This is a genomic window from Methanolobus sp. WCC1, assembly GCF_045690315.1.
GTDB lineage: Archaea > Halobacteriota > Methanosarcinia > Methanosarcinales > Methanosarcinaceae > Methanolobus > Methanolobus tindarius.
On sequence record NZ_CP146979.1, the window covers coordinates 401,356 to 457,920 of the forward strand.

The window sequence follows — 56,565 nt, forward strand, 5'->3', positions numbered from 1 at the left end:
CTCGAAGATGCACTTGAACAATTCAAAAATAAATCCGGAATGGATGCATCAAAAGATGAAATTGTCCGCTTTTTCACAGAATATGATGACAGCGACCTTCTCAATTTCATAAGGTCAAATGCGTCTGAAAAATCACTTATTTTACTTGATAATCTTCGTGAAGGCAGGTTGTACGAACCTGTTGCAAGGCTCAGTCAGAAGATACTCAGGCCTTCCACGAGGATGTCACTCTCAACAATTGCCCGGCATGGTGTGGCTACTAAGAGACTTGAAACAAGGCTTGCAAAGGAACTTGGTGACGTGCTGGTGGATCTGACTGTTGCTTCAGGTGTTCCAAAAAGTATGCGCATTGCAATGGATGATGAGGATGGCTTCTTCTATGATGAATCTGCACTTGCCAATGGTCTGGTTCGTGCAATATCGCGCCAGCTCTCACTTACAGCATTTTCACATCCGGATGTTGTCATCAATAAAGATTCGTCTGCTGTACTCTCAGAACTTCGCAGGATTGTGGACGATCTTTCTCCAAGACTTCTGCATTATACAAGGGAGGATCAATATCTTCCAATAGAGGGTATAATTCTGTTATTCTATGCCGTTCACAGTATTTTCGTAGATGAAAAACCGGGATTTGTTTCAATTCCAAGGTTAAGGCACATTACATGGCTTTATCGCACTATTCAGAAACTTGGTACTTTCCCAAGACTCAAAAATCTATTTGATTATTCTTTCCATGAACGTTATAGCTTCCCGTATTCTGAAAAGGTCTTTGAGGATATTCAGGTTTTAGTTGCCATGGGTATAGTTGATGAGGACCTTCGTTATTATGAAAAAGATGGAAGGTTCCGGCAGAGTTATGAATATGTGCTTACATGGGAAGGAGTTGAATATGCAGGCACCCTTGCAGATGCATATCGTCCGGAATTTGAGGAAATGATGTCTCATCTTTCAATGATCAAACATTCTATCAAAAGGGATATAGTTACTATCCCGTCAAACAGGTACGTAGCTAAAAAACGGTCAATAGGTGTAAAATAATGTTAACAGGCGAGTTGGTTTTGCTGAAGACTTCCCATAGGGACAGGGTCAAAGAGTTCATCGCAAAAGTATCCGATGATCAGCTGCACACGAATTTTGGAATAATTGAGCTATCATCTCTTGTGGACAAGGAACCCGGGGATATAGTTGTCTCTCATATGGGTCAGGAGTTCACAATTCAACGTCCAAAAATGCCGGATTTCTTCAGGCATGCAAAAAGAACCGGGGCTCCTATGATGCCAAAGGATATTGGCATGATTATTGCTTATACCGGTCTTAACAAAAATGACGTAGTGCTCGATGCAGGCACAGGTTCCGGAATTCTTACAATGTACCTTGGTTCAATTGCAAAACGAGTTGTTACATATGAAGTGAATGAAGAATTCATGAAGGTTGCAGCCAAGAATGTGCAAAGTGCTGACCTTGATAATGTGGAACTTCGCTGTGGTAATATTGTTGATGAAATTAAGAACATTGATGAAAAGTTCGACGTCATTACTCTTGATACTCAGAACACCAAAGATGTCATTCCAAATGTAAAGAATGTACTTTATCCTGGTGGCTTTATTGCAACGTATTCTCCGTTCTTTGAGCAGACAAAGGAAATTCGTGACGCACTTGATGCTGAAGGTTTTGATGAAGTCATGACAATGGAATTCACTGAACGTGAAATCTCATTTTCTTCAAGAGGAACTCGTCCTTCTACATCAAAAGTAGGTCATACGGGCTTTATAACAATTGCAAGAGCATGAATCTTTTTTTCAAAATATCTTCTATTCTCGGCTGGTTTTGAATTTACCTTACCCCTTCATTGGTGATGGTAAATTCACATGTGCCACCTTCTGGAAGTGAGCGGTGTTTCCAGAGCTTTGCGCGTCTTTTCCCGTCTCCGGTTTTTTCAAGCTGAATTATAGTTTTTGAGATGTGCTCTATCCCGCTGCCTCCTATGGGTCTTACTCCACCTGCCATGTCGCTGTAAACCTGATTTGTCATAACAGCAACTATTCTGTGTTTGCGTGCAATGGCATGTATCAGTCCTATCTGGTTTGCAAGCTCTCTTCTTGTCCTTATGCCGGATTCTTCCTGGTCAAGTTCGAATCTGTAAAAAGCGGTTGCAGAGTCTATGAGTATCAGTCCTACTTTATCTGATATGAGCTTCTCTATCTCTTTTACTGCTGCATATTGTTCTTCAAAATTATGAGGTTCAAAGATAATTATCTGCTGAGCTATCTCTTTTGCATTTTCTCCTGCAATCTGCCTGAACCTGTCCGGCGAAATAGCTTCGGTGTCTATATAGATGGCTTTTTTTCCGTTTTTGACACATTCCACTGCAAGCTGAAGACACAGATTTGTCTTTCCGCTTCCTGGTTCTCCAAATATCTGTGTGACTACACCTGCTTCAAATCCTCCGCCTAAAAGATCATCAATAGGCTTGCAGCCGGAACTTAATTGTTCAGTTATCTTTACACCTCTTGCTGGGATTATCTGCTATAATAGGGTTTATAATATACATCTTTTGGCACTGGTAGTGTGTTTTATTTTATGTATTCTAAAAAACAAAGCAACCATTCACCGAAGGCAGCACATTCCAATAATGTGGTATGGGATGTAATTCAAACTGTAATTATGGTAATGCTTAGAATACTACAGAAGATCTGCAAAGAAAAGATTTTCGAGTATATGCATATTGTTTTTCTTTTGATTGGAAAACGCTGGCTTCGCCGGAATCTTCGGTATCGCTCTAGTTATTCATGACTCATGGGAAATATGTTTGTAAATGTTTCTAAAATAGTTTCTTTATTCTTGGGGTAACTTGTCTATGATCGTGTATGTTTCATTCTTATTATCAATTATGTTTATTATATGTTTCATATTTGATAACAAACATGGTGTGCGATACTTCACTGTATATTCAAATGCAGTTTGAAAAACCATTATTAAGCTAAAAGCCATTTGTATAATTTACCTTCTGGAAACAGAGGTTCTAATGACTGCAATGCCGGTTGATTGCTTTTTTCAATATGGCATTGTTGTTCCTCTCCAGAATGTGACTAATATAATAGTTTATTTATATACAATCGAGGGACGCGAGAAAATGGTTGAAGTGGTTATATATACAACACAGACTTGCCCGAAATGCGAGCAATTAAAAAAGGTACTTACTTCAAAGGGAGTTGAATTTGCAACAGCAGATATGTCTACTCCTGAAGCTTTGACCGAACTAAAATTCAATGGTGTTTTCACCATGACTGCCCCGGTACTCCAGATCGGCGATGAGTTTTTAACTCATAAGGAACTGTTCAGTGGTCCTGACGTGAACTTGGAAGCATTGGGCAGCATACTCTAAGTGCAATCAAACTAAAGGTGGGAATGATGGACGTATGTGCTACTAATATTAAGGGAAAGATCGAACTTGAAGATGCAGATTTGGGAACTGACATGCAGGTTCACGCAGAGGAAGATGAGAGGACAGATACCAGTATGACAACACTCACAAAACAACATGCTATACAGAAGACGCTCGATGGTCATGATATATCCATAATGCCAAAAGTACGTACCACTGCTGGCCATATGGTGGACTGGGATCGCAGTATAATTGTGAACCAGTTGTTAAAGGAAACAAAACTTGCTGAAAGATTCCATGGTAAGCCTGGCATTGAGAAAGATGCAGCACTTGACATTGCAAAGGATGTAGAGCGCCGTATCAGAAGTCTTGACCTCAAGTTTCTTTCAGGTCCGCTTATCAGAGAAATGGTCAACATGGAACTCCTTCAGAGAGGTCATGTTGAATGGAGGAATATTTCTACCAGAATAGGTACTCCTGTATACGATGCATGTGAGATAGACCTTGGAAGCGGTTTTGAGGCAAACGATAATGCAAACCTTCAGGAAAATGCCGAAACATCTCACAAGAAGAAGGCAGACAAGATATCAAAGGAACAGTACCTTCTACTGTTGCCACCAAAGCTTGCTGACCTGCACCTTAATGGTGACCTTCATATTCACGATCTTGAATATCTTGGAACCCGTGCTTTCTGCCAGGATTGGGACCTGAGGTATTTCTTCTACTATGGACTTATGCCAGACGGTTCAGGTGCCAAGGCAAGTGTAGCTGGTCCTGCAATGAAGGCAGAGGTCGCAATCCTCCACGCAGTAAAGGCTCTGGGAAGTGCCCAGACAAACTTTGCAGGTGGTCAGGGATTTTACAACTTCCTTACATTCCTTGCTCCATACCTAGAAGGTAAAACTTACAGTGATGTAAAACAGCTCATGCAGATGTTCGTGTATGAGATGACCCAGATGATGGTAGCCCGTGGTGGACAAGTAGTATTCTCTTCAGTCCAGCTCTCCCCCGGTGTACCAAAGCTCTGGAGGGACAAGCCAGCTGTTTACAAGGGACGTGTCCACAATGGTGAGAATGGTACCCAGACACGTACATATGGTGAGTTTGAGCGTGAGGTCCGTCTTGCATTTAAGGCACTCATGGACGTAATGATTGAGGGTGACAACTGGGGCAAGCCGTTTAACTTCCCTAAGCCTGAGATCTCAATTGAGCCTGACTTTATGGAAGAGGATGAATTCTTCAACAAGGCACATCCTGAACTGCCAACATATGAAGAACTCTATGATATGACCTTCGAACTTGCAGCAAAGTTCGGAACTCCATATTTCGATAATCAGTTACCAGAATACAGGGGTGCAGGTGAGGGCATATCCTGCTATCAGTGCTGTGCATACCAGTTCTCAGCAAATGCTGATGCAGATGACAGTTTTGATGATAAGCTCCTGTTCAAGGATGGAAAACATTTCTCAATGGGTTCCTGGCAGGTAGTATCTCTTAACTGCCCAAGAGCAGCATACAGGGCTAATGGGGACGATTCTGCTCTTTTTGCTGACCTCAAACAATTGATGGATCAGTGTATTCAGCTCTTCAAGACAAAGCGTAACTGGATGGAAAACATCATCGAGAACAACAGAATGCCATTTGCAACACAGAGACCAAAGGATCCTGTGACAGGTGAGAAGGGATGCGTTGCAGTGGATATTGATGCACTTGTATGCACTATCGGTGTAATAGGCATCAATGAGATGGTTCAGTACCACACCGGTTCACAGTTGCATGAATCTAAAGATGCGTTCAAGTTTGCCATCAGGGTAATGACTGAGATGGAAATGTATGCACATGAGCTCAGTCAGAAGCATGGCCTTGAGATCGCTCTTGCACGTACGCCTGCTGAAACCACAGGTCAGAGATTCTCAGTATCCGATATGCTCCATGATGAGTACAGGGACTGTGTCCTTGAAGTTGTAAAGGGTGACAAGGAAGCTGCTCTTGCAAATCTCAGAAAGACTACAGATCTGCCTGTTTACTACACTAATGGTACACATGTACCACCAGGAGCTAATGTCTCACTTATTGACAGGATAAATCTTGAACATGTGTTCTTCCCGATTGTTGACGGAGGAAACATCTGTCATATCTGGATGGGTGAGGGTTCACCTGATGCAAAGGGTCTTAAGGAATTTGCAATGAACATTGCAAAGAACACTCAGATCGGTTACTTTGCATTTACAAAGGATATGACTGTGTGTCTCAATGACTTCCACATGATGTCCGGTCTTAAGTGCACATGTGAAAACTGTGGTTCCACCAATGTAGAGCAGATGTCCAGGGTAACCGGATATGTGCAGGCTGTAGGTGGCTGGAACAATGGTAAGAGACAGGAACTTGCAGACAGGATGCGCTACGGTTCCTCAGACATGATCTGAACAAGAATATGAAAGTAAATTATGGGAACACTGTTCCCATATCAACTGTAGATTGGCACGGAAAGGTGTCAATCGTCTTCTTTTTACGGGGATGTCCTTACAGGTGTCCTTATTGCCAGAACCATGAACTTCTTTTTGAAAGCAACATGGTGGAAGCTTCCGTACTTGAAGCAGAGATGAAGAAGTCCCGGCCTTTTGTCAGCAGTGTGGTTTTCTCAGGAGGAGAGCCCCTGATGCAGAAGGATGCTGTTATCAATCTTGCAAAATATGCAAAAAAGATTGGTCTGCTTGTTGGCATTCATACCAATGGCCATTATCCTCACGTAATGGCTGAACTAATCAAAGAAGGGCTTGTGGACAAATTCTTCATCGATGTAAAAGCTCCACTGGATGATTCCGGAAGCTATGCAAAATCAGTAGGTTGTATGGATTTTTCTGACATTCGTATTGATCCTGAAGCTGCTGTGGATAGAGTATCTCAATCTATTAATCTGGTTATTGAAAATAATATTGAACTTGAATTAAGGACAACTACTATTCGTGACTTCATGGGAAATTCGGATGATGTGCGCAATATTGCACGTTCAATCAATGAACTGACCGGTAGAAAGGATGTTACGTATGTGCTTCAGCAGGGATTTGCCGAGAGAGCTATGCTTGAATCTTTAAGGGACAGAAAACCCCTTAATCACGATGAACTTGTTGAACTGGCCCACGTTGCTCATGAGTTTCTGGATAACATCTATGTCAGGACTAAGGAAAAAGGCAACGAAAAAGTTAACTTCGAATCGATTTGAAGTTTAAACAATTTTTTAATACTTTCCTGTCAATCATTTAATTATACTTTAAATGGGTGTGATTAAATGAAAGCAAAATTTAGTAGCATTGCAGTAGTAATCATTTTATTGGCAGCTACTTTTGTATCGGGCTGTGTAAGTAGCTATAAGGAATCCTCCATGCAGTCTGCCGATTACATGGTTCTTGAAGATTATGATGACTCTTATGCAAGAAATGCAGTTATGGAGGAGTCTGGATATGGAGGTTCTGGCGGAGCTTCAACTGCTTCTGTGGACCGCAAGACAATAACTACTGTGGACATGACTGTACAGGTCAGCGATGCTGCAGAAGGTCTTGATGCAATCTCAAAAATGGCGGTTGCTTCAGGTGGATATGTTTCCAGTTCCTCTGTCTATGACTCTCATTATGATTCCTATGAGGGCAAAAACGGATATATAACTGTCAGGATTCCGGAATCAGAATACCCTTCTTTCCTTGAGGATGTGGGTGAACTGGGTGAAGTGACAAGTAAAAGTGTAAGTGCCCAGGATGTTACGGAAGAGTACATAGATGTAAGTGCGCGTCTGGATAATCTTGAAAGGCAGGAAGCCCGCCTTCAGGAGATTCTCAATATGACTGAAACTGTAGAGGATGTCCTTGCGGTTGAAAAGGAACTTGAAAGGGTTCGTGGTGAGATTGAAAGTCTGACTGGAAGGTTGAACTATCTTGATGACAGAATTGATTTTTCAACTATCAATATTCGTGTGACTGAACCAAGACCAATTACTCATTCATGGGGTATTCGAGATGCCCTCTCTGAATCCGTGAATGGCTTCATCTCAATGGTCAATGCACTGATAATTCTTGTCGGATACCTTCTGCCACTTGTAATTGTTTTAATATTCTTTGGCGGAGCTGGTGTGTTGATCAGGAGAAGACTCAGGAGATGATTATACAGACTTAACCAGACTTTTGAGTCTGGTCTTTGATTTAAGCTGGCATCCTGATGCCAGCAAATTTATTTTCAGCTATTGTGTTCTGGTTTTTAGTAACAGTTAATCTCAGTAAGTTATTATATATAGCATATTAAAATAGCAGATACTATGAATGATTCTATTTCCGTATCCGAACTCGGTGAACGTCCTCTGATTAGTCGTTTATCCGGTATTTTTTCTTCTGTCCATAATCCGGATGTTACATTGGGTGCAGGACCTGATGATTGTGCAGTTATTGATATTTCTGAAAATGAGTATATGGTGATAACAACAGACATGTTACACCGCAAGACAGATTTTCCTCTTTGTATGACTCCCTGGCAGATTGGATGGATGTCTGCTGCGGTAAACTTCAGTGATGTTGCATCAATGGGTGCCAGGCCAATAGGTTTCCTTTCAGCCATGGGTTTTTCTAAAGATACTGATCTTTCATTTATTGATGAAATTTCAAGAGGAATGAATGATTGTGCTAAATTCTGTGGGACCTCTGTCATAGGTGGTGATATTGACACCCATGATGAACTTACAATTACCGGCACAGCTCTTGGAAAAGTAAACAAGTCGGAGCTTCTGACCCGTAGAGGTGCAAAACCCGGCGACATTATCTGTGTAACCGGTTTTGCAGGTTCTGCCGGAGCTGCGCTTCATGCTCTTGAAAATGGTATAGAAATCCCGGATAGTCTTCTTAATACTCTTCTTGAACCGGTTCCGCGGATAAATGAATCTCAGGAACTTGCCCGCACAGGTGCCGTAACCAGTCTGATGGACACAAGTGACGGGCTTGCAATGTCACTTCATGACCTTGCAGACCTGAATAATGTGGGTTTTAAGATTGATGAGAAATCTCTTCCAATACAGCAGGAAATTGTAGATTTTGTAAGCTCGGAAAGCTCTGTTCTTGCTGATTTTGCACTTTACACAGGCGGTGATTTTGAGCTACTTTGCACAGTTTCCCCGGATATGCTGGAAGCGGCTCAAAGCGCATGTTATTTAAATGTTATAGGAGAAGTAGTTGACCGGGAAGTTGGTACTACCCTTAGGTGCCGTAACGGAGAAAACCTGACGATAAATCGAAAAGGTTATCTACAATTGGGGAATTAAGATTAGGCAGGATTAGTTTACGATATTTAATTATACACTTTAATTTAAGGAAGGTTTAGAATGCGAAATAAGTTTAAATTACTATTAATTGGATTATCTCTTATATTATTCACAGGACTGGCATTAGGTTCTGCTCCTATCCTCTCTGGTGTAGGTTCTAGTGATATTACTTCGGACAGTGCTTTAATCAGTTATGATGTAGACTTAAGTGATGCAAATACTTATGTAGAGTATGGAACCAGTTCTTCTTTGGGTTCTTCCATTGGTCCTTTCAGTGGTGATTCTAGCTACAGTAAAACACTTTCTAGTCTAAGTCCAGACACTACTTATTATTATAGTGTTTTTGCTTACAATTCCAGTAATGCAAGTGAATTCTCCAATTCTTCAATAGACAGTTTTACTACTAGTAGTGCTACCATTACTGCCACTGCTCCTATTCTCTCTGGTGTAGGTTCTGGTAGTATCACTTCGGATAGTGCTGTAATCAGTTATGATGTCGACCAAAGCGATGCAAATACTTATGTAGAGTATGGAACCACTTCCTCTTTGGGTTCTTCCATTGGTCCTTTCAGTGGTGATTCTAGCTACAGTAAAACACTTTCTAGTCTAAGTCCAGACACTACTTATTATTATAGTGTTTTTGCTTACAATTCCAGTAATGCAAGTGAATTCTCCAATTCTTCAATAGACAGTTTTACTACTAGTAGTGCTACCATTACTGCCACTGCTCCTATTCTCTCTGGTGTAGGTTCTGGTAGTATCACTTCGGATAGTGCTGTAATCAGTTATGATGTCGACCAAAGCGATGCAAATACTTATGTAGAGTATGGAACCACTTCCTCTTTGGGTTCTTCCATTGGTCCTTTCAGTGGTGATTCTAGCTACAGTAAAACACTTTCCAGTCTAAGTTCAAGCACTATTTATTATTATAGTGTTTTTGCTTACAATTCCAGTAATGCAAGTGTATTTTCTAATTCCACAATAGCTACTTTCACAACATCTTCTTCATCCAACCCACCGGTTGCATCTTTTGATACAAGTGCAACATCCGGTGCTCTTCCTCTCACTATAACTTTCACAGATACATCCACAAACAGTCCTACATCATTGGAATGGGACTTTGATGATGGTAATACTACAACTACAACAAATGACACCATAACACACACATTCACATCAACCGGAACTTACAATGTAACTTTGAAAGCTACAAACGGTGACGGTGACGACACATCTGATGCAGTAACAATCACGGTTTATCCAAAGACCTATTACACTGGTGACAGGATCTGGGACGAGAACGCAGATCAGTCAGATGACAAGTATATATGGGATGCAAAGTCCTTCTCTGGATTCTTCTATGATCTTGAATCAGGTCTGAGTTCCGAGAACATGACTATCTACAATATCGATCGTTCACTTGGAGACGGTGACATTGTTTACCAGACAAGACCTGTAGAAACTGATTTCGAAAACTCAGATTGGGGTTCCTATCAGGTTATTGGATTTATGGCAGAGAAATACTTCGCCGGTTACAGTGATGGCACCGACATTGATGGTGTTGACGAAGTAAGTCTGATGTCAGCAGGTCAGCTCTCAAAGATTCTTCTTGATGATGATGACAAAGAGTCTGTTTATTCCGGTTCCTCACTGATTCTTGAAGAAGGTTATGAACTGAATGTCATTGAAGTTGATGTCAATGGTGACAGTGTTTATGTAACCCTTACACAAGACGGTGATGAAATCGATAGTGCTGTTATCTCCAGTGGAGATGACTATGTGTACGAAACCGATCTCGGAGACGCAGATGATGTAGCATTGATAATTATCCACATTGATGATGTATTCAGTGGTACTGAATCAAATGCAGTTTTCATTCAGGGTGTCTTCCAGATATCAGATGACTATACTGAACTTGATGATGGTGAATCCATTGGTGAAATGGAAATCACATCCATAAGTGATGAGCTCATCGAAATGGAAAATGACGGAACTGTTTCACTTTCAAAAGGTAAGACAATTAATCTTATGGGCAGTATCAACCTCGTAGTTGCTGATAACGATGATATCAGGTTTGCTCCATATGTTGACATGTCCGACCCTGGCACATACGAGCTTCGTGGTACAGTGGCAGAAGACGATGACCTTCTAACATGGACTCCTCTTAACTTCGAAGGTTTCTACTACGATATTGACGAGGGTATCCAGACTGAAACACTTGAATTAACAGCTATATCCGGCAGAAGCATCGATGACGGTGACCTTGTTTATACAAGTACTCCTGCATCCGTAGAGTTCGAGCATTCAGACTGGGGAGAATTCCAGGTAATCGGCTTTATGGCAGAGAAGTATTTCGCAGGTTATACAGACGACACAGATGTCGATGATGTTGACGAAGTAAGCCTCATGTCCAATGGTCAACTATCCAAAGTACTACTGGATGATGATGATAAAGCATCAGTTTATTCCGGTTCTTCCCTGATTCTTGAGGAAGGATATACTATGGATATAATCGAAGTCGACACTAATGGGGACAGTGTACTCATTGAACTCTATCAGGATGGCGATGAGGTTGACACAGAAATAGTATCCGCAAACGATGATTATGTCTACGAGAAAGATCTTGGCGATGCAGATGATGTGCCTATCATAATAATACACTTTAACGAGGTATTTGCAGGTACCGAATCAAATGCAGTATTTGTGGAGGGTATTTTCCAGATCTCTGAGGATTACATCGAACTGGAAGATGGAGAATCCTATGATGCGATGGAGATTACCAGCTATGGTGAAGATTCCATTGTCATGAAGAATGAAGATTCCATCAGCCTTTCAAAAGACAAAGATATCACTCTCATGGGAGAGGTTGGTATAAGGGTTGCTGATTCAGGTACTCTAAGATACTATCCATATGTTGAAGTCACAACAGCAGCTTCCCAGGCACTGAGCATCAGTCTCAGTGAATCTACTGTAACAGAAGGCGATGAAGTAACAATCACTATTACTTCACGTGGTTCACGAATATCAGACGCTACTGTCATGGTAGAAGGTACTACCATAGGAACCACCGATGATGAAGGTACAATTGATTATGATGCAGACGAGGCTGGTACTTTTGAGATAACTGCCGAAAAGGACGGTTACACATCAGCTTCCGATGATCTTGAAGTCATCGATAAGGATGACGAAACCAGAAAGATGAGCATCGAAGTATCTCCTGATGAGGTTTATGAAGGAAGCTCCATCACCATCTATGTCCTGCAGGCAATTGGAGGCGATGCAATTTCCGGAGTAACTGTCACTTTTGACGGAAAATCAATTGGTACAACTGGCAGTGATGGTACTGTAACCTATACAGTAACAGAGGCAGGTACTCACTCAATTGAAGCCACCAAGTCCGGTATGAACGATGCTGAACTTGATCTTAAGGTCAATGAGCTTGCTGCAGAGTTTGAATTCAGCAATCTGGAAATAAGTCCTCTTGAGATCAAACAGGGACAGGAAGCAACAATTACTGCAGATGTGATAAACACAGGTACTGCCGAAGGTTCCTACAATGTTGAGCTCAAGGTCAATGATGTAATTGTAGATTCACAGACCATAACACTCTCAGTTGGTAATTCAACAACAGTTGAATTTACCCACGAAGAAGAAGAACCTGGTACTTATGAAGTACAGCTTGGAGATCTTACAACAACTTATGAGGTCTTCGAGAAATCAGGAACCATTCTCTATGTTCTCGGAGCAATTGGTCTTGCTGCAATTGGAGGAGTCGCATATCTGTTTACGGCAGGTGGATGGACAGTAGAAATCGCACAGGCAAAGGCTGCAGAAGCAGTAGAAGCAATCAAAGAGTTGATCGGGAAATAACCGACAACTCTTTTTTTCTCTTTTTATTTTTACTTAAAATCTTGTTTTGACTCAAAATTAACTTATTTTTCTGGCTACAAGTTCAATAGCTTCAAAGAGACTGTTCTTTGGCATAATGGTTGCAACAGGAATTCTCAGTATTTTTTCTACCGTAGGGCTGACTATTGGGGCGCATACAAGGGCTTTAGCTCCTTCTCTCTCAGCACGCACCGCAGCAATAATGGCTTCTTCCATGGAAGTTGCAGAGTATTCCCTGATGGTGCACAGATTCCCACATATCTTTTTTTTAGTTTCACTGATATTATCCAGTACCGGTCTTGCAGCTATTACAGCAATGAATTCTCCCTTTTCAGAACCTTCCAGTCTTTTAATCGTTTTTATGATTTGCCTTAGTGTCTTAACGTTGGGTTCTCTTTTTCCAGACATTATCTTGTAAAGCGTACTGGCAGGGACACCGGCCTCCACGGCAAATTCTGCCATATTCATGTTCAGGTCTTCCTTTATTGTAATAGAAAGGATTCTCCTGAAGTCTTCATCAGATTCAAAAACAGCATCTATTATTTTTTCTACAGTGCTCATCTCCACACACCTACTTTATTAATGTCCTATAAAGGTAAATACGTATTTCAAATTAATCTTTTTAGGATATAGTGCTTACGAATTGTAGAAATATATATAATATATAGGCTCGTGCAAACAAATTATCTAATAATATTACAGGTGGTAATGTGAATCACACAAAGACATTCAAATTAGCTTCTACTTTATTTCTTGTGATCGCACTTGTCCTTGCCGTATTCGTATCAGGATGCGCAGAGGATACGGCTGATCAGCAGGAAGAGCAGGCAGATACTATTACTGAATTAACTTTTGGTTATCAGCCAAGTACACATCAGATTGCATATATGACAGCCAGGGAAAAAGGCTGGTGGCTTGAAGACCTTGAACCTTACGGAATAGTCTCTATCGATGACAATGAATTTGCAACAGGTGCACCTGAGATGCAGGCCATGCTTGCAGATAAAATCGATGTTGCATATGTTGGTGCAGCTCCTGTTATTGCTGCCCTTGCAAACGGTCTTGATGCAAAGATAGTAGCTGCTGTTCAGATTCAAGGCTCAGACCTTGTGCTCAAAACCGATCTTCCATATGAGAGTCCGGAAGATCTCAGAGGACTTACTATAGCAACATTCCCTGCAGGAACCATTCAGGATACTCTGCTAAGGAACTGGCTGAACGAGAACGGAATTGATCCTGAAAATGATGTAGTAATCAAAGGAATGGGTTCCGGACCGGCAATAACCGCTCTTACAGCAGATGAAGTGGATGCAGTATTCCTTCCTCACCCATCACCAACAATAGTTGAAAGTGAAGGTATTGGCAGGTCAGTTGTATCCTCTGGCGAAATGCTTCAGGATCATGCATGCTGTGTGGTTGCTGTGAGCGGAGAACTCATAAGAGAGCACCCAGAAATTGTACAGCAAATAGTTGAAACCCATGTTCATGCAACTGAATATAACTCAGAGAACCTTGATGAAGCAGCACAGATCTATGCTGATGCTTATCCGGACCTGGGTCTTGAACTGGTAAACAAATCACTTACAGATTGGGATGGTTCATGGATAGCAGATCCAAACCTCATAGTCAATTCAACCGTTGATTATGCACAGGTTCAATACGAACTTGGATACATAAGTGCACCTCTCACTCAGGAAGATATATTTGATCTGAGCTTCTATGATGCTCTGGATCAATAATCTTTTTTCTTTTTTTTGATATAACTTAAATAATAAGTAGACATTTCTATCTTTGTTCGGAGTCTCACTATCTTCGCATATTGGAGGACCCATGGTAAAAAAACATATCCAGGCATTAAAAGAGAAAAGTGTAGAAATCATATCTATATTTTCTGCGATAGTTCTCTGGCAGATAATAGCAGTTTATGTTGTAGGGAATAAATTCTATCTGCCAAGTTTTACGGATGTGGCCGGTGCATTGGTTGAAATTATATCAAGGGATTCAAGTCTGACTATTGTGGGTTTAGACTTACAGCTTCCAATGTTAGTAGTTGATTTTCTTTACAGTATGATGCATTTTAGTATAGGTATTATTGCAGCTCTTATAATAGGAATCCCAATTGGCATGATAATGGGCTGGTTCCGTACAATTGACCGTATCGTTGACCCTATTATTGAGATAATACGTCCTATCCCTCCTCTTGCATGGATTCCTTTTGCTATCATCTGGATTGGTCTGAATCCGTTTGCAGCAGGTTTTCTGATATTCATCGGTGCAGTTTTCCCAATTATGATCAATACTTTCACAGGTTTTAAAAGCGTATCCAGAGTGTATGTTGAAGCAGCAAAAGTGTTGGGTTGCAATACAAATAGTGAACTGATGCGCTATGTGGCTCTTCCATCAGCTCTTCCTTCCATTGCTGCCGGAATCAGAATAGCAATGGGTGTTGGATGGATGTGTCTTGTTGCTGCTGAGATGTTTGGAGTCAGCAGTAACGGTCTTGGTTATCAGATGTGGCATTTTTATGATCTTCACAGGATGGAGTTTGTTCTTGTTTATATGCTGATTCTTGGTTTCCTTGGACTTTTTATTGATCGCCTGTTGAGGTATTGTATTGATGGTAAACTCCTTAAATGGCGCAAAGGAGTGGTGATCTGAATGGGTAGTGTAAAAGTAACTAATGTATCCCGTAAGTTCACAAAGGATGAAGATAAATCAACATTGGCGCTGGATAATGTAAGCCTTGAAGTTAATGACAAGGATTTTGTCTGTTTTATCGGTCCTTCCGGATGTGGTAAGACTACACTTTTGAGGATAATCTCAGGTCTTGATAAACCAGATAGCGGTGAAGTTTATCTGGACGGCACTAAGATAGATTCTCCCGGACCTGACAGGGGCATGGTTTTCCAGGAATACTCACTTTTCCCGTGGAAAACGGTTATAGATAACATCATATTTGGTCCCCAGATGAGTGGTGTAAAAAAGAAAGATGCCATCGTCAGAGGTGAAAAATATCTTGAACTTGTCGGTCTTCAGCAATTCAGGGACAGCTATCCATACGAACTTTCAGGTGGTATGAAGCAAAGGGTTGCTATTGCAAGGGCTCTTGCAAATGAACCTTCAGTGCTTTTAATGGACGAACCTTTTGGTGCACTGGATGCTCAGACAAGAAACATACTCCAGCAGGAATTACTGGAAATATGGCAGAAAAAGAACATAACAATTCTTTTTGTAACACACAGTGTTGACGAAGCAGTTTTCCTTGCCGACAAAATAGTAATGATGAGTGCCCGTCCAGGAAAAATCAAGGAAATAATCAATGTAGATCTTCCAAGGCCCAGGGACAGGACGAGTCCCGAAGCAAACAGGCTTCGTGACCATATATTGAAATCTCTTCTGAAAGAACAGGGTCATTAAAGATGCGTTCATTCAGAACGCACAATCACTTTTGTTCCCGACTCTATTTCTTTAATACTGACCTTGCCCACAAGTTCCATTATGCTGCTGGCTTTTGCAAAGCCTATTTTCGATCCGGGACGTACATGCATATCATCTCCGGCAATTGCTGAACCGTCTATTTTTACGGAATCAAATATTTTTAAGTCTCCGGCAACTTCAACGTCTCCATTAATCTCAGATCTGGCACCTATGATAGCTTCGTCTGCTCTGACATTGCCTTTTACAAAAGTACCTTTTCCAAGTTTCAGTATTCCTTTGACATTGATATCTTTCCAGAAATTAGAACCCTGTCCGACTATAAGGTTCCCGTCTATATTGATGTCCTTTTCAAAATAGCTGTTTTTTCGGGTAATGTAAGTGTTAGAGTCCTCATGATATTTTATTGGATTTTCACTCATCTAAGGTCACCATGTATACTTCAATAGGTTTTTCAGATTATAAATGCTCTTCTAGCTGCATGTATCCTTGATTCTTACCTGTTTTCTCTTTTCTTATATTTTGTTTGATATCAATGTTTGTATATACAAAATATATGTAGGATCAGTTCCTATATTTTATTAGCATTTATATACAATAAGCAATGGATACTAACTATTATATATTATATTCTCAATACAATTACATAATATCTGAGACCTGTTGATTTAGTTTTCATAACTTGTTTGTCGGATACAAAGGTGTATAGATGGTCGCAAACAAAAAAATGCCTGAACTTGAGAATGACAATGACAGTCATTCACCCGATATAGAGGAATCTCTGTTGCGGGTGACTGAAATTAACTTTTCAGATATAGAACAGTCACAGGCATATTATGATATGGTCGACCAGCTTATGCTTATAGTTGATGAGGACAATTGCATCTTAATTGCTAATAAAAAAGCGCAGGAATATTTTGGTCTTAAAAATAGTACATCAAAAGAAGATTTCACCAGGCTTTGTCTTCCAGAAGAAGAAAAAGACTATGCAACATCTTTTCTCTCATCTTTTTTCCAGGAAAACACAGAAGATACTGAATTATTCTGTTCTACTGAGCTTCTGTTCAAAGATTCAGGCGGTTTAATATCAACTTTTCTTATCAATGTCAGCCTTTTAATAGACAAAGACTCACCCAGAAAAGCAGTTCTTCTTTCATGTGCAAGTATCCAGAACAAAAATGATTTTGAAAATGAAATGTTAAGGGATATTGAAAAACTATTCAAGCATCTTGATTCAATTCCTTATGCACTGGTTTTTTCAGATCATACAGGTGACATCACGTTCTGGAACAAGAAAGCAACCGCGCTTTTTGGCTTTACTAAAGATGAGATTATTGGTAAAAATATTACGCATATCATGCCAAAACGATATCGTAAGGCTCACGAAGGCTGGGGCGAAATAATATCCATTGGAAAATCCCCTGTTGTTGGTAAAATCATTGAAGTTGCTGGCTTGCGTAAGGATGATACTGAGTTCCCTATAGAACTGGCTATTACAACTACCAGATATAAGGGTGATATTTTCCACGGGGCAATCATTAATGATATTTCACAAAGGAAGATGAAAGAGAGGCTCACAAGCATTGCAAAGAACAAATATCGCATGATGTTTGAAAAATCACCTCTCGGTATTTTCCACTTTGACGAAAACGGTGTAATCACGCAGTGCAATGAGATTCTTGTCCGGATACTTGGAATTCCTGAGGAGCAGGTGATTTCAAAGATTATAGGGTTTAATATAATTAATTCCTTCAGTGATGATAATGACCTTAAAAAAGCAATAATACAGGTTCTTGCTGGTATTCCTGCAAGATATGAGGATAATTTCCAGTCTCCTTTCTCAGACAAAGTAATTCCTATAAAAGCAGAATTTAGCCCGGTAATATCTGATGAAGGTAAATTCATGGGTGGAGTCTGCGTTGTTGAGGATTTCACCGAGCGCAAGGAAGCGGAAGAAAAACTCAAACAGTATGCTGAAGATCTGGCCAGGGCAAATGAGGAATTGAAATCTCTTGACAAGATGAAGGATGAGTTTATTTCTAACCTCAGGCACGAGTTAAAAACACCACTAATTCCTATTAAAGGATATAGTGAGTTGATGTATGAAGGAGCTTTGGGAGAATTAAGTCAGAAACAGAAAGATGCAGTTGAAAAGATGATGTTCAGTTCTGAAAGGCTCAGAAGACTTATCGATTCATTATTGTACGTCAGTATCACCGAAGGCGGTAATGTTGAATACACATTCTTGCCTCTGAGGATCTGTGAGGTCATAGATTCTGCATTGCATGACAGGGATCCTGAGATCAAACGCAAGAACCATGTTGTGGAACGGTCAATTCCATGCGATGTTCCATTAATTAATGGTGATCTGGATTACCTTGAAGAAGTTTTTATCAATATTATAGACAACTCCATCAAATTCATGCATGATGGAGGTAAAATTTCAATAACATGCTCACTTCAGGATGACAACAATATCCATATCAAAATAGCTGATGAGGGTATTGGTATTTCCGAAGCTGATCTTCCTGATATCTTCAACAGATTCTATCAGGTGGACGGTTCATCAACACGCAAATATGGCGGCAACGGTCTTGGACTCTATATTTGCAAGAAGATAATAGAAGCCCACAATGGTTCTATATGGGCTGAGAGTGAGGAAGGTTCAGGCACAACTATTCACGTTCTTCTTCCGGCCAAGTGATTACTGGCTGTCTATGTATTCATGCAATGTTATAAGCGACAGGGAAGTCGTATTGATATCTCCGTTCTCCTTTCCCCATGAACCGTTATCGTTCATCTGGTCAAGAATCCATTTTACAGATTCAGTGACTTCATCTCTATGTCCTGCAAGCATAAGTGACTGGATAACAAGATTGGTGGTTGCAGGCGTTTTCCATGAATTGTTCACTTCTTTTCTTGAGATTATCCATCTTGTCTTTTCTTCAATGAACATGTCATAGTCGTTCGTGTTTCCAAGTCTGTCTTGCTTCATCAGGGCTGTAATTACAAGTGCTGTTGTTCCGGGATGTTCCCATTTTTCCCCGTAATTCTCAATAAGCCACTGGCATCCTTCAGGGTTGAATAATCCAAGGTCTGCAAGTGATGCAAGGGCGTACGTACTGTCATATACGTCCTCATTCCAGGAGCCATTATTTTGTTTTTCAAGGATCCATTTACCAGTTTCAGTAAACGCGGTTCCTGTCAACGCAAGAACAGACACAGCACGTGAAGTATCTCTCAGGTCACTATTCCAGCAGTCTCCTGTACGCAGGCCCATAAGCTGTTCTGCGAAATTGTTTTCCTCATTCCAGAGATAACTTGCCTGTACCACGCGTGCAAGGTCTTTTACTTTCGTAATCTCCTGGGAATAAAGCCATTTGAACGATGCTTCACTCGTAAAAATCATAATGTTTCAGACGGCTTGCGGACTTATTTATCTTTCTGCGTGCAGTTCATTCTGTACCTGTAGCGTTCTTTGTATTCCATAATCTTTCCGGGATTCCAGTTGTTTACATGGCCATAGTAGCCGGTAACTCTGGAAATGTGGTCAACTATTTCTGCCTGACAATGAGGGCATCTTTCCTGTATTCCTCTGGAGCTATGGCCATTTTTGCATATGGAGAAATCCGGTGAGAAACAGAAGTATGCAAGTTCTGTCTCTGTTAGCCGCTCTATAAAATCTGAAAGTCCTCCCGGGTCCGGGAAACTTTCACCCATCCAGATGTGGCAGATTGTACCACCTGTAAAATACGGATGAAACTCCGCTTCCGTTGCTATGCGATTGGCCAGGGATGTCTCAGTTTTGTAAGGAACATGGGTGGAATTGGTGTAATATGGAACCTCATCACTGCCCTGAAAGTTTGCTCTGCCACTGTATTGTTCTTTATCCAGCAATGCAAAGCGATGAGCAGTACTTTCAGCAGGTGTCTGTTCCAGAGTATACTCTATATTGTCATCAATGGCAAATTCCTGTATCCTGTCTGCCATGTATCGTATTATTTCCATGCCTTCTTTCTTTTTCCCAAGAATGCCTTCGCCTGTGAGGTTCATGAGACACTCATTCAGTCCAACGACTCCAAATGTCAGGTGTCTTTTCTCAAATTCGTAATATGGCATTCCATCATCAGTTGATTTCAGAAGCCACGGCAGAATTTTCCATTCATTAAGAGACTTTCTGATGATTTCGTTACCTTCAATAAGTGCCTGCCTGCTAATTTCCAGAACTCTGTCAAGTTCTGAAAAAAAATCGTCCGGCTGTTTAGCTCGAAGTGCAACACCGGGAAGATTTATTGAAACAACCTTGTTGGAACCATTGCCCATTTCTCCGGCACTCCAGATTCCGCCTGTATGTCTTGCAAAGAGCCGGCAGCACATTGCATGCACTGTTTCGTCGGAAAGGTAGTCAGTTTTTTGATTCAGGAAATAAGGTGCTCCGGTTGAAGCTGTTGCATGCATTGTAAGTTTCCAGAGCGGATCATCCGGGTCAAGGTCTTTGGTTATGGCAGTTGTCAGCAACGGGAATGTAAATGGGAATCCCTGTCCGTCACCTTCGGCAGCGACTTCCATAAACTCCCTGTAAATTGTTCTCGCTTCTTTTTCAAATGAATAATAAGTTTCATCAAGCCTCTTTCCTGCGAATATGGCTTTCTGGTCAGCAATGAGCGGAGGGCATGTTATTCTCAGTCCGATATTGGTAAAAGCGCTCTGGGCTCCGGGACGGTTGGAATGGTTCATCTGGAACATGAATCCCTGTATCATTTGCCTGAGCTGTTCATCAGTGATATTATCGTAATGAAGATGTGGTGCAAGCATCCAGTTCAGCATATCTATTGCCTGCGCCCCTGCGAAAAATTGCTGGGAGTGCAGCATAAAGGACATTGAATGGAAGAGTGCAGACTGAAATCGCTTTGCTGGAAGACTTGTAGTATCCGGAAACCTCAGTCCATCTTTCAGGAATACTCTTGCATCGATTCCGTTACAATATGGTTTGAAAGGATCATGCAGGTCATGGATGTGGATGAGTCCTTCCCTGTGTGCCCGGGAACTTTCCGGTGAGTAGAGTTTCTCCAGAGCGTACTGTTTCTTGATCTGGGATGCAATGTGCAGGTCTATAACAGACGGACTCAGACGTGTGTTCGAGTTTTCCTTTAGCAGCCAGCTTCTGTCCAGCAGGACGTCTTCGATGAGTTCTGTTGGGTTAATGAAGTCAAGTCTGTCAATATTCTCAGGGCTCCCCGCTCCCATAAAGAAAACTCTGTGTTTTTAGTATAAAAAGTGAATGAGGTATCAGGTTCAAAGTGAAATAATCTGTAAAAAAGAAAGTGGAAGAGTAATCTTCCACTGTAATTATTTCTTAAACCCCTCAACAGAATCAACGATTGAAGCAAATTCCTTACCCCAGAGCATTTCTTCGTTGATGTCTGTGTGGACTTTTCCGCTGTCCTCGATCTCTGCGATCTTTGGGTCCATTGGGAGTTCACCAAGTACGCTTACATTGAAATCTTTGGCTGCTTTTTCTACTCCGCCTCTGCCGAAGATATCTATCTTTTCGTCGCAGTGCGGGCAGATAATTCCTGCCATGTTCTCTACGATTCCGATCACAGGCACTTTCAGGATCTCTGCGAATTTAATGGATTTCCTGACGCTTACAAGGGCAACATCCTGTGGGGTTGTTACGACAACTGCGCCTTCCATCTTTTCGATGAGTTGTGCGATACTCAGTGGTTCGTCACCGGTTCCTGGTGGTAGGTCAACGATAAGGTAGTCAAGATTGCCCCATGAAACGTCCTCAAGGAACTGTTTAATGGCTGCCATCTTTGCAGGTCCTCTCCATATTACAGGTGCGTCCTTGTCCTCTAGAAGAAGTGCTACAGACATTACCACAAGGTTTTCTGTGACGCTGATTGGGACGATTCCATTCTCATCAACTTCCGGTCTTGTGTCCTCGATACCGAACATCTTTGGGATGCTTGGTCCGTGGATGTCCGCGTCAAGAAGTCCTACCTTGCTTCCGCGTTCAGCGAGTCTTGCAGCCAGGTTTGCAGCAACGGTACTTTTTCCTACTCCGCCTTTGCCGCTCATAACCATTATCTTCTTTTTAATGGCTCTCATGTTCCTGACAAGCTTTGGCACTTCAGGCTTCTTTAAAAGGTCCTCTGTACTCTGGATATTCTGTGTCATGTGATCTCCTTTGTGATGTTGATATGTTAATTAGCGGACAACAAATAACGTTCTGGCAGTTATTCCGTGTCCGATAAATTTTTTCCGGTAATTTCAATGGCCTTGCCTTCAATAAGTGCCAAAGCCACTTTTCTCCTTGCATTTTGAAGATCCTGCCAGAATGCCCTCCTTGAAATTCCCATGCTGATGGCTGCTTCTTCCTGTTGCAATCCTTCAAGGTCTGCAAGACGCAGGGCCTCCAGCTCTTCAATGGCAAGGGCTACGGTTTCAAGTTCTTTCAGTGGCACTCCGCGTGGTTTAAAATACAATACGTCCGGAGAGCACTCAATTCTTCTTGGAGCTTTGGGTCTTCCTCTACAAGTCATTGTTATGCACTCAATAATTGATTTCTTATTTATATCTTGGCAGAAAATCTTATATATTTATTCTCTTTTGTGAGATATTCTGTTTGTGGCTGTATTATCCAACAAAATATGCCAGTATACTGAGAATTCCAAGAGCTATGCAGAATTTAGAGAAATCTATCTTTCTGGCTGCCTTAATGAACAGATCAATGGTAAGTATCCCTGAAACAAAAGCAAAGACAAGTGCCAGCAATGAATTTGCACTGATGTCCAGCAGCCCCATTGCTCCCATTCCAACATCTGCAGCCAGAACTGCCGGTATGCTCATCAGGAAGCTAAGTCTCAATGCCTGTGCAGGTTCGATGTTTCTCAGCAGTAATGTGGACACAGTAATTCCTGATCTGCTGACACCAGGCAGGGCTGCAAATCCCTGTGTTGTACCAACAATTATTGAATCCCTGATTCCCGCTTTTTCTCTGTGAATTTTATTCTTTGAGGCAGACATCTGAAGCAGGCCTGTGAATATGAGCAATCCGCCGATAATTGCAGTTGCAAGTCTTCCGGAGAAATCATTCATCCCGGTTGCAAAGAGAATAAGTGGGAGTCCGATTATCCCGGTTATTGCAGTTGTTATTAGTAAGAATGTTATCAGGCTGTCTTTTTTCTCCTGCAAATTCCAGTTTTTGATATATTGTGGAATTTCTGTGATTATTTCCTTTAGATCTTTTCTGAAAAACACAACAGCTGAAAGTAATGTTCCCGTGTGCAGCCAGATTGCAATGGGGAGTGCATCTGCAAGTGTTTTGTCAAAAAAATTCAACATGACAAGCGTGGTCATGCCTTCACTGCTGATTGGTAGCCATTCAGCTAATCCCTGAACGATTCCAAGTACTATTGCCTCAAAAACTGTTAACATCCAGTGCCATTTTGGCTTTATTTGTATATATATGGGGTGGTTATTTTTGTATATTGATGTCTTTTTCTTTTTTCTCCTCTGGTATTATTTCTTTTTTTATCACTCAGTTGTGAGTAAATATATAAGGACAATCCATAAAGCTTTTATATTTTATCTCTTATGTGTGTATTAATCATTTATTTGTTTTCAGGAGTTCATCAATGAAAATATGTGTTACAGCAAAAGGTTCTGATCTGGATGCCTCTGTTGATCCTCATTTTGGCAGATGCAAAAACTTTCTGGTAGTAGACTCTGAGACCATGGACTTCCAGTCCATTGGGAATGATCAGGGTTCTGCTTCAGGAGGTGCAGGTGTCCAGGCAGCCCAGCAAGTTATCGGGAACGGAATAAACGTACTGATAACAGGTAGTGTAGGTCCGAATGCATTCTCATTGCTGGAGTCCGAGAACATTGAGATGAAGATAGTCTCCGGGGGTTCTGTGAAAGAAGCAATTGAAGCTTACAACTCAGGATCACTGGAGAGTATCGATGCGCCAAATTCCCCGGGAAAATCCAAAAGATAACTGGGGCCGTATTCAAAATTATCAAATAATCATATAAGAGGTGTGAATGATGAAATTATGTATACCTTCAATGGGACAAAATGGAATGGAAGATACAGTCGGTCAGCACTTTGGAAAAGTACCTTACTACACATTGTATGATACGGAAACAAGGGAATCTTCAGTAATATCAAACACAAGCGAGCACAACGGTGGAACAGGTCTTCCTCCTGAGATTATGGCAAAAGAAAATGTTGATGTAATGCTCTGTGGCGGCCTTGGAAAGAAGGCTGTAGATATGTTTGAGCAGTATGGTATCGATGTATTTATCGGTGCTACGGGCAGTATTCAGGATGCTGTTGCTGCATGGGAAGCAAGCAAGCTTTCAAAGGCAACACGTGACAACTCATGTGCAGGTCACGGTCATGATCACGGCCACGATGGTCACTGCCACTAATATTTTTAAGGTGTATAGTACATGAAAATTGCTATCGCAAGCGGCAAAGGTGGCACCGGTAAAACTACAGTTGCTGTGAACTTTGCCCTTGCGATGGGCAATGCCCAGCTCTTTGACTGTGACGTTGAAGAGCCGAATTGCAATCTCTTTTTAGGTCTGGATCTTAAAAAACAGGAAGATGTCACTATCTGTGTTCCTGAAATTGATACTGAAAAGTGCAGCCTTTGTGGAAGCTGTGCAGAATTCTGCCGCTATAATGCAATAGCAAAACTTCCTCTACGTGTCATGATTTTTCCAAAACTTTGTCACGGTTGTGGTGGGTGCCAGATAGTCTGTCCTGAAAATGCAATTTCAGAGATCAAAAGACCAATCGGAATTATTGAAAAAGGAGTTCATCCCGACTCTGGAATTAGTTTTTTTCAGGGAACACTTGAAATTGGTGAACCAATGGCTACTCCGATTATAAAGCGGTTACAGGCACACATAGATAAAAGTGCGGTTGCTGTCGTCGACTCTCCTCCGGGGACTGCATGTCCTGTTATAGCAGCTGTGGGAGATATGGATTACTGTGTGCTTGTAACTGAGCCTACTCCATTTGGACTAAACGACCTGATTCTTGCTGTGGAAGTTGTAAGGCAACTGGAAGTTCCATTCGGTGTTATTATCAATCGGCATGGTTCCGGCGATAGCCGTGTGGAAGATTATTGTCTTTCAGAGGACATTCCTGTTCTGATGAAGATTCCTTACAACAGGGAAATGGCAGTTCTCTATTCGGAAGGCATTCCCTTTGTGCAACGAATGCCGCAGTGGAAAGAAACTTTCAGGGCTTTATATCGTGATATTTGTTCTATCTATTCAAAAAATGCATCTGATTCATCGGGTAAGTTCGTTTCAGGGGTGAACAGTTAATGGTGAAACAGTTAACTGTAATTAGTGGAAAAGGCGGGACAGGCAAGACCACTTTTACCTCATCTTTTGCTGCACTTGCAAAAAATGCAGTTATTGCAGATTGTGATGTTGATGCAGCAGATATGCATCTTATATTACAACCTGAAGTATCTGAGACTAACGATTTCTATGGTCTGGATATTGCCAGCATTGATAATGAACTATGTATTGATTGTGGAACGTGTGTTTCTTCCTGCAGGTTCGGTGCAATAAGTTCTGATTATGTTGTTGATCCTTACAAATGTGAAGGCTGTGGTGTATGTGAGTATGTTTGTCCCGAAAATGCTGTCAGCATGATCAAAAAAAAGGCTGGTGAATATTATTGTTCTAGTACCAGATTTGGTCCGCTTGTTCATGCAAAACTTGGTGTTGGTGAAGAGGCCAGTGGTAAATTAGTCTCTGATGTCCGTCGTCGAGCTTCTGAGCTTGCAGAACAAAATAGTAAGGACCTGATAATCGTTGACGGTCCTCCGGGAACCGGCTGTGCTGTCATAGCTGCCATTACTGGTACTGATCAGGTGCTTGTGGTAACAGAACCTACTAAATCCGGCGTACACGACCTTGAAAGAGTTGTGCAGGTGGCACAGCATTTTAGAGTTCCGGTTGCAGTCTGTATAAATAAATGCGATATTAACGACAGACTTTCAGTTTCTATTGTCGAATACTGTAAAAACAATGGTATTCCTGTTATGGGGATGCTTCCTTATGATGATATTGTCATTGAATCTATGGTGGCAGGAAGATCCGTGGTTGAATATTCGGATGGTCAATTCTCCGAAAGCATCAGGCTGGTCTGGGAAGAACTTGAGGATCTTCTGATGCAGGATAAAGCAGGTTTGCTTTAATTATTATAATCTGTTTTTTTTCTTCTTCTTCTCCTTTTCAATTATTTCGAGTAACTGTTCTATTTTTAGCCAGGTTCTTATTATCATAATAAACCATGACAAATCTCCGATATATTTTTATTCTATATTATCAAAGAATTATTTAGGTGAAAATTATGGCCCACTCTGCAAACGGAACCATGGGCTCCTTTGCCCATATAGTACAATCTCTTCCTGATTATTCCGAGATTATCATAGCTCTGATGATACTGGTGTTGCTACTAATCTCAATGGATGAGATCATGGACTTTATCTACATGGTAAGGGACATATTCATTTACAAAAGCATGCCCTTCAGCTGAAGCTAAAAAACAAAAAATGGCTGCAGTATTGTGCAGTCACTTATTCCTGAAAGGTGCCCAGGGGAGAACACACATTGGGCATTCCTTTCCAAATCCTGCTGCTGCATAGCCTGTCATTCCTCCGGCAGCATTCATGACATTTTCGAAACCATGCCTGAGTAAGAGACTGCATCCCATTCCTGATCTCTGGCCTGATCCGCATATAAGAACAGTTTCATCTTCCGGGTTAAGTTCGGTATACCTTTCTCTTAATTCATGCACCGGGATATTAACAGCTCCTTCGATGTGGAAATCATCATATTCTGATCTTTCCCTTACATCTACTATTATCATTTTCTCTCCTCTGTGTATTCTCTCATTCAGCTCCGGTGCTGATATCTGGGGAATGTGCTTTGCATTAAATCCTTCTGTTACCCATCCGTACATTCCCTCTTCCAGGTATCCCTGGATTTTGTCAAGTCCAACACGATGCAGTTGCTGGCATGCATCAAAAGCCTGCGTGTAGTTGTCTGAAACAAGAATTATATTTTTTTCAGGGGGTATGAGCCATCCTGCATAGGTGGGGAAATTTGAATTTATATCGATATTGTAGGAGTTCGGGATATGCTGTCCTCCAAAGGACTCAAAGCTGCGGACATCAAGAACTAATGCATTTTCCATTTTACTCTTAAATTCTCCATTGTTCAGGGCTTCAGGGATTTTCAGCTTCTTTAATAATTCTGGTCCTATGCGGTTAATTTCCGTACACCTGCTAAAGTGATCAGGTGCGGAAGGCATGTTATTTGTAAGAGATTCTATGAATTCCGGTCTGTCATCTATCAGAAGTGCGTAGTTGAATTTTTTTTCATACCCCATTGTGCTGCTTCTTTTTGATGCCATTGCCCTTCCGCAAAGTGAACCTGCACCATGTGCAGGGTATATTTCGCAGAATTCAGGTAGTTTGAGTAATTTCTCATGGAGTGTATCATATAGTTTTGAAGCCAGTTCCTCAGCTCTCCCCGGGAACAAATCCGGCCTTCCTACATCTCCCACAAACATCGTATCGCCGCAGAAAACTGCCACAGGTTCTTTTCCCCTCGTTGTGTCTGTAACTATGTAGGATATGTGTTCAGGTGTGTGGCCTGGAGTTTCTACAATATCAAGTTTTATGTCTTCTATTTCAATAGAATCTCCTTCTGAGAGGGGGACATGCTTAAAATCGCATTTTGCTTTTTCAGGAGCGTATATTGGAGCACCTGTCCTTTTAGAAAGATCTATGTGTCCTGAAATAAAATCTGCATGCAGGTGAGTTTCAAGGATGTGCGTAATTTTAATTCCAAGTTCTCTTGTAATATTGATGTATATGTCAATATCTCGTCTTGGATCGATTATCGCACAGGTTTTGTCTCCTGCCAGTATGTAGGAACTATGCGCTATTTTTTCAGTAAATATTTGTTGTATTAACATTTTAACCCCATTATTTATGTGACAGTTTGGTTTTAGTATTTTATGCTGCATGTGGGAGTTTTATTCATTAGTAATTCTGTATGTGTTGGATATTTTTGGAGTATATGCAAAAATAGGTCTTATTTTTGACTAAAATTCAAAACACATATATACTCCTTCTTTGTTATGGGTTAGCATGCAGGAAATTACAGGTTTGGAGCTATCTCCTAAAAAAGTGGAATATCTAAAATTCCTTCTAAAAAAAGGTGATCTTGTAAAGACTACGGATATTTCTACAGAATTGAATGTCGATCCTTCAACTTCTACAAAGACAATAAATGATCTCTCAGGGTCCGGTTATGTAGATCATATTCCTTATCGTGGTGTGCGTCTTACTGAAATGGGAAGGGAATTTGCAGAATTTTTCGTAAACAGGCATAATATCCTGAGTCTTATGCTGAGTCATTATGGTCTTTCTTCAGATGATGCCTGCAGCGAAGTATCCCGTTTTGAAGCATTTGTTTCAAAGGATGCTATCGATACTATTTGTGGTGCAATGGGTCATCCTACTGTAAGTGTTTGTGGTAAAATCAAACATTCTTCGTGCAATTTGCATTAATTATTTTGTGTCGGCGTGTTTAATTTCTTAAAAAAGTGGATTTTCACTCAATATTTGGGGTATGGCCAAATAATCTGCATATGCTGCCAAAATGTATTGTGCATTTATGTTCAATTTATATTATCATCAATGAATGGAGTATCTAAATGAAGAAAATAAGTATGGTATTAATTACACTCCTTTTAATGGGAGTTGTTCTGACTGCCGGGTGTGTAGATGAAGACAGTTCTACAGATGTTGTGTCCGATTCGGATGCCGTATCTGATACGTATCCAATTGTCGTGGGAGTTAGTATTGTCCCACAGCAGGAATTTGTAGAAAAGATTGCAGGTGACAACGTGGAAGTTGTGGTAATGGTTCCTCCGGGAGCAAGTCCTCACTCTTATGAACCAACGCCAAGCCAACTTACAGCTCTCAGCAATGCAAAAATGTATGCGATGGTAGGTTCTGGAATCACAGTGGAAGACACTATGATAGATAAACTTGCAGATCTGAATTCCGATATGCTCATTGTTGATTGTTCAGAAGGAATCACTCTAACTGAAATGGCAGCTCACAGCCACGATGAGGAAGAAGATCATGATCTTGAAAATGAAACTGAAGAAGAACACGATCATGAGGAAGAAAGCCTCGATCCACATATATGGACCTCACCTGATAATGTAGAAATAATGGTTGAGAACATTTATCAGGGACTTGTTGAAGTCGATCCTGCTAATCAGGAAACCTATCTTGCCAACAAGAATGCATATCTTGAAGAGCTGCATGAGCTTGATGAGCAGATCCAGTCTACACTAGAAGGTAAAGAAGGTAGCAGCTTTATGGTCTACCATCCTGCATGGGGATACTTTGCCAGGCACTACGGAATAACACAGGTTGCTGTTGAGATAGAAGGTAAAGAACCAAGTGTCCAGGACATGCAATCTGTTATTGATCTGGCAAATGAGGAAGGCATTAAGGTCATTTTCGTGCAGTCAGGTTTTAGTACTGTCAGTGCAGAAGCTATAGCAAGTGAGATTGACGGAGAGGTAATTGAGGTCGATCCGCTAGCAAAGGATTATATAGATAATCTTGCAAAGGTAGCAGAAGCGTTTGAAAAAGGACTGGCTTAAATGGAAAATGTGATTGATCTTAAGGATGTATGGGTAAGTTATGATAATGTCAGGGTTCTTGAGTCAGTGAACCTTACTGTAAAGGATAAAGATTTCCTGGCTATCATCGGTCCCAACGGAGGAGGCAAAAGCACTCTTCTAAAAGTCATCCTTGGATTGATCAAACCTGATAAAGGTTCTGTAACTTTATTGGGTGGCAGACCCGCAAAAACCAGAAAGGATGTGGGTTATGTCCCCCAATATCACTCTTCTAACCTTGATTTTCCCGTAACAGTATGGGATGTTGTCCTTATGGGGCGTCTGAGTCACAAAGGTCCATTGCAGCGATATAATGATGAAGATCGTAATGCAGCCCTTGAAGCTCTTAAAACAGTTGGTATGCTTGATTTTAAGGACAGGCAGATAGGCGAGCTCTCAGGTGGTCAGAAACAGAGGGTTTTCATTGCCCGCTCCCTTGTTACGAAACCGAAACTGTTAATACTGGATGAACCGTCCACTGGTATAGATTCCAGAATGCAGAAGGAATTCTATGAGCTCCTGAATAAACTGAAATCACAGATTGCCATTGTAATGGTGACCCATGATATCAGTGCGGTCTCAGTCTATGTGGATAAGATAGGCTGTCTGAACAGGAAGTTCCATTATCACGATGATAAGGAAATAAGTCCGCATGATCTGGAAGTGTCATATCAGTGTCCTGTAGAATTAATAGCACATGGTGTACCACACAGGGTACTGAAAGAGCACTGAGGTGAAACGCTATGCTTGAAATACTCCAGTATGACTTCATGAGGAATGCAATTTTAGCCGCAATTCTTGCCAGTGTTGCGTGTGGTATAATCGGTGTTTATGTCGTTGTGAAAAAGATTGTTTTTATCAGCGGGGGAATTACACATGCTTCTTTTGGTGGAATTGGTCTGGGTTACTATCTCGGGATTAATCCTTTATTTGGCCTGATACCATTCAGTCTTTTGTCTGCAGTTGTTATGGGTCTTGTAAGCAAACGTGCAAAAGTGGCCGAAGATACTGCAATAGGCATTCTGTGGTCTCTTGGAATGGCCATTGGTATTATTCTTATTTACTGGACGCCGGGCTATGCACCGGATCTTATGACATACCTTTTTGGTAATATTCTGACAGTTCCGATGTCTGATATATATTTGATGCTGGGACTGGATGTTGTAATTATATTTGTTGTCTATGCATATTATAAGCATTTCATGGCTCTTTGTTTTGATGAGGAATTCACCACAGTCTCCGGGCTGTCAGCAGAAAAGCTGTATCTGCTTCTTCTTTGCCTTATAGCACTTACAATAGTACTTCTGATCAAAGTAGTTGGTATCATTCTGATAATTGCACTTCTGACAATGCCGGCATCACTAAGCAGGCACTATACTAACAATCTTGGAAAGATGATGTACCTGGCAATTATTTTTGGTGTCCTTTTCAGTCTGGCAGGACTCTTCCTTTCATACCTGTTTGATGCACCTTCCGGAGCCACCATTATACTTTCAATGTCAACAGTATATATACTGCATTTCCTGTATGATGGGCTTAAACCAAAAATAGCTTCAGATTAGAACTCTGAAATGATCTCTTTTATCTTTTTAAGAACAAGAATGGCATCTTCTCTTTTGATGTCACGTTCATTTTCTTTACAGAACTGAAGGAGCCTTTCAGCCTTTTCTTTTGATATTATTCCTTCTTTTTCTGCTGTTCTTGAGATTCCAAAATAGCTTCTTTCTGTGTAATGGGTTTTTTTTGCAAGCTGTATTATAAGCCTACATTCATCATCATCAATGATGCCTGCAGAGTTTGCAGCTTTCAGTGTTTCCCTTATATTTACCATGGGGCTGGAAACTGATTCGAATGTATCAGGATTTGTGGCAACAGCAACCTCGTCATCGTCTTCGATAACTCCATCCCTGTACCACTCGTAGACTGTCCCTACTCCTTCCATTCCATGAATATCAAGTTCTGATGCCCTCAGGGCTCCCATACTGCAGCCACCGATGACGGTAACTCCATCTTTTATTACATTTATAATCTCTTTGTGGGCTGCGGCTGCCCTGCTAAAAAAGATGCCATCTATGATGCCTATTATTTTGTATCCTTCACTGGCAGCTTTACCAATATCTCCTCTTGATATGGGTGGCCAGTATGTGGCATCAAGGATTTTTGCTGCATCTTCATGACTGATGCTGGAACCTGCAAATATGAGAACTTCTGATCTGGTATTCATTTTCTGCGTCCTTTTCTCCATGGTCTTTCATGTGGAGCCATTTTCTTTCTTGGTCCGGACTTTACCCTGTTACCAACTCTTTCCCTATCAAGTGTGTACATTTCAAATGTAGGAATTATTACCCTTACAACCGGGACTGGTATGCTTTCGCGGGAAAGGTCAACAACAATAGCTGAGTCTGTAACTTTTTTGAGTTGCTCATCTATTACATCAATACTCTCAGCAGGTGTGGTCTTTGACAGGTCTTTCAGTTCGGAGACTGAAACTTTCTCTCCATCCTCGTACCAGTATTTATTCATGCGCTTTATCCTGTCGTACCCTATATCCCTGACAAACCCTTCGCGGTCTGTATCTTCACGGGCACCGTGTATCTGTACAACCCTTGATTGAGCAGCTTCTGTGAGTGCTCTTCTTACTGCGATTTCAGGTTTGAGATGTGTGCCTGCTCCCATTACCAGAAGTGCAGCGTCTTTGAGTCTCACGTCATCTGTAGCAACAACAACAGTTGTTATATCGGTGTCATGGTTAAGTGCCCATATTTTAACGTCAACTTCATTATCTGTGAACTTGCGAAGAATTTCATAATTTTCTCCGTCTTCTTCTGTGAGAATTATCTCTTTACCTGGGTTTCTGGTAAATTCCGCAATACTCAGTGCATCTCTTTCAATAACTTCGAGCAATCCGTGGAATATGGCTTCTTCAATAGTATTGCCTGCAGCAAGCCCATTAGTATTGCTTCTGAAAAGCTTTAATGTTCTTCCGGGTGCTTCATAAGGGTGATACACTGAATTAGCAGGAACAAAAGTCTCTTCATTTTTCAAAAGGTCCCAGCCCTGTACCCATTCTATAAGGGCGGTTGGGTTGTAACTTTCAGCTATGATCAGGGACTGTGGGCTTACAACCTGATTCTCTTTGATGAGATTTTCATAACTTTCTACTACGTGAATTGCTTTAATTTCATCCTTTACGTTTTCATTTATGCCGCTTTTTTCAGCAAGGCAACGCTCAAAACCTTCCATCATGGATGAAATTCTTGCTTGCGTTTCGGTGCTTCCTTTGCCGGAATAAACTGAGATAGCCCCCTCTGCTGCACTTGGTCTGATTGATGAAAAAACGGGTATGCCAAGTCTGTCCAGATCGGTAATGCTGGCTATTCTGGTGACACCTATGCTTTTGAGATTATCTTTTGTTTTCTCAAGGGTGCTGTTTTCATCAAGCACTCGCTGGGTACCGTCCATGAAGCTAATCGATCTGTCAATGTTTATCTCTGGCATGATTAGCGAGAGTCTCTGCATGTATTATATCTTTTACGACAAGGCACACTATGTTTTTGCGTCTTCATTTCAAGTAAACAGTTAAATACTGTGGGATAAGAGTCTAAATGGGGTTATAATATGAAAATTAAAGCATTCATGCTTTTACTTTTGGTATGTGCCATCAGCATATCCGGTTGTGCCGATTCTGACAACGGGGATGACATAGTGCCTTCAAATAGTGAAGAAGAACCTATGGCAGATGATTCTATGGATGAATCCATGAATGAGGAGATGGAAGATACTATGGATGATGAAATGGGCCAGATGTCGGAACCTGATGCAGAAGCTATTTTTTCGGAAATAACTGATGCAGATAACTACAAAGAATGGAGTATCTGGCCCGGCACCGGGGCGATGGAGGATGGTACAGGAGTGCATGGTGAATACGTAACCGTCTATGTTTCTGACAATGCAGTTTCTGCTGCTGAAGTTGGTGGGGAGATGCTGCCTTATGAAACAATGGTTGTGAAAGAGGGTTTTAATGAGGATGAAGAACTAACTGGAATCTATTTGATGTATAAGATTGAGGATTATGATCCTGAGAACAATGACTGGTTTTGGGCAGCTTATTCTCCGGATGGGAATGTTAATGCTGAAGGCAGGGTTGCAGGCTGCATAAATTGCCATTCTGATGAGCAGGATGCTGATTATGTATTCTTCAATGCTTAATTCTTTTTTTCTTTTCTTCTTTTTCAATCGGTATGTTTTTATAGGATGTGGTATATTTATTATGTTTAGCTCGCAGACATACAATTAATATTGTTTCAAAGATATAATATTTGTTGCAATTTTCAGTATGTCAGCTAATAAGATAAAATGAGAGACAGGAGGCAAAATATGAGAGACACGAAAAAATACAGAAAGACTGATACTTCCAGAGACTGCCATGCAGTTGTGGACGGAATATCAAAAGACAAACTCACTGCTGAGGAAATGGAGCTTTATCGCTTCATGGTAGGCGGTGTGCAGGCAAAATAGCCTGCAAAACTATTTTTATTTTCTCTGCATAGTGCTTGCTATGTATGATGTTCTTAGCGTGAGAGAAGATTTTCCAGTATTGAAAGAAGTTATCTATCTTGACAACGCAGCCACCACCCAGACTCCGGTTCAGGCTGTTTATGCAATGCAGGACTATTTTTTCAAATATGCAGCAAACCATGGCCGTGGTGCCCACAGGCTTGCAAGGGAAACTACCAATCACTATGAAGATGCAAGGGAATCTGTGGCATCCTTCTTTAACATTGATGCTGAAAAAACCATTTTTACAAAGAATGCTACAGAAAGCATCAACATTGTTTCACGGGGCTTTCCATGGAAAAAAGGTGATCATGTAATCGTAACCCTTGTAGAACATCATTCCAACCTGCTTCCGTGGATGCGCCTGAGGGATATAGGCGTTGAAGTAACGGTTGTTGATGTTGATGTCGCAGGTGTTGTAAATCCTGAAGAAATTCGCAGTGCTATTAAAGACAACACCCGGCTTATAGCTGTAAATCATGTATCTAATGTATTTGGTTCTGTACAGGACATTGAAACGATATCCGGTATTGCAAAACAGGCAGGAGTGAAAATACTTGTTGATGGCTCACAGTCCGCAGGTAATATGTCTATTGATATGAAATCTGTTGATCCTGATTTTTTTGTATGTCCGGGACATAAGGGTTTGCTTGGGCCGCAGGGAACAGGTGTTCTTTATATCAAAGAGCCGGATGAGATTGAATCATTGTTCCTTGGCGGTGGGATGGTAAGCTCTGTGACAAGGGAATCTTTTAAGATGGAGCCAAGTCCTGCAAAGTTTGAAGCAGGCACTCCCAATATTCCCGGTGTCATTGGTCTTGGACGTTCAGTGGAATATGTTGCAGAATTAGGTGTTGATTCAATACAAAAACATGAATTTGAACTTGCAAGAGAAGCGGCTTCACGTCTTGAAGATATCGCAGGTGTTGAGGTCTATGGTCCAAAAAAGCGTGCAGGTGTAGTACCATTTAATGTCACTGGTATGAATGCACACGATGTTGCAATGATACTTGACCAGACTAAAGGAATATGTGTCAGAAGCGGTTACCATTGCGCAATGCCCGGAGTTGATAATCTTGGTGTCAATGGTACTGTGAGAGCATCATTTGGATTGTATAATACAGAAGATGAACTTGAATCTCTTGTGAAGACGGTTTCAGATATCACTGCACTTGTATGAGGTAATATAATACAATTAAAACGTGTTTTAATATTGCTGATTCTTTGCTGTATCTCATTTTTGGCAGAACAAAAGCAAAAAGTTATTATGCGCTAATAATTATATTAGTCTTGCAAACTGGTATTCTAAAAACACATAAGATTATCTTATTATGAAAAATGACAGCTAAGAATCGTAACTAATAACGGGCAACTAACAATGGTTATCATCAATGAGAGCTAATTATCTGGCAAGAGGGGAGTTCAATTGAGCAAAGACATTCTTTTGTGGGATGAAACAATTTTCAGCAACGGTGAGGTTCTTGAATTTGATTACCTGCCGGAGTATTTTGCACACAGGGATTCCCAGATGCAGGCGCTTCGTTTTAGTCTTAAACCCGCCCTGCGGGGAATGCGCCCTGTAAATTGTCTTGTAAAAGGTCCTCCCGGAACCGGGAAAACCACTGCTGTAATGAAGATTTTCAACGAGGTAAAAGAGTATACTGATGATGTTGCTTTTGTAAAAGTTAATTGTCAGATTGACTCTACCAGATTTGCTGTTGTTTCCAGAATTTATGAACAACTGGTTCACATCACACCGCCTTCATCCGGAATATCGTTCCGCAGACTTTTTGAGAAAGTGATAAAGTATCTGCTTGATTCAAACAAAACGCTTGTTGTGGCGCTTGATGATATTAACTACCTTTTTCCCGAAGGGCACGCAGATGAAGTAATGTATTCACTTTTAAGAGCACATGAACAGTATCCCGGAGCAAGAATCTCGGTTATTGCGATCATCAGTGATGTTGGTATTCCCTACAGTTTTGATCCCCGTGTAGGTTCAGTATTCCTGCCGGAAGAAATTGCATTTCCAAGATACGAAATATCTGAAATTGCAGATATCATCTCCAGTCGTGTTAAACATGCCTTTTTCAAGGATGTTGTTTCTGATGAAGCACTGGATATGGTTGTAACTTATGTGGACAGGACAGGGGATTTAAGAATTGGTATTGACCTTTTGAAACGTTCAGGTCTTAATGCAGAAAGAAGGGCAAGTAAGAACGTATCTGTTGAAGATGTTGACAAGGCCTATGAAGCTTCAAGACTCCTGCACCTGTGCCGCAATATCAAATCTCTTTCCGATCATGAAAAGACATTGCTCGGTTTAATTGCAAAAGACAGCAGTCTACCAACCGGTGAGCTTTATAAGTTATTCCATGAGGTAACCGGACTTGGTTATACTCGTTTTTATGAGATTATTGAAAAAATGCACATTTCAAGGTTAATTGATGCAGACTTCTCAGGTAAGGGTATGCGTGGCAGAACCAGATATGTAGCACCTGCCTATGATTCAAAAGATATACTCAAATGTCTTGAGTAATTATTTTTAAAAACTTAATTTTCTATTAAAAAAGCAGTTTTGCGCAGAATTCAGAAGAACCTGCGCAAATGAGTTAGTGTTGTATATTTTTCGTTAATAGGACATTTACATGTCCATTCCGCCCATCATTCCTGGGGGCATGCCGCCTGGAACCATGTCTTCTGCTGAAGGTCCTGCTGGTCCCTGCTTGGATGCAATGATGTCGTCGATCCTGAGAATCATGACTGCGGATTCTGCTGCTGCGTTGATTGCCTGGGTCTTTACTCTGAGTGGCTCTACAACTCCAGCTTCCCACATGTCGATTACCTGTCCTTCGTAGACGTTGAGACCTGCTGTCTTTACGCCCTTCTCGTGGTGTGCACGGAGCTCCATGAGCATGTCTATTGGGTCAAGACCTGCGTTCTCTGCAAGGGTTCTTGGAATTACTTCAAGTGCCTCTGCAAATGCCTTGACTGCAAGCTGCTCTCTTCCGCTGAGTGTTGCTGCGTATTCCTGGAGTCTGAGTGCAACCTCTACTTCAGGTGATCCGCCACCAGCTACGAGCTTCTCGTCTTCGATTGCTACGCCAACTACTCTGAGGGAGTCGTTGAGTGCTCTCTCGATGTTGTCGATTACGTGCTCTGTTCCGCCACGGAGGAGGATTGAAACTGCCTTTGGATTGTCGCAGCCTGTTACGAAGGTCATTGGGTCGCCGCCAATCTTCTTCTCTTCTACAAGGTCTGCCTTACCCATGTCAGCATCGGTGATTTCGTCTACGTTTGTGATGAGTTTTGCACCGGTTGCTCTTGCGAGTTTCTGCATGTCACTCTTCTTTACACGCCTGATTGCGAATACGCCTGCCTTTGCAAGGTAGTGCTGTGCCATGTCATCGATTCCTTTCTGGCAGAATACGACGTTTGCACCACTGCTGGTTACCTTGTCAACGAGGTCCTTGATCATCTTTTCTTCCTGGTCAAGGAAAGACTGGAGCATCTCAGGTGATGTGATTGAGATTTCAGCATCTACTTCTGTGTCTTTAAGTTCGATTGCTGTGTTGATAAGAGCGATCTTTGCGTTCTCAATCTTCTTTGGCATGTTGGTGTGTACACGTTCCTTGTCGATGATCATGCCTTTGATGAGCTCTGTCTCTTCGATACGTGCACCAACTTTCTTCTCTACCTTGATGTTGTCCATGTCGACCTGGTTGTCTTCGTCAGCAATGCTTACGATAGCGTCAACAGTAACGTTTGCAAGGACTTCCTTTGTTGCTTCTGCACCCTTTCCGGTCATTGCTGTTCCGGAGATGTTGATGAGAATGTCCCTGTTTTCTCTGGTAACTGACTTTGCGAGTGTCTTAATTATTTCACTTGCCTTCTCAGAAGCCATTCTGTAACCGGATGCAATGATTGTTGGGTGTACATCCTGCTCGATAAGTTCTTCTGCCTTCTTGAGGAGTTCGCCGGCAATTACAGCAGCTGTTGTAGTTCCATCTCCAACTTCATCGTCCTGGGTCTTGGAAACTTCAACTATCATCTTTGCTGCAGGGTGCTCAATGTCCATCTCTTTAAGAATGGTTGCACCATCGTTTGTAATTACTACATCTCCGAGACTGTCTACAAGCATCTTGTCCATACCTTTTGGTCCAAGTGTTGTTCTAACAGCTTCAGCGACTGCTTTAGCAGCCATGATGTTGTTGCTCTGTGCTTCTCTGCCTCTGGTTCTCTGGCTTCCTTCTCTTAATATGAAAATTGGCTGTCCAGCCATCTGTCCTGCCATAGTTGTCTATCCTCCTATGTTATGAAATTAGAATGACATTTATTCTCAAGTCGTTTTTTAATGTTTGTAGTTCTATATAAACGTATCGGATTGGCTGAGTTCTTCACGAAGAAAGAATAAGCTAGTCACAATTGGAAAAAAGATGTAAAATTAAAGAAAAATAAAGAAAAAAAGATTGGTGAAAGTGAGAATTCCTCACCTTACAATTGACTTAGGGGATCTGCTAAGGAATCTTCTCTTAGCACCGGATGAAGTGTATCTCTGTGCTGGTCCTGGATGAGCTTTTCCTTCCCTGCACTTTGGTACCTTGATTGTTCTTCCTTTTCGTCCCTTTACTTTTGACCATTCAATGCTGCCTGTTTTACCCATGATAAAATCCTCTTGAATTGTTATTTATAAGTATTTGTAAATTAATGTTAATTTAAAGTTATTTTATGTTTAACCTAGATATATAGTTCTAGTCGTTGAGTTTACTTCTAGACGTAATGCTTAGTATTAAAGCTTACGGGAATATGAGAGCAAAATTACTTGTACACAGCAGAGATTATGCATCCATACAAGCAGGAGTTGATAAAATAATCCCGGCAATTGAGAAACAGCTGGAAGCAGTAAAAGACGAGCTTCAGGGTGTACAAGATTATCCCAATGAAGAGCTCATATCTATTATACAGGAAGTTGGTTTTGAATGTGATTTCTGTGCCCGCTGCTGCACAAGGGTATTTAATGATCATGTTTTCCTTCTTAATGAAGATGTCATAAGAATGAATCAAATAAATCCTGATTGCATGGAACCTGCACCATATTTTGAACTATGTGATCAACAAGGTCGTTTCTATGTATCCGGCTATGCTCTAAAAGCAAAAGAAGACGGTTCATGTATTTTCTTAAATGAAGAAAAGCGATGCAAGATCTATTCACAGCGCCCCACAATTTGCAGTCTTTATCCTTACATGCTTCATCGCGAACCGGATGAGAACGGCAATGTAGACTGGAGACAGATAAGCGGCCTTAACCAGCACGGTTGCTATCATACTGAGATTAGTGATGAAGAAGCAAGTGAGATTGCAGACCAGATAAAATCATATGAAACCAGTTATCTTTCCCAGCTTATTGAGTTTTTCAAAAAAGCAGAAGAACATTTCAGCAAGAAGAAACTGAAACATGTTCAGGGTGTGTATGACAGGGAAATGCGGAAGTTCAATAAAGGCGGAGAAATTACAGTATCTGTCTATTATAACGGTGAATTTGTAGAGCACAAATTCAAAGGCCAGGAATAAAACCAGAATTGAAACTGAAATCAAATCCAGAATTAAAACTTATTCCCATGTACCGGTTGCCTGACCTGTAAGTGCCAGCTTTCCCATAACTTTTTTGTAACGCTTACTTACAGGCGATGTTTTCACATCAATATAAGGAGTTCCAGGAAGTGGAGTCAGGTAATGTGAATGCACATTTCCTCCCTTTTTGCAAATCCACTGAATAAGTTCCAGACTCATGTCCTGCTCTTCTTCAGTCTCATCCGGGAAACCAACCATGAAATCTACCATAGGGGTAATTCCATGATCAAAACAGAGCTCCAGACTCTGGACAACATCATCGACGGTATGCCCTCTGAGAATTTCCCTAAGGATTCGATCACTTCCTGACTGAGCCCCAAGACTCACTTTTGAGTTTGTGCAATACTTTGTGATTAGTTCCAGTGACTCATTGGTAACGAATTCCGGTCTGACTTCTGACGGAAAAGTCCCGAAGAAAATATCTCTGGCACCAGTATCCTTCAGTGCTGATAGCAGTTTTTCCACCTTATCAAAACGTGGATGAATTCCATCACTGCCATATGCCATTGAATTTGAAGACGTAAATCTCAGATCCCGGTAATATCTTGCATATTTCACAATGTTGTCAATACTGCGATGTCTCATTTTGTTCCCGAAAAGACGTGGTGTCTGGCAGTATCTACACCTGAATGGACACCCTCTACTTATCTCAAGAGGTGACATCACGATGTCCGGGTCAAAACATGGATACTTATCAAGGTCAACAGGTTCCCTTTTATCAGTGATGATGATTTTTCCCGAATCATCCTTGTAGGCAATTCCTTTTACAGTGGAAATGTCCCTTCCTGATTTGATTGCATCAACAAGTTCAGGTAAAGTCTCCTCTCCTTCACCAATCACCACATAATCAAAATACTCAAGTGTCTCTTCTGGTGCACCTGAAGGATGTGGTCCACCTGCAATAAAAATAGATTCGGTGTCTGCTTTTTTAACTTCACTGAAAATGGAATCTTTCTGCCTGGTGGCAAAGCTGTATATCATCACTCCATCGTGAGGCTTTTTGACCTTCAAAGCCTCAGGGACAAGAGGTGCCAGTGCAGCAAGGCTGTAAGTGTTCTTCTTATTCCAGCGAAAGCAGACATCCATAATTTGTCTCTTTATCTCAGTTATTCTTTCTTTAGCTCAACAAAAGCTTCTGTACTGTTGACAATAACCCTGTCACCATTCTTCAAAACTTCATAGGGATCTTTCTCAAGCCTGTCCACAAGAGGTACTTCAGATATTATTGCTCCAACAGCTACGATTGGCTCGGATTCAAGGTTTATCATTGCAGCAGGAGCTACGCCATTCTTGAAAAGCTGATAAATTACATAAGAACCAACAGTGGAACCTTTTCCATGAGGGAAAACAAGTACCTTTCCGGCGATTGACTGTCCGTAAAGTTCGTGCTGGGCTTCAACTATCTCTCCGGTTTCAGGGTCAACATTTCCCAGAAATGAGATTGCATCATTTGTAAGAAGCACTTCACCTTCCGCAACACCTCTGGAAATTGTCCTGCACTTAATTTTCATCGACAACACCTGCCTCATTTATGCAGTCCTCAATACTCGCATATTTTGCAGCTACCTTGCACATACTTGGAACATAGGCAAGAGCCTTTCCTGAGTTCACGGTTATGGATGCATACTTGTTTGTAGCCGGTGATACCACCATGCATGTGTCACATACAACCTTTGCACCGCTTTTCTCAATTTTCTGCACAAGGTCTGGATGCCTTTCAGCAACTTCTCTTGCAGTGCAGACCCACATTTCCTTTTGGAGTTTCTTCCCTTCGACAAGTCCTGCTATTTCTTCCAGTTCCTCAACAGAACAGTGTGGGCATCCAACGGTAATAATTTCACTTGACAGTATGTCCTTATTAGTTTCATAGACCTCGTCAATCTGTGTTCTTTCAACAGGGATGACTTCATCAGGTCTTGTAAATGTCTTTCTGGTAGCTTCTGGTGTAACGCCTTCTATATGATAGAGTGCCACCGCACCGGATGCTGCAAGTGCTGCTCCGAGTGCTTTCATTTCGTTCTTAGAAGGCTCGTTCTTCATGTAGAATATTGGGACTCTGCTTCCGACAGTCTTACCTACAACGTAACCGAGAGCACCAAGGTCAGAGCCTGAAAGTTCACAATCAACTTCTACTGCTACTACAGGTTCCCTCATCTCATCAAGGTGATAGCCGTAGTTTGCAGTCTTGCCCACAAGTGCTGCTGAGAGTGCTGAAGGACCGCCTTCACGGTTTGTCCTTGCACCGATAACAGAATTAGCATAAGATACAGCAGATGATTCACTCCATGCGATATGGTCGTCAAGTGTGACGTTGAATCCTTCAAGGTAATAGGGAGTACAAGTGCACTTTGTCTGGATTCCCAGTTTTGCGTAAGCTTCGATTATTTCCTGCTGCTTCTTTGCAAAAACAGGATCAATACCCATTTCATCCCAGCGGACGATATCCATGCCGGCAGGGTTAAGAATTGAAGGAATCTTCACTTTTCCTTCAAGATCGGATATCCATTCAAGACCTGCATCTCCAATTGTCTTATAAGATACTCCGGCTATCTGTGCACTCTTTACGGGAATAAGTTTGTCAGCGCCGTAGATATCTCCAAGTGCGACAAGAATCTCGATAGCTTTCTGGAGACTTTCTCCGTATTCGCCGTTAAGTGTTTTTTCTTCTTCAGGTGTAAGATACATTCTTTTTCACCGTGTCGTAATTTTCACTCTTTACTCTGGCATCTTTGCACGTTCGAAGTTCTGTGCTTCTTTCAGGACCTTGGTTGCATCAATGCCCATTTTGGTGGTTGTACCATCAGGTGCACCACGTGGATCAAGTGAACTTCCTCTCACGTTTGGTATTATCATCACGTCCATGTCCCCCTTCACTCTGGTTGCAATGGCAAATTCAACATCATGCAGGTCAAAGATATCAATATCATCATCAACCACAACTACATGCTTCAGGCTTGTGTGAGCTGCAAAGGCTGCCATGATGGCGTTCTTTCCGTCACCTTCTGTCTGTTTCTCTATCTGCACAACAGCATGCAGGTAACAGCATCCACCTTCAGTGAGTACTACGTTCTTGACGGTTGTGACCTCGCTGACGGCGTTGAATATCCTTGGCTCGTATGGGACTCCCATCATGAGCAGGTGTTCAGGACCTGCCGGGAGGATTCCGTGGTAGATTGGGTCTTTGCGGTGCAGTATTCTTGTTATGTGTATGACCGGCTCCTGTCTCACAAGGTCGTAGGTTCCTGTGATGTCCACAAATGGTCCTTCATCTACCCTTTCGGTCGGGTCAATGTAACCTTCAAGCACTATTTCTGCATGAGGGACTTTGATTCCGTTTGAGCATTCGAAGAGTTCTACAGGTCTGCCACGAAGTGCAGCAGCGTAGTTGAATTCCTTGCCAGCCGGTACACGCGTGGTTGATGCGAATGTAACTGTAGGGTCAGCACCAAGAACGATTGCAATTGGAAGCTTTTCGCCTTTATCGGATGCATTCTTGTGCATGACATAGCTGTGCCTTGGAGCTACAAGACGTGCTGCAAGTCTTGTTTTATCCACTGCCAGCAGTCTGTGGATAGCTGCATTCATGACACCATCGTATTCTGTTACAACAACTCCGGCTGTAAGGTATGGTCCTGCATCCTTCTCGAAGTGTGTCATTATTGGGAGTTTTGTGAGGTCAACATCATCCTCGATAACTTCCATGGTTGGTGAGTTTTCTACAATAACGACCTCACCATCAGGTGATACTTCTGAGAGTCTCTTGATTATCTTGTCTTTGTCCACGCCGAACATTGTTGCAAGCTCATCCCTTGAACCGAGCACGTTCATGATGGCTTTGTTGCCGTCAATGTCATGGAACAGCACTGGTCCGGGTGTTTTCTTTGCAATACGCGGTGCTTCGAACACCTTTGAAACAGGCTCTGTTACCTCTACGAGTTTCCCGTTCTTCCTGAGCTGGTCGATAAATTCCCTCATGATATCATCCGTGTAAAAGTTGTAATATATTAGTGTAATCTCATTTTTGGGCTAGAATATGAGCCAATTATATTTGAATGCATATACTAAAAGAGGATGTGTAAAGCATTAATATTTAGTCAAAAATTGTGTAACATACATTTATAATGATAGTTAATGAGAGGTTTTTTCCATTGAATAGTGATGTCGAACTTAGTAATAAGGTGATTGGGGACTTAAATCACCTTAAATGGATGACAGAGGATTTATCACAGGGATTACATGAATGTCTGATTAATAGCGAGAAATATCTCCAGCTTGAAGCACTTCATATACTCCCACTATCCAAATTAGAATATTTTTTAAGAACAAGAGGGTTGATTACTCGTCAAAGTGGCATAATAAAAATTATAAAAAATAGTACCATTTTGAATCAATTAGAGAAAGAGCATTTGATTTATTTCTATTACATAAGACATACAATTGTTCATCGTGGTGGATATTTTGATGAAGAATTCTTTAATGATATAAAAAAAGCAGACTTGAAAAGATTGAAGATAGAATTTGATTTCCAAAGCTCACAAGATGATAACAGTTTAAGTCCAATTCATCCGCAAGATGTTGTGAAATATATAGAGTTGATAATTAAACTGGTTATTGAAATTAATGACAATTTTTCATTAAAAAAACTTTAATTTTCTTATCTGATACAATTTCAATCATATTTTTTGAAATATAAACTCCTCTCTTAAAAAATTATAGTGCTTTTTCAGCACCATGCATGATAATATCCCTTATCCCTACCAACCTCAACCGGAATACCAAATAACTCCGTCAGTTTCTCAGCAGTAAGAATATCCTCAATATCTCCGTCTGCAAATATCCTGCCGTCCTTCAGGAGAACCGCACGGTTTATTTCAGGAACAATATCCTCAAGGTCGTGGGTTACAAGGATTATGCTCTTTCCAGCAGCTGCAACCTTGCTCACAGTTTCCCTGAACACATGCTTGCTTTTCAGGTCAAGGCTGTTTGTTGGTTCATCCAGAACAAGTATCATAGGGTCGTGGACAAGTGCCCTTCCGATGAGAACTCTCCTTGCTTCACCGGTTGAAAGGTGGGAAATGTTCTTGCTGGTGAGGTGTCTGATTTCAAGGAAATCAATGATATCTGCTGTCCTTTGCAACATGTAAGGTTCGATCTTCATGTTAGGATAGATACCAATGCTGCTGAAAAATCCGGAAAGCACAACTTCTACTACTGAAATATCTCTTGTATAGTCAAGTTGCAGGTCTCCTGATACGATTCCCATGAGATTTTTCAGGTCAGAGATTACCCATCTGTCCTTTTCCATTATCCTGAAAACCATGCCTTTAGTATCTGCAATTGGGCGATAGTCTCCGATAATAGTTTTAATGATAGATGACTTGCCGGAACCATTCGGTCCGATGAGTGCGATATTTTCATCTTTCTTAATGTTGAAACATAAGGAATCAAGGATAAGTCTGTCATTTTTTCTGACAACAATGTTTTCCATCTCAACAAGAGATTCAGGCATAGTTTCGCTACTTTTCTCTGTGTTTTTTTCTTGCTCTGTCATCTATTGGTCACATGTTTCCTTTCTGCTTGGTGGAATCCGTTTATTTGTCCAAGCATAATAATTCTTTTGCAGACACAATTAATGTGCATTTTAGATTGCTTTTGCTTTGTAATTTCAAAGGATGTTGAAAAGACAATCTTTATATATTTATTGCATAATAATTTCTATTTATCATCTATGGTTGTAATTATATGGTACAAAAGTGGTTTCAATTCAATAGATGGCTAGGAGGTTTCTTATGGATGATGAAATAATCGGAATTGTTCCGAACATGAAAAAAAGTAAGATGTTGGGTATGTCATATGATATGTTCACTTTGATCGCAACACCCGATACTACTGTTATAGCCAAGGTCACACGTGAAATGCTGAATCAGGTCATAAAAGATTCCCGTGCACAGGCTAAAGCTGAAGGAAAAGGCTTTTTCGGTCAATGGGGTGCTCAGATATCCGGTGCGAACAAATACGCAGAAAGGTATGCTAACATGAGTGCACAGACTGCACTGTCAGAGGATAAGGCAAACTTTGCAATCCCAAATTCAACTATCAGTTCTGTCAAGGTCAACAAGAAGACCAGAACAGATGACGATGGCATAAGTCAAACAACCTGGGAGATTATCATTCATTCAGATTCCGGGAAACTGAAGTATAAGACTGATTTTGATCCAAAAGGTCATTTACAGGCCATATACGGTAACCGTGTAAAATAATTTGATTTAATTTGGTTTGAGATTCTCCTCGTTTTCAGCCATTTATGGCTGAACTTTTTATCCTATCTTAAACCCTCTCATTGAAACAGACGCATGCTGGAATCCTTCATGTGTAAACTCAAGTTTTTCGTCTTCTTCCTGTAATGCAATTGCATAAATCATGGGAAGATAATGGTCCAGTGTTGGAACGCCAAGTTTCGCTACTTCACCCATGTTCAGATATTCAATGAGATCCCTGTGGTTACCGGTCAGAAGATTCTCTTTTACTTTCTCATCAAGTTCAACCGCCCAGTCATAAGGTTCTGCATCTACATTCTGAAAATCAATAAGGCTCAGGTTATGGACGATGTTACCGCTGCCAATTATAAGCACACCATTATTTCGAAGTTCTTTGAGTTCAGATGCAAGGTCATAGTGATATTGCATCATTTTAGGATGCCATTCATTGAAAGAGTAATCAATACTCATTTCAAATACCGGAATATCGGCTTCAGGATACATATGTTTAAGAACTGCCCATGATGCATGGTCCAGTCCCCACTGATTGCTGCACTCAACGGTTGCTTTTCTTACGGTTTTGCATGCAAGTTCAGCTTCATTCGGTGCTCCCGGACTGGGATAATCCACCTCATATAATCTGCGTGGAAAACCATAAAAATCATAGATTGTTTTTGGCTTCTCATTGCAGGTTACATATGTTCCGTCGGTCATCCAGTGAGCCGATATCACCATGATGGCCTTTGGCCTTGGAAGTTCTTTCCCGAGTTTCATAAGGCTCTGGGTGTAGCTATTGTCAAGGACGATGTTCATTGGAGAACCATGTCCAATGAAAAGTACAGGCATTTTGTTGGTTGATGTATTTCCACTCATAGTAACCCTATGTGAACAATGTCTGGATTGTATTAACCTTTTCTTTACAATCATTGCAAATAGCTTCACTTATATACTGTCCTTTCCTACTCTTATTGTGACTCCTGAACTCCTTTCATCAATGAATAAAATGATTGCAGATTTCAGTTCACTTCCTGTAATAGAAGGTTATTACCTTGTACTGGGTGGTGGGAAAATAGGAAGTGATTTTGCCAGATATGCTAAGGAGAAGTCTTTCCCTTTTGTTGTGATAATTGATGTCGATGATTCTGCTAATGCTACCAACAGTTCAGTAACTGTTGACCGTGAAGAGCTTTTCAGTCTGATAAAGGAGTTCCACAAGTCAAAATCAAATTCAGGAAAGATTTACTTCCACTGCATGGATGTGAGAAAAGTTCCTGAGATTCTTGAAGCCGGGATTCCGGAATTCATAATTCCTGCTGTTCCAACACATGCGGTTTTAAATATGGCAATTGACATGATGAGTTCAATTTCTTCAGAAAATCTCATTTCAGCTGTTCAGATTGATGTAAATAGTGAAAACAATGAACACAATGAGAAAACGACAGAATATTTCAACGACATTCTCTCACTTTTGCCTGAAAATATTGTTGTGTTCAGTTCCCTGAAGGATGGAGCAATCATGCTCTCATATGCAAAGACAGGAGAAATTTGTCCTGATAATTGCATGGGACCTGCTGAATATTGCTACAATTTCAAGAGAGAAAAACCCGAAACAATCACGTCTTATGCCCGGAAATTGCTTCCATCTCACAAAGGTTGGGTTTTTGAGAGCTGCCAGATGAAACCGGGAATCGGTGGAATCAGGGGAGTTGATTTCAAAGAATATATGCTCTCTTTAATGGAACATGTAAAGTCAGTTTCTGAAAACAGGGATTCATGTCCAATTGGAGGTCGTGTTTTCTTTATTGCAACGACCTGTAATTGTCATGGGATAATGAATCTGCTTGAAATTATGTGAAGTATTTTTTGCTATCGGGTAAATTGTTGAGTGGACTTTCTAAATTGATAGCACCGGTTATTTATACCATAGGGTGATAGTACGTATTAGTTCGATTGCTCAACGATTAATAAAGGGTTACTCTATTTTTGCGTGCTTCTTTTAACAATTGCTGACAGTAAGAAGTAGCCGTATCGGAATGAGCGATTTGGTTTTAGCAGGTATTAACTGTTCATACAATAATTCTCAGTCTCGGTTCTGCTGTGCGAACTATGTAAAAATTCAGGAGATATATAATATGGGATTTAATAACAGAGGCGGAAATAATAGAGGCGGCGGTGGCGGCTTTAGGTCAAACAACGGTCCAAGAGAAATGCACAAGGCAATCTGCTCTGACTGCAAACAGGAGACCGAAGTTCCTTTCAAGCCATCAGGTGACAGGCCTGTATACTGCAGGGAATGTTTCCAGAACCACAGACCTAAAAGATACTAATTATTTAGTATTATTTCGTCTATTTCAGACAGATACGATGTTGTCATAGATTTGGCACGATAGTATCTGTCAACACAACTTTTTTTGATCCTTGTTTTTTATACGATCAGTTTCCGTAAGCTAAGCTAGAGAGGAACGAAGGTATGAAGTTAGAAAAGGTGTTATGCCCGGTTTGTGGTTCCCATATTCTTGCAGGTATTCCACTGGGACAAAGCATTGTATGTGTTTCAGTCACTTCCGGTAAACCGGGGGAGTTCGGAGCAGCATATAAATCCAGTTCAAGATGTACAAGCTGCAATAAAATGTTTGCATGCTATACTAAGAATGATGGTCAGGAATAAAACTCTAAGACAAAATCAGGATTAAGTTATTCATTAGAGTGAATCTCTTTTACTCTTCCAACACTTCCGTCTTCCAGTTGAACCTTTATTCCGTGTGGATGTGTTGACGATTTTGTCAGTATCCTTTTGACAACACCTCTGGTTATCTTGCCATTTCTTTGGTCTTGCTTGAGGACTATTCCAACAGAAAGGCCAATTTTAATATTACTTCGTGTGCTTCCTGGATTCATGATTGCAGGAGAGTTTGAGATTATATCAGATTGTTTGTCGATGATTATACTGGCACTGCCTCACTCAATATGTTTTTCCCAATGTTTGGTTTCAGGGCCGTTTTGAGTACAAGGTCTACTTTTATTCCTAAAGTAGTAGAAAGGTAATTTTCAAGCTCAATAAATTCAAGCAATCCTGGTGGGTGTCTCACTGAATTCCACAAGTATGTCAAGGTCACTGCTGTCTTTTTGCTCTCCTCTTACATGAAAACTAAAAACTGCAAGAGAGCTGACCTTAAACCTTTTTTCAAGTTCCGGCTTCATTTCATGAAGCTGCTGTATATATATCAGCGACATTTACTTTGGATTCAGAGTTCATAAGTGATTGACAGTTTGTATTTAATGGTATTAATTGCTATCGAATATATTTGAAAAGTGGGCTAAACTATAGCAATTTAATATCAACCGGTATTCAGGGTTTATTTATATTTACCATAAGCATTGGTCCAGTTATCAGCAATCTTCAAAAACTCATCATATCCCTTTTCCCGGATAAACTCAGTTGCCTGTCGATATTTTCCATATTTATACCCGTTTTTTCCATAGAACTCACTAAGCACAGAACAGTTTTTAATTTCAGGACAATCGGCACAGCTATCACAACCTTTCTCGATGCAGCAGACTTTTATTTTACATCTGGCCTTGCTGAGATCTCTTTCACCGGTGTCATAGCCAGGTTTGCATCCTTTGCAGTTTCCGGTGCTAAATGGTTTGCAGGTTTTGCAGTATGCACCGCAACAGCCGATTTCTTTGATTGACATGTTTCATGTTGCTCTGGTTTTTAATTCATAGTTTGCAGTCTCTTATTCAAATGCATCTAGTGGCAGTCCCAGTGAATGAGCTTTTTCTGCTGCCCTAAAGCGTCTGATTTTTTCTGTTAACTTAATGGATGCTGATTCAAAAGTTTCAGCTGATTCATTTGTTCTGTATTCGGATTCCCACATGTTGCTAAATCTCTTGCTTGAATATGTGAAATTCCTGAAGTTTATAATTGGGGGTGCTAAATAGTGACCTAACAAATTTCGATAGTGTGGTTGACCTGGCAGAGCAAAAATAACCCATGGATTATTCGCAGCCATTTCTGTGATTGCATGATTTTCCATATGCTCCATTGAGTAATCAGGGAACTGATCTTCGCCCGGTACATCAAGTACATTTGCCAGTCTCACGAATTTCAATAATATTTGTGCTTTTTCCGGATATTCACGATATATCGGTTGAGTTTCCAATGCACCCCGCTGTATCACATCAAAACCACTTGTAAAAATAGGTAGTTTTTTCTCTTCAAGTGTTGGTAAAACGATCTCATTCCAGGCAAATGTCCAGCTATTTATCCAGTCAAAATTAATATTGCCTGAACGATGTTCCATTATTTCTTTTAATATCTCTTCTTGTGCCGCACGTTCAAAACAACCGGTGAAAACACCAACTGGATCAGGACTACCAAAAGAAGCATGGGTTATTATAGGAAATAACAATGCGATAAGATAACTATTGCCGGAAGCTTTTTCCAGAAGCCATCTGTAGGGTTGAGCATAGAGGTGAGAATCTTCACCCTTTTGCATTATTGTGTCATATTCTATCCATGAATAATTGCCATACAGTTTATTATTCTGGTTTTCAGATTCGTCAATTTCAATTCCTTCTTCCTTTATTATTCTGGCAGGACTGCGGGTATGTACATCCCAGTACCGTGCCCAGCATTCAGTGAGTTCATAAGGTGAAAAAATTTTATCTTCCGGGCGTTGGTTAAAGTTTTTTAAAAAATCGCTTTTAGGAATTATCTCGTTCATTTGTTCAAAATGGTTCAATCTTTTCCATTCCTCGCTGATTAAGTTGGCAATGTAACCAGAGGAAAGAAATTGCCAGAAATGGATGGATTCATGATATAGCACACGGCAGAGGACATCTCCCCACTGCGAATTATTTGGGTCTTCATAGAACGAGTCTAATCCTTTTTCCTGCAAACTATCCGGTAAAGGTGCTGAAATGTTGATGGTTCCACTAAGGAATTCAAAACTATTGCTCATTGAGCTTAAATCCTCCTTATTGGTTAAATGCCATATTTAGTATGGACATCATGGATTTCAATGCCTCATCGTCGCCTTTATCGTATTCAACTTTGTGAGTTGTGGCCTGTCCGTTTTTATCGATGATTACAAGAAAACCCATTGGTATGCCAGCAATGCGTGATACGAGCGGAGGGACTTCTCTCAGGTCCATCATCACTCCCTGTTCTTTTTCTTTAAACCAATGGTCTATCATGCGTTTTGCAAGGTAAAGGACAGTTGCACCAACAAATGCGGTTATAGGTTCTACAAAACGTGCTTCTTCCAGTGGTTGTTCCGGAATACTTCTAATAGGCTTGATAGTTTCGACATTGAATTCGCTTGTATCTCTGGAAACTTCCTGCTCTAATTCCATATCTTCTTTTGTCATATCCAGACGAAAATTAATGATATCACTCATTTTCTTCCCTCCCAGCACTAGATAATGAGCTATATGAAATTATGTGGTCAGTAGTATATAGTGGTTTTCTGCAGAATTGATGTATGATGCTGGAATTATTTTTTATGAAATCACAAAAGACAAGCTTTTTAAATTTTAATTAAATAGCTTTTTTGGGGTATTTTGTGATTGATTACAAAGATATATTTTTCAAAGTTGAATCTAGCTTACAAGATTATTGTTCTCTATCAGAAGAAGATTTCAAGAATAATTTTGGTTATTACAAAACATATGAGAACCAAGATTTAAAAGATTCTCAATATTATGAAAGGTTAGTCGAAGTTATATTTTATTCAGGTTTCAAGGCTGAAACAGTTGATAAGAAGATGCCTGCTATTAAATCTTATTTTTCAGATTTTCAATCTGTTGCAGAATACGATGAATCTATGATTATTAAGATAATGCAGGACGAGCAGATGATACGGAATGAAAAGAAAATTTCAGCATGTATCAAAAACGCAAAAATATTCAGGAATATAGTTGAAAAACATGATTCTTTCAAAAAGTACATAGATACTTTCAAAACTGAACAGTCTTTTGAGAATTTGATGTTGTTCAAAGAGGAATTGCAGTATACTTTTTCGTTTTTGGGTGATATAACATCATACCATTTCATGACTGATATTGGACTTCCTGTTTTGAAACCTGATCGGGTAATTACAAGGATTTTCAAAAGAATAGGTTTGATTGAGAGTGAAGATCAATTATTGAAAACCGTTATTCATGGAAGGAAGTTCAGTCAGGAAACTGGTCATCCTATAAGATATATTGATATTATTTTAGTGACTTATGGGCAAATGGGAAATGATGATTATTTTGGTTTGAAAGATGGCGGAATATGTCTAGGTAAAAATCCAAAATGCAATATATGCGGAATCAGAGATTTTTGCAATTACAGTAGATAAAGTGATGATATTTTAATCGAACAACAACTTCACCACAGCCATAATCCCTAAAACAATAACTACAAACACAACAAGAAGATACACAAAGCTGAATGCCAGATGGAAAAAAGCTCCCATGAAATTAAGAATTGCTTTTGTCAGGGCAAAAGCAGCCAAAATAACTACAATTACCAGAATAATCTCTTTAACATCCAATGACAAGCACCTGCATTTTAAACCTTATTTTTGTTGTGTTTCATTTTTCTGAAAAACGCTGTTCTTCTTAAAATGTCTCACTTTACTTATGTGTTTATTCTCTAAAAGTTGGAATCATGGTTTTTCTAGTGGTATACACTCAAAAATAGTAATATGTAAATGTGAATAACTTAATTTTCTTCATATGGTGCGCGAATACGAAATGGTTGATACTGATTCAAGGGGCAAGGCAGGAACTGCAGATATAGAGGAATATTTGAATCAATTACCTGAAACAATGCGTGTCATTAATGTGGAAGATGAGGATAAATACAGGTCACAGGATGTCGATCTAATCTGGCTCAGGGAGGACGATTCAGGCTATCATGAAACACTAATCGAGGTTAAAGCCGATTATCAGGAAAAGACAGGAAACTATTTTCTTGAGACAATAAGCAACAACAAAAAAGATACTCCCGGATGTTTCATGTATACCGAAGCTAATTATGTATATTATTATTTTTTCAATATTAAAGAGTTACATATTTTACCGATGCCTGCTTCAAGAGAATGGTTTATAACTAACATGGATCGATTTAAGGAGATTGCAACCAGCACTCGCATCAGTGGAATTATAGCTTATCATACAATTGGCAGGCTGGTACCAAAAGAAGTAATGCAGAAAGAAGTAGATGGAATCCAGGTATTAACGATATCATGAATAACGCAAAACCTTTTTTAAAATGGGCCGGTGGAAAAAAGCAGTTGCTCCCTGAATTTGAAAAGCGTTTCCCGCCTGAATTACATTCAGGAACCATTAAAAAATATGTAGAACCATTTGTCGGTGGCGGAGCAGTATTATTCCATGTCATTGGAAAATTCAGTTTTGATGAATGTCATATTTTTGACGCAAATGAAGAATTAGTACTTGCATACAGGGTTGTGCAGACAAATCCCAATGAGCTGATTTCTCTGCTGCAACAGATGCAGCAGGATTACCTGCAACTAGATGATGAAAAAAGGAAGGAATTTTTTTACGCAATCAGGGAAAAATTCAACAACAAAAGACCTGAAATTGATTTTGAAAATTACAGTGATAACTGGATTGAAAGAGCATCTCTGATAATCTTTTTGAATAGAACATGCTACAATGGACTATTCAGGGTAAATTCCAAAGGTGGCTTCAACGTTCCTTTCGGAAGATATAAGAATCCAAAAATTGCAGATTCTGAGAACCTGTTATCAGTTTCTGAGGCATTGCAAAATGTGGTCATCCATCTTGGTGATTTTGAGAACTGCAAAAAAGTAGTTGACAGCAGTACTTTTGTCTATTTTGATCCGCCTTACAGACCATTGAACAAGACATCCAATTTCACTTCTTATTCAAAAGACTCATTTAATGATGAAGATCAGGTTCGACTGTCAAAATTGTACAAAAATCTGGATGAAAAAGGTGCAAAACTCATGCTCAGCAATTCAGATCCGCGAAATGAGAATCCGGATGATAATTTCTTTGATGAGCTATATTCACAGAAACTACATCCGAACTTCAACATTGAAAGGGTTCCTGCAACAAGGATGATCAATTGCAATGCTCAAAAGCGTGGTTCTATTAGTGAGCTGATAATTACCAATTACAAATATTGAGGCTTTATGGTTTCTGTTTCATTGAATGACGCTGCATGGCAAAAAGTGTTCGACCACTTTGAAATTGAAAAGCAGTTAGATGAAAACGGATGTGCATACGTAACTGCAGCTGATATGAAAAGTATCGGTGGAAGGGAACCCCGGTTGATGGCAAAACATGATACTATGGAATCCCGCCCTCAAATATTCAAAAGAAACAAATGCGTAATTTTTCCTGTAATCAATGGCAAGTACATTATTTTTCGGGATAGAAAACCATATAGTTATTACAAATTCCAGTCACTACTTGATGATTTACCGGTTGAGGAATACCAGACACAAATTGATATTTCCAAATTTGATAGCTTTTCACAATCAAAAGAATTCAGCGAATCACAGGCAATAGATTATGCGTATGTGATATCGCTTCTGAAGAACTTCACAGGAGAACAGGATCTCTTTCTTACAATAAGGGGAAGATACAGGTCTGCTGATTTTGACTTCATCCTTCCGGAACAGGATCATCAGGTAAATGTATCTGGAGTTCAGATTGAGGTGGATTCGGGCTATGAAAGTTTTGATAAAATCTATCTTATAGAGGCAAAAGTTGGAAAACGTGATGATTTCCATATCAGACAACTTTACTACCCATATAGGGACTGGATAACTAAATCAGATAAAGAAATAATTCCGATCTTCTTTTTGTACACAAACGGACTTTTCTACCTGACTGAATTCAAGTTTGGTGAAAAATTCGGTGAAACGACAATAGTTAGAAAAAGATGTTTTGTGGTAAATGACACGCCAACCCTGGATGTCAGGATCGACAGTCTGCTTAAGTCTGTGAGAATTGAAGACGAACCTGTTCTTGTACCTTATCCGCAGGCTGATGATCTGGATAAAGTCATTGATGTAGTTGCTAATATTGAAAATGGTTACAATACGAAAGAAGCGATTTCATTGTATTTTGATTTTCATGAAAGGCAGGCCGATTATTATGGCAACGCTGCTATTTATCTTGGTTTAATCGAAAGAACAGAAAGTTCAGCCGGCAGATCCCATCTGACTGAATTTGGAAACAAACTGCTTAATGCCAGTTCAAGGAGTGAAAGAAATGATCTTCTTTTGAGGCAGTTACTGAAGAAAGCCACTTTCAATGAGATATTCATGCAGCTGTATCAGGATGATTTTGATGAAGACGTTTTGAACAAAACCTTTGTTTCATCAGTAATAAGGAAACATACGTCTTTAACGGGCACAACTCCTGATAGAAGAGCATCAACTGTAATAAGCTGGTTTAAATGGATGCTCAAAAACATATCTTTTGAATAGTGAAAAGAGTTAATACATTTTAGTGATTCAAAACTACTTTACAAGTCATTTATAATGATAGCTGTAATAAAATAAGAGTTGGAGCCTCAGGCGGACTATCAACCTCATGTTAAAGGTATGCTATTTACCTGCCTTGTAAGGAACGATTTTAACTTACAACTTATCTTGTATGATTATTATTAAAGGTTTTGATAAGGGTATTGGATAGAGGCAGAACACTGGTTGTGTGCAAGTGCCGCACCATCGAGTATCTCGTGATGTTCTGTCCTTTGTCAAGTTGTCTTTTCATAGGTAATTAATGGGATGTTATTGGTGAAATTATCACAACATGTTATGTATATCCATTAAATTTATACTTGATAAATCAGAAAACAAAAGAATATGGATATACTTGATCAATATAATTTTTACTCTGAGGAATTTTGGGGTTTAAAACGTAAGATTGAAAAACAAGAAAATATCCTGAAGGAGAATGCAGTGTCTTTCTCTAATTTTAAATCCACGAATTTCTTAAAATATTCTAGCTTATCTCATTTCGAATGCATTAAAAAAATGAGAGAATTAACAAATGAATATTATGATGCATATAATCTTTCAATTTTATTGAATGCGAAAATGGTATCTCTTCTTAAATCGATATATATATTCTCTAAAAAACATGAAGAATATATTATTCAAAAGAACGCAGCAGATTACAAAGACTTTATTAGTGAATGTAAATATCAACTGGATTTGTCTTCGAACTTTTTGTTGATGGCAAATAATCCTGCACCAAATCCAACTAACGTTTTTGAGATTGAACCTGAAGATTCACAAAGTATGGAAGATTTCTTCAAATCAATAGACGAATCAGACAGCAATCCCATGCTTTAATTTTCCTT

61 protein-coding genes (1 of these 61 only partly in view) are annotated in these 56,565 nt (G+C 40.4%); 36 read left to right on the forward strand and 25 right to left on the reverse strand.

Annotated features, from left to right (window positions below):
• Both V7O61_RS02120 and V7O61_RS02125 read left to right on the forward strand, forming a co-directional pair.
• Positions 1-1,038, forward strand: the 3' portion of a protein-coding gene (locus V7O61_RS02120) for an HD domain-containing protein (protein WP_407282897.1). 807 nt of this gene lie to the left of the window's left edge; only the last 1,038 of its 1,845 coding nucleotides appear in the window; its start codon lies beyond the left edge, outside the window; its stop codon occupies positions 1,036-1,038.
• Positions 1,038-1,790: a tRNA (adenine-N1)-methyltransferase gene (locus tag V7O61_RS02125; RefSeq protein WP_407282896.1), complete on the forward strand. Its 753-nt coding sequence runs from the start codon at positions 1,038-1,040 to the stop codon at positions 1,788-1,790. The genes V7O61_RS02120 and V7O61_RS02125 overlap by 1 nt, the downstream gene beginning before the upstream one ends.
• A 43-nt stretch (positions 1,791-1,833) precedes the next feature.
• Here V7O61_RS02125 and radB read toward each other — a convergent pair whose 3' ends face one another.
• On the reverse strand, positions 1,834-2,499 hold the full coding sequence (gene radB / locus V7O61_RS02130) for a DNA repair and recombination protein RadB (protein WP_407283378.1): 666 nt from the start codon (positions 2,497-2,499) through the stop codon (positions 1,834-1,836).
• A 526-nt stretch (positions 2,500-3,025) separates the two neighbouring features.
• Between radB and V7O61_RS02135 the strand changes: the two genes are divergently transcribed.
• The 6 genes from V7O61_RS02135 (at position 3,026) to V7O61_RS02160 (ending at position 12,554) form a co-directional block, all read left to right on the forward strand.
• Positions 3,026-3,385, forward strand: a complete 360-nt coding sequence (locus V7O61_RS02135) for a glutaredoxin family protein (protein ID WP_407282895.1) — start codon at positions 3,026-3,028, stop codon at positions 3,383-3,385.
• Positions 3,386-3,411: 26 nt separating this feature from the next.
• A complete protein-coding gene (nrdD, locus tag V7O61_RS02140; protein ID WP_023844704.1) occupies positions 3,412-5,811 on the forward strand; it encodes an anaerobic ribonucleoside-triphosphate reductase in 2,400 nt (799 codons plus the stop codon).
• Positions 5,812-5,819: 8 nt separating this feature from the next.
• Positions 5,820-6,608 (forward strand): anaerobic ribonucleoside-triphosphate reductase activating protein, encoded by a 789-nt coding sequence (locus tag V7O61_RS02145; protein ID WP_407282894.1) that lies wholly within the window; start codon positions 5,820-5,822, stop codon positions 6,606-6,608.
• 66 nt (positions 6,609-6,674) lie between these two features.
• Positions 6,675-7,538 carry a DUF4349 domain-containing protein gene (locus tag V7O61_RS02150; protein ID WP_407282893.1) on the forward strand — a complete coding sequence of 288 codons (864 nt, stop codon included), beginning with the start codon at positions 6,675-6,677 and terminating at the stop codon, positions 7,536-7,538.
• Between the two features lie 153 nt (positions 7,539-7,691).
• Positions 7,692-8,684 (forward strand): thiamine-phosphate kinase, encoded by a 993-nt coding sequence (thiL, locus tag V7O61_RS02155; RefSeq protein WP_407282892.1) that lies wholly within the window; start codon positions 7,692-7,694, stop codon positions 8,682-8,684.
• Positions 8,685-8,744: 60 nt separating this feature from the next.
• On the forward strand, positions 8,745-12,554 hold the full coding sequence (locus tag V7O61_RS02160) for an S-layer protein domain-containing protein (RefSeq protein ID WP_407282891.1): 3,810 nt from the start codon (positions 8,745-8,747) through the stop codon (positions 12,552-12,554).
• A gap of 57 nt (positions 12,555-12,611) precedes the next feature.
• On the opposite strand, the gene V7O61_RS02165 is transcribed toward V7O61_RS02160, so the two are convergent.
• On the reverse strand, positions 12,612-13,133 hold the full coding sequence (locus tag V7O61_RS02165) for a helix-turn-helix domain-containing protein (protein WP_023844699.1): 522 nt from the start codon (positions 13,131-13,133) through the stop codon (positions 12,612-12,614).
• 149 nt (positions 13,134-13,282) lie between these two features.
• Here V7O61_RS02165 and V7O61_RS02170 point away from each other — a divergent pair, with 149 nt between their 5' ends.
• The 3 genes from V7O61_RS02170 to V7O61_RS02180 all read left to right on the forward strand — a co-directional run bounded on the left by V7O61_RS02170 (position 13,283) and on the right by V7O61_RS02180 (position 15,989).
• Positions 13,283-14,311, forward strand: coding sequence for an ABC transporter substrate-binding protein (locus V7O61_RS02170; protein WP_407282890.1), 1,029 nt, complete (start codon positions 13,283-13,285; stop codon positions 14,309-14,311).
• Positions 14,312-14,402: 91 nt separating this feature from the next.
• A complete protein-coding gene (locus V7O61_RS02175) occupies positions 14,403-15,230 on the forward strand; it encodes an ABC transporter permease (protein ID WP_407282889.1) in 828 nt (275 codons plus the stop codon).
• On the forward strand, positions 15,231-15,989 hold the full coding sequence (locus V7O61_RS02180; protein ID WP_407282888.1) for an ABC transporter ATP-binding protein: 759 nt from the start codon (positions 15,231-15,233) through the stop codon (positions 15,987-15,989). It begins immediately after the preceding gene.
• An 8-nt stretch (positions 15,990-15,997) separates the two neighbouring features.
• Here V7O61_RS02180 and V7O61_RS02185 read toward each other — a convergent pair whose 3' ends face one another.
• A complete protein-coding gene (locus V7O61_RS02185; RefSeq protein WP_407282887.1) occupies positions 15,998-16,429 on the reverse strand; it encodes a polymer-forming cytoskeletal protein in 432 nt (143 codons plus the stop codon).
• A 287-nt stretch (positions 16,430-16,716) separates the two neighbouring features.
• On the opposite strand from V7O61_RS02185, the gene V7O61_RS02190 reads away from it, so the two are divergent.
• Positions 16,717-18,711: a PAS domain-containing sensor histidine kinase gene (locus V7O61_RS02190; RefSeq protein ID WP_288070257.1), complete on the forward strand. Its 1,995-nt coding sequence runs from the start codon at positions 16,717-16,719 to the stop codon at positions 18,709-18,711.
• On the opposite strand, the gene V7O61_RS02195 is transcribed toward V7O61_RS02190, so the two are convergent.
• The 5 genes from V7O61_RS02195 to V7O61_RS02215 form a co-directional block, all read right to left on the reverse strand.
• Positions 18,712-19,416 carry a hypothetical protein gene (locus V7O61_RS02195; protein ID WP_407282886.1) on the reverse strand — a complete coding sequence of 235 codons (705 nt, stop codon included), beginning with the start codon at positions 19,414-19,416 and terminating at the stop codon, positions 18,712-18,714. It abuts the gene before it with no gap.
• A 23-nt stretch (positions 19,417-19,439) separates the two neighbouring features.
• A complete protein-coding gene (gene nrdD / locus V7O61_RS02200; protein ID WP_407282885.1) occupies positions 19,440-21,254 on the reverse strand; it encodes an anaerobic ribonucleoside-triphosphate reductase in 1,815 nt (604 codons plus the stop codon).
• 102 nt (positions 21,255-21,356) lie between these two features.
• Positions 21,357-22,190 carry an Mrp/NBP35 family ATP-binding protein gene (locus tag V7O61_RS02205; protein ID WP_407282884.1) on the reverse strand — a complete coding sequence of 278 codons (834 nt, stop codon included), beginning with the start codon at positions 22,188-22,190 and terminating at the stop codon, positions 21,357-21,359.
• Between the two features lie 59 nt (positions 22,191-22,249).
• Positions 22,250-22,555, reverse strand: coding sequence for a DUF134 domain-containing protein (locus tag V7O61_RS02210; protein WP_023844685.1), 306 nt, complete (start codon positions 22,553-22,555; stop codon positions 22,250-22,252).
• A gap of 94 nt (positions 22,556-22,649) precedes the next feature.
• Positions 22,650-23,450, reverse strand: a complete 801-nt coding sequence (locus V7O61_RS02215) for an undecaprenyl-diphosphate phosphatase (protein WP_288070253.1) — start codon at positions 23,448-23,450, stop codon at positions 22,650-22,652.
• A 200-nt stretch (positions 23,451-23,650) separates the two neighbouring features.
• Here V7O61_RS02215 and V7O61_RS02220 point away from each other — a divergent pair, with 200 nt between their 5' ends.
• The 5 genes from V7O61_RS02220 (at position 23,651) to V7O61_RS02240 (ending at position 26,583) form a co-directional block, all read left to right on the forward strand.
• Entirely contained in the window at positions 23,651-24,013 is a 363-nt protein-coding gene (locus tag V7O61_RS02220) for a NifB/NifX family molybdenum-iron cluster-binding protein (RefSeq protein ID WP_407282883.1), read from the forward strand.
• 46 nt (positions 24,014-24,059) lie between these two features.
• Complete coding sequence (locus V7O61_RS02225; RefSeq protein ID WP_342766034.1) at positions 24,060-24,449, forward strand: NifB/NifX family molybdenum-iron cluster-binding protein; 390 nt, start codon at positions 24,060-24,062, stop codon at positions 24,447-24,449.
• A gap of 21 nt (positions 24,450-24,470) precedes the next feature.
• Complete coding sequence (locus V7O61_RS02230; protein ID WP_288070509.1) at positions 24,471-25,358, forward strand: ATP-binding protein; 888 nt, start codon at positions 24,471-24,473, stop codon at positions 25,356-25,358.
• Positions 25,358-26,242: an ATP-binding protein gene (locus V7O61_RS02235; RefSeq protein ID WP_342766035.1), complete on the forward strand. Its 885-nt coding sequence runs from the start codon at positions 25,358-25,360 to the stop codon at positions 26,240-26,242. Before V7O61_RS02230 ends, V7O61_RS02235 begins: the two co-directional genes overlap by 1 nt.
• Positions 26,243-26,397: 155 nt before the next feature.
• A complete protein-coding gene (locus V7O61_RS02240; protein ID WP_288070510.1) occupies positions 26,398-26,583 on the forward strand; it encodes a hypothetical protein in 186 nt (61 codons plus the stop codon).
• 36 nt (positions 26,584-26,619) lie between these two features.
• Here V7O61_RS02240 and V7O61_RS02245 read toward each other — a convergent pair whose 3' ends face one another.
• The gene (locus V7O61_RS02245; protein WP_288070511.1) at positions 26,620-28,029 is read right to left on the reverse strand and encodes a rhodanese-like domain-containing protein; all 1,410 of its coding nucleotides are present in this window, start codon (positions 28,027-28,029) and stop codon (positions 26,620-26,622) included.
• A gap of 175 nt (positions 28,030-28,204) precedes the next feature.
• On the opposite strand from V7O61_RS02245, the gene V7O61_RS02250 reads away from it, so the two are divergent.
• The 4 genes from V7O61_RS02250 (at position 28,205) to V7O61_RS02265 (ending at position 31,319) form a co-directional block, all read left to right on the forward strand.
• Entirely contained in the window at positions 28,205-28,627 is a 423-nt protein-coding gene (locus V7O61_RS02250; RefSeq protein WP_023844677.1) for a metal-dependent transcriptional regulator, read from the forward strand.
• A 146-nt stretch (positions 28,628-28,773) separates the two neighbouring features.
• Positions 28,774-29,739 (forward strand): metal ABC transporter solute-binding protein, Zn/Mn family, encoded by a 966-nt coding sequence (locus tag V7O61_RS02255; protein ID WP_288070513.1) that lies wholly within the window; start codon positions 28,774-28,776, stop codon positions 29,737-29,739.
• Positions 29,740-30,489, forward strand: coding sequence for a metal ABC transporter ATP-binding protein (locus V7O61_RS02260; protein ID WP_023844675.1), 750 nt, complete (start codon positions 29,740-29,742; stop codon positions 30,487-30,489).
• An 11-nt stretch (positions 30,490-30,500) separates the two neighbouring features.
• Complete coding sequence (locus V7O61_RS02265) at positions 30,501-31,319, forward strand: metal ABC transporter permease (RefSeq protein WP_288070514.1); 819 nt, start codon at positions 30,501-30,503, stop codon at positions 31,317-31,319.
• Here the strand turns inward: V7O61_RS02265 and V7O61_RS02270 are convergent.
• Positions 31,316-31,981 carry a TfuA-related McrA-glycine thioamidation protein gene (locus tag V7O61_RS02270; RefSeq protein ID WP_288070516.1) on the reverse strand — a complete coding sequence of 222 codons (666 nt, stop codon included), beginning with the start codon at positions 31,979-31,981 and terminating at the stop codon, positions 31,316-31,318. The genes V7O61_RS02265 and V7O61_RS02270 overlap by 4 nt on opposite strands.
• The gene (locus V7O61_RS02275) at positions 31,978-33,255 is read right to left on the reverse strand and encodes a YcaO-related McrA-glycine thioamidation protein (protein ID WP_407282882.1); all 1,278 of its coding nucleotides are present in this window, start codon (positions 33,253-33,255) and stop codon (positions 31,978-31,980) included. The genes V7O61_RS02270 and V7O61_RS02275 overlap by 4 nt, the downstream gene beginning before the upstream one ends.
• Positions 33,256-33,375: 120 nt before the next feature.
• Here V7O61_RS02275 and V7O61_RS02280 point away from each other — a divergent pair, with 120 nt between their 5' ends.
• From V7O61_RS02280 to V7O61_RS02295, 4 genes are all read left to right on the forward strand, one after another.
• The gene (locus tag V7O61_RS02280; protein WP_407282881.1) at positions 33,376-33,966 is read left to right on the forward strand and encodes a cytochrome P460 family protein; all 591 of its coding nucleotides are present in this window, start codon (positions 33,376-33,378) and stop codon (positions 33,964-33,966) included.
• Positions 33,967-34,134: 168 nt separating this feature from the next.
• The gene (locus tag V7O61_RS02285; RefSeq protein WP_023844670.1) at positions 34,135-34,275 is read left to right on the forward strand and encodes a hypothetical protein; all 141 of its coding nucleotides are present in this window, start codon (positions 34,135-34,137) and stop codon (positions 34,273-34,275) included.
• A gap of 40 nt (positions 34,276-34,315) precedes the next feature.
• Complete coding sequence (locus V7O61_RS02290) at positions 34,316-35,494, forward strand: cysteine desulfurase (RefSeq protein ID WP_407282880.1); 1,179 nt, start codon at positions 34,316-34,318, stop codon at positions 35,492-35,494.
• Between the two features lie 246 nt (positions 35,495-35,740).
• Entirely contained in the window at positions 35,741-36,853 is a 1,113-nt protein-coding gene (locus V7O61_RS02295) for an ORC1-type DNA replication protein (protein WP_407282879.1), read from the forward strand.
• Between the two features lie 105 nt (positions 36,854-36,958).
• On the opposite strand, the gene thsA is transcribed toward V7O61_RS02295, so the two are convergent.
• A complete protein-coding gene (gene thsA / locus V7O61_RS02300; protein ID WP_407282878.1) occupies positions 36,959-38,608 on the reverse strand; it encodes a thermosome subunit alpha in 1,650 nt (549 codons plus the stop codon).
• 195 nt (positions 38,609-38,803) lie between these two features.
• Positions 38,804-38,977, reverse strand: a complete 174-nt coding sequence (locus V7O61_RS02305) for a DUF5350 domain-containing protein (RefSeq protein WP_023844664.1) — start codon at positions 38,975-38,977, stop codon at positions 38,804-38,806.
• Positions 38,978-39,120: 143 nt separating this feature from the next.
• Here V7O61_RS02305 and V7O61_RS02310 point away from each other — a divergent pair, with 143 nt between their 5' ends.
• Entirely contained in the window at positions 39,121-39,885 is a 765-nt protein-coding gene (locus V7O61_RS02310; RefSeq protein WP_407347432.1) for a YkgJ family cysteine cluster protein, read from the forward strand.
• Positions 39,886-39,924: 39 nt separating this feature from the next.
• Here V7O61_RS02310 and V7O61_RS02315 read toward each other — a convergent pair whose 3' ends face one another.
• The 4 genes from V7O61_RS02315 to V7O61_RS02330 are packed head-to-tail and all read right to left on the reverse strand — an operon-like array spanning position 39,925 to position 43,920.
• Positions 39,925-41,031: a TIGR04013 family B12-binding domain/radical SAM domain-containing protein gene (locus V7O61_RS02315; protein WP_407282876.1), complete on the reverse strand. Its 1,107-nt coding sequence runs from the start codon at positions 41,029-41,031 to the stop codon at positions 39,925-39,927.
• Positions 41,032-41,051: 20 nt separating this feature from the next.
• Positions 41,052-41,456, reverse strand: coding sequence for a DUF126 domain-containing protein (locus V7O61_RS02320; protein ID WP_394296224.1), 405 nt, complete (start codon positions 41,454-41,456; stop codon positions 41,052-41,054).
• Entirely contained in the window at positions 41,446-42,630 is a 1,185-nt protein-coding gene (locus V7O61_RS02325) for an aconitase X (protein ID WP_407282875.1), read from the reverse strand. Before V7O61_RS02325 ends, V7O61_RS02320 begins: the two co-directional genes overlap by 11 nt.
• Positions 42,631-42,660: 30 nt before the next feature.
• Complete coding sequence (locus tag V7O61_RS02330; RefSeq protein ID WP_407282874.1) at positions 42,661-43,920, reverse strand: UbiD family decarboxylase; 1,260 nt, start codon at positions 43,918-43,920, stop codon at positions 42,661-42,663.
• A gap of 146 nt (positions 43,921-44,066) precedes the next feature.
• Here V7O61_RS02330 and V7O61_RS02335 point away from each other — a divergent pair, with 146 nt between their 5' ends.
• Positions 44,067-44,594 (forward strand): hypothetical protein, encoded by a 528-nt coding sequence (locus tag V7O61_RS02335; protein WP_407282873.1) that lies wholly within the window; start codon positions 44,067-44,069, stop codon positions 44,592-44,594.
• Positions 44,595-44,668: 74 nt separating this feature from the next.
• On the opposite strand, the gene V7O61_RS02340 is transcribed toward V7O61_RS02335, so the two are convergent.
• Positions 44,669-45,496, reverse strand: coding sequence for an ABC transporter ATP-binding protein (locus V7O61_RS02340; RefSeq protein WP_407282872.1), 828 nt, complete (start codon positions 45,494-45,496; stop codon positions 44,669-44,671).
• A gap of 238 nt (positions 45,497-45,734) precedes the next feature.
• Here V7O61_RS02340 and V7O61_RS02345 point away from each other — a divergent pair, with 238 nt between their 5' ends.
• Positions 45,735-46,205, forward strand: a complete 471-nt coding sequence (locus V7O61_RS02345; protein WP_288070526.1) for a hypothetical protein — start codon at positions 45,735-45,737, stop codon at positions 46,203-46,205.
• Between the two features lie 57 nt (positions 46,206-46,262).
• Here V7O61_RS02345 and ygiD read toward each other — a convergent pair whose 3' ends face one another.
• Complete coding sequence (gene ygiD / locus V7O61_RS02350; protein WP_288070527.1) at positions 46,263-47,075, reverse strand: 4,5-DOPA dioxygenase extradiol; 813 nt, start codon at positions 47,073-47,075, stop codon at positions 46,263-46,265.
• Between the two features lie 121 nt (positions 47,076-47,196).
• Here ygiD and V7O61_RS02355 point away from each other — a divergent pair, with 121 nt between their 5' ends.
• From V7O61_RS02355 to V7O61_RS02365, 3 genes are all read left to right on the forward strand, one after another.
• Complete coding sequence (locus V7O61_RS02355; protein ID WP_407347434.1) at positions 47,197-48,057, forward strand: hypothetical protein; 861 nt, start codon at positions 47,197-47,199, stop codon at positions 48,055-48,057.
• Positions 48,058-48,334: 277 nt separating this feature from the next.
• Complete coding sequence (locus tag V7O61_RS02360) at positions 48,335-48,529, forward strand: CxxC-x17-CxxC domain-containing protein (RefSeq protein WP_288070529.1); 195 nt, start codon at positions 48,335-48,337, stop codon at positions 48,527-48,529.
• 143 nt (positions 48,530-48,672) lie between these two features.
• Entirely contained in the window at positions 48,673-48,870 is a 198-nt protein-coding gene (locus tag V7O61_RS02365) for a hypothetical protein (RefSeq protein ID WP_288070530.1), read from the forward strand.
• Between the two features lie 26 nt (positions 48,871-48,896).
• Here the strand turns inward: V7O61_RS02365 and V7O61_RS02370 are convergent, their stop codons facing one another.
• The 5 genes from V7O61_RS02370 to V7O61_RS02390 all read right to left on the reverse strand — a co-directional run bounded on the left by V7O61_RS02370 (position 48,897) and on the right by V7O61_RS02390 (position 51,608).
• Positions 48,897-49,100, reverse strand: a complete 204-nt coding sequence (locus tag V7O61_RS02370) for a YwbE family protein (protein ID WP_023844652.1) — start codon at positions 49,098-49,100, stop codon at positions 48,897-48,899.
• A 165-nt stretch (positions 49,101-49,265) separates the two neighbouring features.
• A complete protein-coding gene (locus V7O61_RS02375) occupies positions 49,266-49,436 on the reverse strand; it encodes a nucleotidyltransferase family protein (protein ID WP_407282870.1) in 171 nt (56 codons plus the stop codon).
• 122 nt (positions 49,437-49,558) lie between these two features.
• Positions 49,559-49,900 (reverse strand): DUF3795 domain-containing protein, encoded by a 342-nt coding sequence (locus tag V7O61_RS02380; protein WP_407282869.1) that lies wholly within the window; start codon positions 49,898-49,900, stop codon positions 49,559-49,561.
• Positions 49,901-49,942: 42 nt separating this feature from the next.
• A complete protein-coding gene (locus V7O61_RS02385; protein ID WP_407282868.1) occupies positions 49,943-51,169 on the reverse strand; it encodes a hypothetical protein in 1,227 nt (408 codons plus the stop codon).
• A gap of 16 nt (positions 51,170-51,185) precedes the next feature.
• The gene (locus V7O61_RS02390; protein WP_407282867.1) at positions 51,186-51,608 is read right to left on the reverse strand and encodes a hypothetical protein; all 423 of its coding nucleotides are present in this window, start codon (positions 51,606-51,608) and stop codon (positions 51,186-51,188) included.
• A 164-nt stretch (positions 51,609-51,772) separates the two neighbouring features.
• Between V7O61_RS02390 and V7O61_RS02395 the strand changes: the two genes are divergently transcribed.
• Entirely contained in the window at positions 51,773-52,552 is a 780-nt protein-coding gene (locus V7O61_RS02395) for a DNA-3-methyladenine glycosylase I (protein ID WP_407282866.1), read from the forward strand.
• Positions 52,553-52,564: 12 nt separating this feature from the next.
• On the opposite strand, the gene V7O61_RS02400 is transcribed toward V7O61_RS02395, so the two are convergent.
• Positions 52,565-52,747, reverse strand: a complete 183-nt coding sequence (locus V7O61_RS02400) for a hypothetical protein (protein WP_023844647.1) — start codon at positions 52,745-52,747, stop codon at positions 52,565-52,567.
• Between the two features lie 184 nt (positions 52,748-52,931).
• Between V7O61_RS02400 and V7O61_RS02405 the strand changes: the two genes are divergently transcribed.
• From V7O61_RS02405 to V7O61_RS02420, 4 genes are all read left to right on the forward strand, one after another.
• On the forward strand, positions 52,932-53,447 hold the full coding sequence (locus tag V7O61_RS02405) for a hypothetical protein (protein ID WP_407282865.1): 516 nt from the start codon (positions 52,932-52,934) through the stop codon (positions 53,445-53,447).
• A complete protein-coding gene (locus tag V7O61_RS02410; protein ID WP_407282864.1) occupies positions 53,444-54,373 on the forward strand; it encodes a DNA adenine methylase in 930 nt (309 codons plus the stop codon). Before V7O61_RS02405 ends, V7O61_RS02410 begins: the two co-directional genes overlap by 4 nt.
• A gap of 6 nt (positions 54,374-54,379) precedes the next feature.
• Positions 54,380-55,684, forward strand: a complete 1,305-nt coding sequence (locus V7O61_RS02415) for a type II restriction enzyme (RefSeq protein WP_407282863.1) — start codon at positions 54,380-54,382, stop codon at positions 55,682-55,684.
• A gap of 381 nt (positions 55,685-56,065) precedes the next feature.
• Positions 56,066-56,557 carry a hypothetical protein gene (locus V7O61_RS02420; protein ID WP_407282862.1) on the forward strand — a complete coding sequence of 164 codons (492 nt, stop codon included), beginning with the start codon at positions 56,066-56,068 and terminating at the stop codon, positions 56,555-56,557.
• Positions 56,558-56,565: the final 8 nt, after the last annotated feature.

Excerpts from the sequence above, each read along its gene's own strand:
- V7O61_RS02150 (WP_407282893.1), top strand. The coding sequence starts at position 6,675 with ATGAAAGCAAAATTTAGTAGCATTGCAGTAGTAATCATTTTATTGGCA.
- V7O61_RS02160 (WP_407282891.1), top strand. The coding sequence starts at position 8,745 with ATGCGAAATAAGTTTAAATTACTATTAATTGGATTATCTCTTATATTA.
- ygiD (WP_288070527.1), bottom strand. The coding sequence starts at position 47,075 with ATGAGTGGAAATACATCAACCAACAAAATGCCTGTACTTTTCATTGGA.
- V7O61_RS02265 (WP_288070514.1), top strand. The coding sequence starts at position 30,501 with ATGCTTGAAATACTCCAGTATGACTTCATGAGGAATGCAATTTTAGCC.
- V7O61_RS02190 (WP_288070257.1), top strand. The coding sequence starts at position 16,717 with ATGGTCGCAAACAAAAAAATGCCTGAACTTGAGAATGACAATGACAGT.
- V7O61_RS02260 (WP_023844675.1), top strand. The coding sequence starts at position 29,740 with ATGGAAAATGTGATTGATCTTAAGGATGTATGGGTAAGTTATGATAAT.
- V7O61_RS02375 (WP_407282870.1), bottom strand. The coding sequence starts at position 49,436 with ATGTCGCTGATATATATACAGCAGCTTCATGAAATGAAGCCGGAACTT.
- V7O61_RS02165 (WP_023844699.1), bottom strand. The coding sequence starts at position 13,133 with ATGAGCACTGTAGAAAAAATAATAGATGCTGTTTTTGAATCTGATGAA.
- V7O61_RS02415 (WP_407282863.1), top strand. The coding sequence starts at position 54,380 with ATGGTTTCTGTTTCATTGAATGACGCTGCATGGCAAAAAGTGTTCGAC.
- V7O61_RS02360 (WP_288070529.1), top strand. The coding sequence starts at position 48,335 with ATGGGATTTAATAACAGAGGCGGAAATAATAGAGGCGGCGGTGGCGGC.
- V7O61_RS02145 (WP_407282894.1), top strand. The coding sequence starts at position 5,820 with ATGAAAGTAAATTATGGGAACACTGTTCCCATATCAACTGTAGATTGG.
- V7O61_RS02180 (WP_407282888.1), top strand. The coding sequence starts at position 15,231 with ATGGGTAGTGTAAAAGTAACTAATGTATCCCGTAAGTTCACAAAGGAT.
- V7O61_RS02285 (WP_023844670.1), top strand. The coding sequence starts at position 34,135 with ATGAGAGACACGAAAAAATACAGAAAGACTGATACTTCCAGAGACTGC.
- V7O61_RS02405 (WP_407282865.1), top strand. The coding sequence starts at position 52,932 with ATGGTGCGCGAATACGAAATGGTTGATACTGATTCAAGGGGCAAGGCA.
- thiL (WP_407282892.1), top strand. The coding sequence starts at position 7,692 with ATGAATGATTCTATTTCCGTATCCGAACTCGGTGAACGTCCTCTGATT.
- V7O61_RS02320 (WP_394296224.1), bottom strand. The coding sequence starts at position 41,456 with ATGAAAATTAAGTGCAGGACAATTTCCAGAGGTGTTGCGGAAGGTGAA.
- V7O61_RS02290 (WP_407282880.1), top strand. The coding sequence starts at position 34,316 with ATGTATGATGTTCTTAGCGTGAGAGAAGATTTTCCAGTATTGAAAGAA.
- V7O61_RS02205 (WP_407282884.1), bottom strand. The coding sequence starts at position 22,190 with ATGACACAGAATATCCAGAGTACAGAGGACCTTTTAAAGAAGCCTGAA.
- V7O61_RS02330 (WP_407282874.1), bottom strand. The coding sequence starts at position 43,920 with ATGAGGGAATTTATCGACCAGCTCAGGAAGAACGGGAAACTCGTAGAG.
- V7O61_RS02420 (WP_407282862.1), top strand. The coding sequence starts at position 56,066 with ATGGATATACTTGATCAATATAATTTTTACTCTGAGGAATTTTGGGGT.
- V7O61_RS02250 (WP_023844677.1), top strand. The coding sequence starts at position 28,205 with ATGCAGGAAATTACAGGTTTGGAGCTATCTCCTAAAAAAGTGGAATAT.
- V7O61_RS02340 (WP_407282872.1), bottom strand. The coding sequence starts at position 45,496 with ATGACAGAGCAAGAAAAAAACACAGAGAAAAGTAGCGAAACTATGCCT.
- V7O61_RS02275 (WP_407282882.1), bottom strand. The coding sequence starts at position 33,255 with ATGCCAGAGATAAACATTGACAGATCGATTAGCTTCATGGACGGTACC.
- V7O61_RS02125 (WP_407282896.1), top strand. The coding sequence starts at position 1,038 with ATGTTAACAGGCGAGTTGGTTTTGCTGAAGACTTCCCATAGGGACAGG.
- V7O61_RS02225 (WP_342766034.1), top strand. The coding sequence starts at position 24,060 with ATGATGAAATTATGTATACCTTCAATGGGACAAAATGGAATGGAAGAT.
- V7O61_RS02245 (WP_288070511.1), bottom strand. The coding sequence starts at position 28,029 with ATGTTAATACAACAAATATTTACTGAAAAAATAGCGCATAGTTCCTAC.
- V7O61_RS02195 (WP_407282886.1), bottom strand. The coding sequence starts at position 19,416 with ATGATTTTTACGAGTGAAGCATCGTTCAAATGGCTTTATTCCCAGGAG.
- V7O61_RS02210 (WP_023844685.1), bottom strand. The coding sequence starts at position 22,555 with ATGACTTGTAGAGGAAGACCCAAAGCTCCAAGAAGAATTGAGTGCTCT.
- V7O61_RS02355 (WP_407347434.1), top strand. The coding sequence starts at position 47,197 with ATGAATAAAATGATTGCAGATTTCAGTTCACTTCCTGTAATAGAAGGT.
- thsA (WP_407282878.1), bottom strand. The coding sequence starts at position 38,608 with ATGGCAGGACAGATGGCTGGACAGCCAATTTTCATATTAAGAGAAGGA.
- V7O61_RS02270 (WP_288070516.1), bottom strand. The coding sequence starts at position 31,981 with ATGAATACCAGATCAGAAGTTCTCATATTTGCAGGTTCCAGCATCAGT.
- V7O61_RS02365 (WP_288070530.1), top strand. The coding sequence starts at position 48,673 with ATGAAGTTAGAAAAGGTGTTATGCCCGGTTTGTGGTTCCCATATTCTT.
- V7O61_RS02315 (WP_407282876.1), bottom strand. The coding sequence starts at position 41,031 with ATGGATGTCTGCTTTCGCTGGAATAAGAAGAACACTTACAGCCTTGCT.
- V7O61_RS02215 (WP_288070253.1), bottom strand. The coding sequence starts at position 23,450 with ATGTTAACAGTTTTTGAGGCAATAGTACTTGGAATCGTTCAGGGATTA.
- V7O61_RS02305 (WP_023844664.1), bottom strand. The coding sequence starts at position 38,977 with ATGGGTAAAACAGGCAGCATTGAATGGTCAAAAGTAAAGGGACGAAAA.
- V7O61_RS02175 (WP_407282889.1), top strand. The coding sequence starts at position 14,403 with ATGGTAAAAAAACATATCCAGGCATTAAAAGAGAAAAGTGTAGAAATC.
- V7O61_RS02410 (WP_407282864.1), top strand. The coding sequence starts at position 53,444 with ATGAATAACGCAAAACCTTTTTTAAAATGGGCCGGTGGAAAAAAGCAG.
- V7O61_RS02370 (WP_023844652.1), bottom strand. The coding sequence starts at position 49,100 with ATGAATCCAGGAAGCACACGAAGTAATATTAAAATTGGCCTTTCTGTT.
- V7O61_RS02240 (WP_288070510.1), top strand. The coding sequence starts at position 26,398 with ATGGCCCACTCTGCAAACGGAACCATGGGCTCCTTTGCCCATATAGTA.
- V7O61_RS02390 (WP_407282867.1), bottom strand. The coding sequence starts at position 51,608 with ATGAGTGATATCATTAATTTTCGTCTGGATATGACAAAAGAAGATATG.
- V7O61_RS02345 (WP_288070526.1), top strand. The coding sequence starts at position 45,735 with ATGGATGATGAAATAATCGGAATTGTTCCGAACATGAAAAAAAGTAAG.
- V7O61_RS02185 (WP_407282887.1), bottom strand. The coding sequence starts at position 16,429 with ATGAGTGAAAATCCAATAAAATATCATGAGGACTCTAACACTTACATT.
- V7O61_RS02325 (WP_407282875.1), bottom strand. The coding sequence starts at position 42,630 with ATGTATCTTACACCTGAAGAAGAAAAAACACTTAACGGCGAATACGGA.
- V7O61_RS02310 (WP_407347432.1), top strand. The coding sequence starts at position 39,121 with ATGAGAGCAAAATTACTTGTACACAGCAGAGATTATGCATCCATACAA.
- nrdD (WP_407282885.1), bottom strand. The coding sequence starts at position 21,254 with ATGGGAGCGGGGAGCCCTGAGAATATTGACAGACTTGACTTCATTAAC.
- nrdD (WP_023844704.1), top strand. The coding sequence starts at position 3,412 with ATGGACGTATGTGCTACTAATATTAAGGGAAAGATCGAACTTGAAGAT.
- V7O61_RS02255 (WP_288070513.1), top strand. The coding sequence starts at position 28,774 with ATGAAGAAAATAAGTATGGTATTAATTACACTCCTTTTAATGGGAGTT.
- V7O61_RS02230 (WP_288070509.1), top strand. The coding sequence starts at position 24,471 with ATGAAAATTGCTATCGCAAGCGGCAAAGGTGGCACCGGTAAAACTACA.
- V7O61_RS02280 (WP_407282881.1), top strand. The coding sequence starts at position 33,376 with ATGAAAATTAAAGCATTCATGCTTTTACTTTTGGTATGTGCCATCAGC.
- V7O61_RS02335 (WP_407282873.1), top strand. The coding sequence starts at position 44,067 with ATGATAGTTAATGAGAGGTTTTTTCCATTGAATAGTGATGTCGAACTT.
- V7O61_RS02220 (WP_407282883.1), top strand. The coding sequence starts at position 23,651 with ATGAAAATATGTGTTACAGCAAAAGGTTCTGATCTGGATGCCTCTGTT.
- V7O61_RS02385 (WP_407282868.1), bottom strand. The coding sequence starts at position 51,169 with ATGAGCAATAGTTTTGAATTCCTTAGTGGAACCATCAACATTTCAGCA.
- V7O61_RS02380 (WP_407282869.1), bottom strand. The coding sequence starts at position 49,900 with ATGTCAATCAAAGAAATCGGCTGTTGCGGTGCATACTGCAAAACCTGC.
- V7O61_RS02135 (WP_407282895.1), top strand. The coding sequence starts at position 3,026 with ATGACTGCAATGCCGGTTGATTGCTTTTTTCAATATGGCATTGTTGTT.
- V7O61_RS02235 (WP_342766035.1), top strand. The coding sequence starts at position 25,358 with ATGGTGAAACAGTTAACTGTAATTAGTGGAAAAGGCGGGACAGGCAAG.